The following is a 57,671-nucleotide window of genomic DNA, read 5'->3' as shown; positions in this document are numbered from 1 at the left end:
GCCCCAGCGCCGGCGTGACCATGGCCACGGCGCTGATGTCGTTGGCCAAGCATCAGGCGCCGCGCAAGGGGCTGGCGATGACCGGTGAGCTGACCTTGACCGGTCAGGTGCTGCCGGTGGGCGGCATCCGCGAGAAGGTGATCGCGGCGCGGCGCAGTGATATCTACGAGCTGATTCTGCCGCAGGCCAACCAGCGCGATTACGATGAGCTGCCGGAATACCTGAAGGAAGGCATGATCGTGCACTTCGCGGCGCGCTACGCGGATGTCTCGCGTGTGGTCTTCGACAGTGACAGCGCCCAGCGTCATTGAGTAGTGTGTGATCAGCGGCGAGGCGTGAGTGACAAGCGCTGATTGCCTGGCCCTGAGCGCCAGATGCTGAGCGCCAGATGTTGAGCTCAACCAGCGCCGAAATCAGCCGCAAGACGACAGAGGCCCCGCCAATTGGCGGGGCCTCTGTCGTCTTGCGGCTGATTTCTTCTTGCTGTGCTTTCTTCTTCCTTGGCTTGGGTCTGTCGATTCCGGGAGAGTCTGGGAGAGCGATTGGAAGGGCGATTGGAAGAGTGATCGGGAGAGTGATCGAGAAAGGGACTGGGCTGGCTAGCTCGTGCTCAGGCGGTGTCGAGTTGCTCGAGGACGGCCGCCTCGGCGGCATTGCGACCGACGCTGGCGATGCCGTTGTCGCGCCCGGATTCCGACTTGTACATCTGACTGCGACCGATCTGCTGGCTGTTGGCGGCCAGCAAGGTGAAATAGAAACGTCCGTCCTTGGCGACTTCCCGAGTGAAGCGTTTTTCCTCGACGGCATTCTTGCGCACGGATTCCACGCCGTTCAGGCAGCCGCGCTTGTCGGCATAGCCCTGACTCTGCAGGATCTTCTCGCCGTTGCCTGCCTTCAGCGCAAAGTAGAACTTGCTGTCCTTGCCCCGAGTGATGACGAATTTTCCGGCCATGGGTGACTCCTGTTCCTTGTGGGGTGTCTGGCATTGCCTGATGTGTCGTCCTTCAGTGTAATCAGCGCCTCCCGCCGCAGGCCCACGCTAGAGGCCGCTTCATTCAACGCTTTCGGCGCTTGTCGGCATCTTTCGGGGCTGCTGGTGGCGTGGGCGGCGCTATCTGGTAGGCAAGCGGGGCCGGTACATGACAGAATTGACCCTAGGCAGACAGCGTTGACCCATGAGGCACGCGTCTCCTCTGGACACCAGGCGTGCGTACCCCGAGCGGGACGCCGCCTGACCAAAACAGAAGCCGCTCCCGTGCGGAGTGATTCTGCAGCGGATTGCGCAGAAGGGTGGCGTCAGTTTCCTGATCTTGCCAGGCGCAATTCCATGAATCAGTCCCTCTTCGCACAGGAGAGCGGCCAAGCATTGAATGAGGTTTACCATGCCAGAGTATCGCTCCCGTACGACCACCGCAGGTCGTAACATGGCCGGCGCTCGCGCCCTGTGGCGCGCCACCGGCATGAAAGATGGCGACTTCCAGAAGCCGATCATCGCCGTTGCCAACTCCTTCACCCAGTTCGTGCCGGGCCACGTCCACCTCAAGGACATGGGGCAGCTGGTCGCGCGAGAGATCGAGAAGGCCGGCGGCGTCGCCAAGGAATTCAACACCATCGCGGTCGATGATGGCATCGCCATGGGCCACGACGGCATGCTGTATTCGCTGCCGTCGCGTGACCTGATCGCCGACAGCGTCGAATACATGGTGAATGCCCACTGTGCGGATGCGCTGGTGTGCATCTCCAACTGTGACAAGATCACCCCGGGGATGCTGATGGCCGCCATGCGCCTCAACATCCCGGTCATCTTCGTCTCCGGCGGCCCGATGGAAGCCGGCAAGACCAAGCTGCTGGATCACGGCCTCGATCTGGTCGATGCCATGGTCATCGCCGCCGATGACAGCGTCGACGACGAGACGGTCGCCGAGATCGAGCGCAGCGCCTGCCCGACCTGTGGCAGCTGCTCGGGCATGTTCACGGCCAACTCCATGAACTGCCTGATGGAAGCACTGGGTCTGGCATTGCCGGGCAACGGCACCGTACTGGCCACGCACTCCGATCGACGTCGTCTGTTCGAGAACGCCGGGCATCGCATCGTCGAGCTGGCGCGCCGTTACTACGAAGGCAACGAAGAGCACCTGTTGCCGCGTGCCATCGGCTCCCGCGCCGCCTTCGCCAACGCGATGACGCTGGATATCGCCATGGGTGGCTCGACCAACACCATCCTGCACCTGCTGGCCGCCGCTCAGGAAGCCGGTGTCGACTTCACCATGTCCGACATCGACAAGCTGTCCCACAGCGTGCCGCAGATGTGCAAGGTGGCGCCGAACACCCAGAAATATCACATCGAGGATGTCCATCGTGCCGGCGGCATCATGGGGATCCTGGGCGAGCTGGATCGTGCCGGCGTGCTGGATACCTCCGTGCCGACCGTCTACGGCGACTCGCTGTCTGCGGCGCTGGAAGAGTGGGACATCATGCGTTCGCCCACTGATGAAGTCGTCGAGTTCTATCGTGCCGGGCCGGGCGGTATCCCGACCCAGACCGCCTTCTCGCAGAGCGCGCGCTGGCCGAGCCTGGATGGTGATCGCGCCCAGGGCTGTATCCGCGATTACGACCATTGCTTCTCCACCCAGGGCGGCCTGGCCGTGCTGTACGGCAACATCGCACTGGATGGTTGCGTGGTGAAGACCGCTGGCGTCGATGACTCCATCCTGGTCTTCGAAGGCCGTGCCTACGTCTGTGAGTCCCAGGATCAGGCAGTGGAAGACATCCTGGCCGACAAGGTCAAGGAAGGCGACGTCGTGATCATCCGCTACGAAGGGCCGAAGGGCGGTCCGGGCATGCAGGAAATGCTCTACCCGACGTCCTATCTCAAGTCCAAGGGGCTGGGCAAGGCGTGTGCGCTGCTCACCGACGGTCGTTTCTCCGGCGGTACCTCGGGCCTGTCCATCGGTCACGCGTCTCCGGAAGCGGCGGCGGGCGGTGCCATCGGTCTGGTCGAGCATGGCGACACCATCCTGATCGACATCCCGAATCGCACCATCAACGTCAAGCTGAGCGACAGCGAGCTGCATGAGCGCCGTGAAGCGATGGATGCCCGCGGCAAGGATGCCTGGAAGCCGAGCATCCAGCGCAACCGTCGTGTCTCCGCCGCGCTCAAGGCCTATGCCTTGCTGGCGACTTCCGCTGACAAGGGCGCCGTGCGCGACCTGAGCAAGCTGGACTGAGAATCGGCTTCAGATATCTGACCCGGTCTCTGAGCAGGCCTCTGCGCAAGCCTGTGTGACTCCTGTATGTCTCCTTTGTGAGTACTGAGTGAGTGCTGAGTGAGTCAAACGACAACGGCCACCCTTCGGGGTGGCCGTTGTCGTTGATGGGGATGTGTCTGAAGGGCATCCGTGGCAGGTCGCACACACGAAAGACCGCACTCAGGGCAGATCGGGCGAGGGGAAGCCGCTCGGGGCCTGGGGGCTTGCGAAGGTGTCCGTCGGGATGACCGGCTCAAGCTCCAGGAAGCGCACGCGATTGCGTCCCTGGCGTTTGGCCTTCTTGAGTGCGTGCTGGGCGCGCTCGCAAAGCTCGAGCTGGTTGGCCAGCGTGAGCGTATCGGGCGCCGGGTGATAGCAGGTCAGCCCGATGCTGCAGGTGACCGGCCCATCGAGTCCATGCAGTTCTGCCGTGGCATGACGGACGCGCTCGGCGAGGATGATGGCGCCGCTGGAATCGGTCTGGCCCAGCACCGCAATCAGCGAGCCATCATCACGCTGGCTGAGCAGGTCGCTCTTGCGTGTCGCGTTGCGCAGGATGGTGGAGACCTGCTGCAGAGCGCGGTCTCCTGCGGCGCGGCCGTACTGGCGATTGAAGTCGGTAAAGGCATCCACGTTGAGCAGCAGGATCGACAGTGGCTGCCCGTGGCGTGCACTGCGCGCGATCTCGCCATCCAGCTGTTGATCGAAGATCTCCGTGGGCAACAGCTTGTCCAGCACCGACGGCACGGCCGGGCCCGGGGGCGCCATGCTGGCCAGCTTGTGCCGCATGCGGGCCAGGCTCTCCTCGTGGGAGCGTCGCTCGCTGAGGTCCTGGTGCTGGCTGAGAATGACGCCGGAGTGGCTGTCGATCACATCCAGATGCAGCATGACTTCGATGATCTGCCCCTGTCTGCCCAGATAGCGATGCGGCTGCTCGAAGTGGGTGATCTCGCCGGCCTGCATGGCCAGAAGCGCCTCCTGACAGGCCTGCATGTCAGCCGGGTGGGAGACATCCTCCAGCGCGCCACGCTGCAGTTCACTCCTCTCCGTCCCCAGCAGTTGGGCCAGCGCCGGATTGAGACGTGTCCAATGGCCATGGAAGTCCATGATCGCCATCGGGAGCTGGCAGCGCGAAAACAGCAGCTCCATCTCCTGGTAGGCGAGGCGCAGGTTGCTCAGTTCACTGGTCAGCCGCTTGCGCGCATTCTCGCGATCGATCAAGCCTCCCAGCAGGCTGGCCAGTGTCTCGACCAGTGCACGATCGCTGGCGCTGAAATCTGCCGCGCGCGGTGAATTGTCGCCGAAGCAGACGGTGCCGGTCAGACGGCCTTCGGTCCACACCGGGGCGGCGATATAGCTCTGGAAGGGCATCGACTTGAGGGCCGGATGAGCCTCGAGTGCTGGCGTAGTCGCGATATTGGCGTAGGCGATGCAGCCTGCCTGCTCAACGACTTCATTGCAGAAGGTCTCGTTCAACGGTGCGATCGCGCCCTCGACCTTGCCGGGCGGCGGATTGACCGCCGCCATGATTTCATAGCGATTGGCCTCTGCATGGCCGAGGATGCCGGTGGTCATCCCCAGCAGGCGGCAAGCGGTCACCAGGTACTCTCTGAGCTGTTCGCTGAAGGTTCCCGCAGGGGCGAGTGTCAGGGCAAACAACGCTTGCAGCTGGGCGGGTCCGAGATTCTCATTGAGGAAGACAGTCGCGGCGGCGGCTTGTGGCGAGAGCTCTGAGGTATCAACTGGACTCGAGTGCCCCGAAGAGGGTGGTCGCGCGGGCGGGGTAGGCAGCATGTGACATCCTTATCTTGCATGTTGCGGGGAGAGGGAATGACCAAAACACGAGTATGGTGGCTGGGAGCGATGAACGGGCGTTTTACTGGGGCAGAAAATCAACTGTTCATTTACGTAAGACTAACGGGGCCTTTCGAGGTGCGACTGGATTGGAGACGCGCCAGGCCATGACTCTGGTGGTGGTACAAAAGAAACGGGGAGGCCGGTCGATGGCTGATCGACGGCCTCCCCGACAAGTTCTTTCTCTGCCCACCATGATGCGTCGTCATGCGTGGCAGAGTCTGTGTGCTGCTCGTCCTGTCATCCGTGTCCTGTGCCGTTTCACACCTGGTGTCACCGGTGGGGCAGGCAGGATCCCGCTGTTGTCATGCGTATCGTTGTTGGCTCAGGCGGCTTCGGCCAGCTGAGGTTCCGCTGTCGCTTCCATATCGATGGCTTCCAACGCCAGTTCGATCGAGAACCAGTTGTCGTTCAGCCACAATTCCAATGCTTCATTGCTCATGCACATCGTCAAGTCTCCCCGAGAGTAGTGGCAAGCGCGTGTGTGTCATGGTGTGCTGCCGGTAAGCAGCAAATATCAGTATGGCGTCTCCTTGCCGAGAGCGAATGAAGTTTGCGCGACGATATGATGTCAGCAGCCTCGGATAGCGAAAGCAGGACATCACCCATGGTCATTTGACCATGGGTGATGTCCTGCTTTTCGTGAAGGATGAGTCTCTCAGTCTCGAGAGCTTGCTTGCCGGGATAGCCTTTCCTTGCCAAGGAGCGCTTCAGGCTGTTGACGAGGCGTCAGGCTGTTGGCGTGGTATCAGACTGGAGGGAGCGAGCCTCAGCGGCGAGTGAAGGAGCGCAGCAGGCTGCGAATCAGCGTCCGTCCCAGCTGCGACCCCAGGGCGCGCATCACGGACTTGAGCAGGGTCTCCATGACACCCTGACGCTGCCTGCCACCGGAGCGTGGGGCGCTTTCTGCCACCGGACTTGTTTGCTCGGAGTCGCGGCTGGCAGCGGCTTGAGCGCTTCCATCCCGTTCTGAGGCAGGCGGCGTGGTGTCAGGCGTAGCCGCTGGTGTCTCCTCTGGCCGAACCTGGGCCGTCGCCGAGCTCGTCAGTAGCGCCTCGAGACGCTCGTGAGCCGATTCACGGTCTATCACCTCATCATAGCGACCGGCCAGTGATGAGCTTGCTAGCAGCGCTGTGCGCTCGCTGTCACTCAACGGGCCGATCCGCCCACGTGGCGGCGCGATCAAGGTGCGCTCCACCTGGGTGGGCGTGCCCTTGCTGTCGAGCACCGAGACCAGTGCCTCGCCCACGCCCAGCTCCGTGATCACCTGAGCCGTATCGAGGGCCGGGTTGGGGCGGAAGGTCTCGGCAGCGGTCTTGACGGCCTTCTGGTCGCGCGGAGTGAAGGCGCGCAGGGCATGCTGGATCCGGTTGCCCAGCTGGCCGAGCACGTCATCGGGGATGTCGGCGGGGGATTGGGTCACGAAGTAGACGCCGACCCCCTTGGAGCGAATCAGGCGCACCGTCTGCTCGAGGCGCTCAAGCAATGCCTTGGGAGCGGCGTCGAACAGCAGGTGGGCCTCGTCGAAGAAGAACACCAGCACCGGGCGGTCGGCATCGCCGCGTTCGGGGAGGGTGCGAAAGAGCGTCGACAAGAACCACAGCAGGAAAGTGGTATAGAGGCGTGGACTCTGCATCAACTCACGCCCATCGAGCAGATTGATGAAGCCGCGTGTCTGGTCTCCCTCGCCCGTGGTCGCCAGCATGTCATTGATGTCGAGCGCCGGTTCGGCGAAGAAGCGCTCGCCGCCCTGGGTGGCCAGCACATGCACCCGGCGCAGCATGGCGCCGAGACTCTGGGGGCTGACACTGCCATAGCGCTCCTCGAAGCCTTCGCGTTCACGCTCGATATGCTTGAGCAGGCTGATCAGGTCCTTGAGGTCGATCAGCTCCAGCCCTTCACGCTCGGCATGATCGAAGGCCAGGTGCATCAGGCCACTCTGGGTGTCGTTCAATTCCAGCAGGGTCGACATCAGCTCAGGCCCCATGGAAGCCACGCTGGCGCGCACTGCATGCCCGCTCTTGCCGAACAGATCCCACAGCCTGACGGGCGCGGCCTGAGGCTGCCAGTCATTGATGCCGAGGCTGGCGAGACGTTCATCGACGCGCGGATGCGGGGCACCCGCCGCGGCGATACCGGAGAGGTCACCCTTGACGTCGGCGGTGAACACCGGCACTCCCATGCGCGAAAACTCTTCAGCCAGCACCTGCAGCGTGACGGTCTTGCCGGTACCTGTCGCACCGGCGACCAGGCCGTGACGATTGGCCAGTGCCCCGGCTAGCGTGATGTGGCCCTTGGGTCCCTGTCCTGCGAGTCCCCCGATCAGCACGTCTGGCATGTGAGTCTCCTGTCATTCAGGTGATGGCGGTGCTTGCAGAGGGAGGTGTGGCGACCACTGCCGATGACCGCAGAGATGGGCGATGTCGTGGAGTCATAGGGTTACAAAATGTTTCGTTGAGTAAAATACTGCAAGCCATCTTGCGCCACTTGACGCATGGCGTCAGGCAACCGACGCGCGGCAAGCCGCCTGATGAGCGGCCAGCAGCCCATATGGGCGCTAATTAAACGCGAGCCGATATCTCACTCTTGTATAGGAAATCTGGAAGAAAGATATTTTTCTTTCCCTTCTCTGCTTGAAAGTCTGGCCCTGTAGTTCCATATCTTTAGGCATCAGGGCGCATGTGACGCAACACGCCTCGGCAGATTGGCGCTTTCGTCAAGAATGACACCAGCAGGTTCGGGTACAACTCTGGTGACGTTTTTTGAAGAATGCCTCGACAAGCAGCCGACGCGCTAGAGAGTGTTCGAGACATGCGCCGCAAAGATTTGACGCAGTACCACAAGACGTCGTTGAGATAGGTAGGAGCGTCTTGTGGAGCCTGGAACCCGAGACATCCAGTCTCGGGGTTCTTGAAGGCTTACCGGCAACGGCCGAGCGAATCATCTGCTCGTCTCTTGCAACAGACCGCTACTGGAGGATGGATCATGAAGAAGCTGACTGCTGCACTTTTCGCGACTGCCCTGGCACTGCCGACCACCGCTGCCTTTGCCGAGCACCACGAATCCAGCAACACCGGTTCCGCCAACACTGGCGCCCACTCCACCAAGGTAGAGGGCGGTACTGCTGCGGGTCATGAAGATGGCAAGGTGCATGACGACGCCGAACGCAACACCGAGAGTGGTTCTGCCAACACCAAGAAGGATTCCATGATGGTGGAAGGTGGCACGGCCCAGTCCGAGTCCGCCAAGCACGGCAAGGTCATGGACAAGGGCGAAGACCACATGGGCGTCAGCCCGGAATCCGGTTCGTCCAACACCGCTGATGGCAGCATGAAGACCGAATAAGCGTGTCTTGACGGTCTGGTCTCAGGCCAGATCCGCAATGGATCTTGCGGTGCCTGAACGAGTCGCCAGCACGACCCGCTTGAGCGCATCGCGAGTGAAACGACAAGCCCCCGCCACTGGCGGGGGCTTGTCGTCGTATGGGAGCACGTAAAGCTGGGTGTGAGGGCTAGGAAAGAAGGGGGCTGGGCCCTCGGGCGCTTGTGGCCAGTGCTTGCCAGCAATGCCTGCCATCAATCCCTTACCACCAGCGAGGGCTGTAGGTATCTTCCCCGGCCAGCAGGCGTTCGCGGGCCATGAACAGCGCCGCGATCGCGCGCGCCTCGTGGAAGTCCTCACGCGCCAGCAGCGCCGGCAGCTCATCGAGGCGGTGGCGCTCGACGACCAGCGGTTCCGGCTCATCCCCCGGCAGGCGCTTTTCGAACAGGTCGCGCGCCAGCATCACGTTCATGCGGTGATCCATGTAGTTGGGCGCCAGGCTCAGTTCGGCCAGTGGCTCGATGTTGTGCGCGCCATAACCGCATTCTTCCATCAATTCGCGATTGGCGGCGGTCACCGGGTCCTCGCCCGGGTCGATCAGGCCCTTGGGCAGCGTCAGCACATATTGCTCAGGGCCAGCGGCATATTCGCGGATCAGCAGCACGTGGTCGGGGTCGGGCATGGCGACGATCATCACCGCGCCGTGACCGCCGCTCTTGAGGCGCTCGAAGCTGCGGGTGGCGCCATTGGAGAAGGTCAACTCCAGCGCTTCGACGGCGAACAGGCGCGAGCGTGCGACCTCGCGGCGTGAGTCGATCCGCGGCGGCGTCAGCGTGTGGCTGGCGTCTGAATGACTCATGGTCGGGTGAACGGTATCTGGCGCATCATCCATCGCAAGTCCTCGCGAGGCAGTATGAGAAGAGAGAACACTGTCGCTCATCGTGGCAGGCCGCCGCGAGCGGGGCAATCACAAGCCGCCATCCCCCCTAGTTGCACATGCGCGCCCGTGGGCCATGCTTTACACTATGAGGCCAAATTTCCCTCTGGCTGACAGAATCCGATGCTTGACTGGAACACTATCGACACCGTGCTGTTGGACATGGACGGCACTCTGCTTGACCTTCACTTCGACAGCCACTTCTGGCTCGAACACCTGCCCAGGCGCTACTGCGAGCTGCACCGCCTCGATGAGGCGCTGCAGGCCGATCTCAAGGCGCGCATCATCAGCGAGTCCGGCACGCTCAACTGGTACAGCCTCGATTACTGGAGCCGTGAGCTCGAGCTCGACGTCGTCGCCCTGAAGCGTGAAGTACAGCATCTGATCGGCTATCGCCATGAGGCCGAGGACTTCCTCGCCTGGCTGCGCGATCAGCCGCAACGTGTGGTGCTGGCGACCAACGCCGACCGTCATGGCATCGACCTCAAGTTCGCGCTGACCGGCATGGGTGACTACTTCGACGCCGTGGTGTCGTCCGCGGATCTGGGCCACGCCAAGGAAGAGCAGGCCTTCTGGCACAAGCTCAACGAGATCGAGCCCTTCGATCCGGCGCGTACCCTGTTCATCGATGACAACCCTCAGGTGCTGGAAAGTGCCCACACCTATGGCATTGCCCATCTGCTGGGCGTGCGTCAGCCGGATTCGAAGCGTCCTGCGCGTGATTTCGAGCGTGTGCATGGCCTGGACGGCTTTGCGGTGCTGACGCAGGGCGCGGGCCCTGAGGTGGCCAATGCCGGAGTCTCGAGCGACGGGGAGGGCAAGGAGGCGTCATGAGCGATCAGGTACGTATCGACAAGTGGTTGTGGGCGGCGCGCTTCTTCAAGACGCGTGGCATGGCCAAGAAGGCCATCGAAGGCGGCAAGATCCAGTACAACGGCGGCAAGGTGAAAACCTCCAAGACCGTCGAGGTCGGCGCCCTGATCGAGGTGCCGCAGGGCTGGGATCGCCTCGTGGTCGAGGTGCTGGCCCTCAGCGACCAGCGCCGTGGCGCGCCCGAGGCTCAGAAGCTCTATCAGGAGACGCAGGAGTCCCGCGAGCGCCGTGAGCGTGAGGCCGAGACGCGTCGCCTCGGCAATCAGGGCATGACGCCGCCTCCCGGTCGTCCTGACAAGAAACAGCGTCGCAACATCCATCGCTTCCAGCGCCAGGATGCCGATAGCTGAGCCAGCGCGAGTCACCGCCGGGTGCCTTGGCACCGACCGGCACAATTTCCATACCGATGTGTGTCAGCACATCGTTGTTGGCGGCCTGACATGGGGGCGCTTGTGCGCTCTCCCTTCACGCCTGCCTTGAGGTCCCTCAATGAGCGAACACGACATGCAAGATTCCCATTCCACTGACGATGCGGCCGCGCCGAGCTTCGATCAGATCCAGCGCTTCCTGTTCGATGCCACCAACGTGCGTGGCGAGATCGTCACACTCGACAAGGCCTACGCCGAGGTGCTCGATCGTCACTCCTACCCGCAGGCCATCTCGCGCCAGCTGGGCGAGATGCTGGCGGCCGTGGCGCTGCTGACCGAGACCATCAAGCTCGATGGCACCATGACGCTGGAAGTGCGCGGTACCGGTATCGTGCGCCAGCTGATGGCCGAGTCGAACCCCGGCGGCGAGCTGCGCGCCATCGCACGCCTCAGCGATGAAGCGGTGTTGCCGACGGAAGAGTCCAGCCTGCAGGAGCTGGTCGGCCAGGGTCAGATCGTGATCACCCTCGACCCGCGAGAAGGCAAGCGCTATCAGGGCATCGTGGCCATCGATCAGGACAGCCTCGCCGGTTGCCTGGAGAGCTACTTCAGCCAGTCAGAGCAGCTGCCGACCCGCCTGTGGCTGATGGCCGATGGCAAGCGCACCGGCGGCGTGATGCTGCAGCAGCTGCCCAACGATGACGCCAACAAGGACCCGGATGCCTGGGAGCGTGTCGTGCATCTGGCCGAGACCCTCAAGGCCGAGGAGCTGCTGACGCTGGATCAGCAGGAAGTGCTGCATCGTCTCTATCACGAAGAAACCGTGCGCATCTATGAACCCAAGGCGCTGCGTTTCGGCTGCACCTGTTCGCGCGAGCGTCTGGGCGCTGCCCTGCACAGCATTGCGGCCGACGAGCTGCGTCAGATCGTCGCCGAGCAGGGCGAGCTGGCCACCCAGTGTCACTTCTGCCATACCCGCTATTCCTTCAGTGCCGCGGAAGTGGAAGCGATCATCGAAGATCCTGACGCCGAAAGCCCCGTCGTGCATTGAGCATTTCCCGACGCGCCGGCGGCTGGCCACGGGGATGATGATTGTCTGACATATCGTCGTCCATCAGTCGACGGCGACTGCGCCAAAGTGTTGCAACAATGGGCGTTTCCGCCCGACACCCTTTTTGCCATAATGCCTTGCCAGCACAGGGCCGGATGCCCTGTGCTGGTGGTATCGACGGTGTCATGGCATGCCGTCATGCGCGATCGGGCAGCAGCGATCGATCACAAAATAAGCCTGCGGCATGTACCTCGGGCATCTGGCTTCAGCCATCAAGAGAGAGGGCGGCCCTGAGCCGCGGAGACGCGAATGAGCAAGCATCAAGACAGTGCGGTGACCACTCACACCAATCTCAGCAGCGCAGAGCTGATCGAGCTGGCAGTGGCTCGCGGCGAAGGACGTCTGGCCGACAACGGCGCGCTGGTCGTGGAGACGGGAGCCCGTAGCGGACGCTCCCCGAACGACCGCTTCATCGTCGACGAGCCGTCCACCTCGGACGCCATCGACTGGGGCAGCGTCAATCGCCCGTTCAGCCCGGAGCGTTTCGACGCCCTGTGGGAGCGCGTCGAGGACTACCTCGGCGAGCGCGACAGCTTCGTCTCCGAGCTGCATGTCGGCGCTGACCTCGAGCACTACCTGCCGATCCGCGTGACCACCGAGACGGCCTGGCACAACCTGTTCGCGCGTACCATGTTCGTGCGTCCGGACAGCTTCAATGCCAAGGACAAGAGCGAGTGGACCATCCTCAACGCGCCGCACTTCACCTGCGAGCCACAGCGTGATGGCACCAACTCGGACGGCGTCGTGCTGATCAACTTCGCGCGTCGCCGCGTCCTGCTGGCGGGCATGCGTTACGCCGGTGAGATGAAGAAGGCCATGTTCTCGGTGCAGAACTTCCTGCTGCCGGAAAAGGACGTGCTGCCGATGCACTGCTCTGCCAACGTCGGTGACGACGGCGAGACCACGCTGTTCTTCGGCCTGTCCGGCACTGGCAAGACCACCCTGTCCGCTGACCCGGCGCGTTACCTCATCGGTGATGACGAGCATGGCTGGGGCGAAGGCACCGTCTTCAACATCGAAGGCGGCTGCTACGCCAAGTGCATCGATCTGTCCCAGAAGAACGAGCCGGTGATCTGGAACGCGATCAAGTTCGGTGCCGTGCTGGAAAACGTGGTGCTGGATGACCGTCGTGGCGCGGATTACGGCGATGACCGTCTGAGCCAGAACTCGCGTGCCGCCTACCCGCTGGAGCACATCGAGAAGCGCGTGCCGGAAAACCGTGCCGGCGAGCCGAATGCCATCGTCTTCCTGACCTGCGACATGTCCGGCGTGCTGCCGCCGGTGTCCGTGCTCAGCAAGCAGGCCGCTGCCTATCACTTCCTGTCCGGCTACACCGCCAAGGTCGGCTCCACCGAGATGGGCTCCACCGCCGGTCTCGAAGCCACCTTCTCCACCTGCTTCGGCGCGCCGTTCTTCCCGCGTCCGGCACGTGAATACGCCGACCTGTTGATCAAGCGCATCGATGCTTTCGGCTCACGCGTCTACCTGGTCAACACCGGCTGGACCGGCGGCTCCTACGGCGAGGGCGGCTCACGCTTCTCCATCCCGACCACGCGCGGCATCATCAGCGCGATCCAGAATGGTGCGCTGGCGGACATCGAGACGCGTCACATCGACGTGCTCAACCTGGATGTGCCGGTGCGCGTGCCGGGCGTCGACTCCAGCCTGCTCGACCCGCGTGAGACCTGGGAAGACCGCGCCGCCTACGACAGCAAGGCGCGTGACCTGTCAGCCAAGTTCGTCGAGAACTTCAAGAAGTTCGCCGGCGTGGATGAGGCGATCATCGCGGCAGGCCCGACTCTGGTCTGACGATCAGCGGGATTGATCGCAAGCGATAAGCAGAAAGCCTCGCCCGGTATTCCGGGCGAGGCTTTTTCGTGTCTGCTGCTTTTCTCGTCGACAGCTGCTGTCATCACCTGCTGTCGGGCGTGTCAGGGACTGCCACCGGCGGCCAGCGAGCGGTTGGCAGGGCCGTCGAAAGTATCCTCGGCGGCGAGCGGTTCTTGGCCTGGCTCAGTGGTGCTGGTCTCGGCGCGTCGTGACGCGTCTTCGTTGGCGGTGTCGACAAGGCCTTCGGGCGTGCGTTCGGCGACGAAGGGCGCCGGCGCCTGATACCACCAGCGGGTGGTCCAGGCGCGCATCACCCGCTCCGGGTACCAGGTCTTGCCGAGGCTGCCGTTGTAGCGCGCCAGCGCATCGGTGATGTCGCCTTTCTCGCGCTTGAGGTAGTGGGCAAGGATGGTGGCGCCGTAACGCAGGCTGGTGTCCTGGTCGAGCAGATTGTCGTCGGGCTCGCCGATCTCACGCTTCCAGAACGGCATGACCTGCATCAGGCCGCGGGCACCTGCGTGGGAGACCGCGGTGGGTTTGAAGGCGCTCTCGACCTGGATGACGGACAGGATCAGCTCCGGCGCCAGGCCTGTGCGCGTCGCTTCGCGGCGCACCTTGCGCAGCAGGTCGATGCGCGTGGCGCGGTCGGGCATGTAGCGCTCCAGACGTTGCTGCATGCTCAATACCCAATGCAGGGCATCGATGGGGTCCTCGAAGGCCTCGGGCTCGGCCAAGGCCTCGCGCAGGCTGTCACGCAGCCCAGGCGACAGCCCATGCTCGGGGATCGCGGCGGCGGCCTGCACCGGTGGGCTTGTCAGTCCGGTAGACGCGGCGCTCAACGTCAGCAGGACAGCGGCCAGCCACGGGCGCAGGCGGCGATGTGGGGTGTCGCCTGCAGCGCCTTTTACTGGCGGCGCTGAAGGGGAAGTCGATGAGATGGTCATGCGCAGTCCCTGCGTATCAGTCATGGCGCCATTATGCCGTTACCGCGGCGTTGACGGTAATGGGGAGTTCAAGGAAGGCAGATAACGAGACAGCCCGCCCCTCGAGAAGAGGAGCGGGCTGTCTTGGGGACTGCGATAGCGTCAGCCGTGAGCGAGTGGCTCAGGCTGCTCGAGTTCAGCTCGCGCTGCGCTCGGCCAGGAAGTCCAGCAGGCTGTCGACGGCGATCATGGTCGCTTCGCCATCGGTGCGACCCTTGTACTCGTACTCGCCATTGTCGAGACCGCGGTCACCGATCACCAGGCGATGCGGAATGCCCAGCAGCTCGCCGTCGGCGAACTTGTTGCCCGGGCGCAGATCACGATCATCCAGCAGCACGTCGTAACCGGCGGCGGTCAGCTCCTGATAGACGCGCTCGGCAGTCTCGCTGACGCGCACGGACTTGTGGGCGTTCATCGGCACGATGGCGACCTGGAAGGGCGCGATGGCTTCCGGCAGCACGATGCCGCCCTTGTCGTTGCCCTGCTCGATGGCAGCGGCGACCACGCGGGTCACGCCGATGCCGTAGCAGCCCATGGACAGCGGCTGCGCCTTGCCGTTCTCGTCGAGCACGGTGGCGTTCATGGCTTCGGAGTACTTGGTCCCGAGCTGGAAGATGTGACCCACCTCGATACCGCGTGCGATGTCGATCACGCCCTGGCCGTCCGGTGACGGATCACCGGCGACGACGTTGCGGATATCGGCGATTTCCGGCAGCGGCAGATCGCGCTCCCAGTTGAGGCCGAAGTGGTGCTTGCCTTCGATGTTGGCACCGGCACCGAAATCGCTCATCAGTGCGACGCTGCGATCGATGATGATCGGCATCTCGAGGCCGACCGGACCGAGGGAGCCGAAACCGGCACCGACGGCGGCGCGCACTTCCTCGTCGCTGGCCATGGTCAGCGGCTCGGCGACCTGCGGCAGGTGCTCGGCCTTGATCTCGTTCAGCTCGTGGTCGCCACGCACCATCAGCGCGATCAGACCACCTTCGACGCCTTCGGCCGCCTTGACGATCAGCGTCTTGACGGTCTTCTTGATGTCCAGACCGTGCTGTTCGACCAGCGCGGCGATGGTCTTGGCGTTCGGCGTGTCGACCAGCTGCATCTCCTGGGTCGGTGCCGCGCGCTCAGGCGTCTCGCCCAGCGGTGCCGGCAGCGCTTCACACTTCTCGATGTTGGCGGCGAAGTCGGAGCCGGTGGAGAAGGCGATGGCGTCTTCACCGGAGGCGGCCAGCACGTGGAATTCGTGGGAGCCGGTGCCACCGATGGAGCCGTTGTCGGCGATGACGGGTCGGAAGTCGAGACCCAGGCGCGTGAAGATGCGCACGTAGGTGTCGTACATCACCTGATAGGTCTCTTTCAGGGATTCTTCGCCCAGGTGGAAGGAGTAACCATCCTTCATCACGAACTCGCGTGAGCGCATCACACCGAAGCGCGGACGAATCTCGTCGCGGAACTTGGTCTGGACCTGGTAGAAGTTGGCCGGCAGCTGCTTGTAGCTGTTCAGCTCACGACGCGCGAGGTCGGTGATGACTTCCTCGTGGGTCGGGCCGACACAGTAGTCGCGCTGGTGACGGTCAACGACGCGCAGCAGCTCGGGGCCGTACTGCTCCCAGCGACCGGACTCCTGCCACAGCTCGGCTGGCTGCACGGCTGGCATCAGCAGTTCCTGGGCACCGGAGCGGTCCATCTCTTCACGCACGATGCGCTCGACCTTGCGCAGCGTGCGCAGGCCCAGTGGCATCCAGGTGTAGAGGCCGGAGGTCAGGCGACGGATGAAACCGGCCCGCAGCATCAGCTGGTGGCTGACGACTTCGGCGTCGGACGGGGTTTCCTTGAGAGTGGAAATCAGCAGTTGACTGGCACGCATGGGCTCAGCGATCCCTCGACTTGTCGCTTTGATCGGTACGCTTCGCAGTCGCGAAGCATGAACAGGCAGGTCTTCGGCACGCCTTTTACAGGCGTATCAACGAAGCAGACTGAGCGCATTGTACTGCCGCGAGCCTTGGAGGGGCAAAGTGCATGGCCTGACTGGAAAAATCCGCGCCCGCCTGCCGATACTGGTGACACGGGATTTCCCTTTGGAGAGGGCCGTAAACGGCTTTCTCAGGGAGGTCTGACAAGGAGACAAGGATATGTCGTCACCCGATCAGCGCATGGGATGCGCGCGCGCCAGGCATCGTTGGCCCTTGAAGGTGGGATTGGCGTTGCTCGCATTGGGGGCGTGCCTGAGCCTTTCCCTGTGGCTGGTGAGTCTTTTCCTGCCGATCCCTTTCGTCGATGAGGGAGTGCATTTTGCGCAGATTCGCCAGTTTCTCGCCGGCGACTGGAGCCAGCACCCCAAGCTGACCACCCTGACGCTATATCACGCCACCATGGCGGTGACGCTGATGACACTCCAGACGTTGGGGGAGTGGCTCAATCTTCCTCTGGCGGCTGACGCCATGGCCGGGCGCTGGCCTGAGATGCCCTCGGTGAACTGGGTGCGGGGCCTGTCGCTGCTCGGCTTCAGTGTCATGGCGTGCATGGTCTGGCGGGCGCTGCCGAGCGTCTATCGGCGCCTGGACCCCATGCTCGATGAGAGCGGCGCCCAGCAACAGGCGAATCGTCAGAGCTGGCAGTGGTTATGGCTGCCGATCATCTTTCCCTATCTGGCGCTGGTGTATACCGACCCGTGGATCATCGTGCTGGTCGCGCTGCAGCTCGTCGCGCTGGTGCGTGAGCGGCGTCTGCTGTTGCTGGTGCTGATCCTGGCCGGTCTCGGCTTGCGGCAGGACAGTATCGTGCTGCTCGGGGTGTGGGGCGGTCTGTTGCTGTTCATGACGCATGCGCAGGCAGGGGCTCGGTCGCAGGCTGTCGGCATGGCGCCACCGCTGCGCTCGCCATTGCGCCAGCTTTCCATCTGGTGGGGGCTGATCGTGCGTTGGTGGTGGGTGGCCGTGATTCCGGTGGCCACCTTCATCGGGTTTGTTCTCTGGAACGACGGCATTGCCATGGGCGATACCACGCGTCATCAGGCCGGTTGGCACACCGGCAATCTCGGCTATTACCTGGGCGTGATCGGCGTGGTGTTTCTGCCGTTGTGGTTGGCCGACTTGCCGCGTCAGTGGCATCTGCTGTGGCGTCTGTCCACCCAGGGTACCTGGCCATGGCGGGGCATTCTGCTGCTGGGGGCGCTGGCGGGTGTATGGGTCATGCTGGTGATGAGCTTTGAGGTGACGCATGACTACAATTTCCAGCGCTGGACGATCCGCAATAGCTGGCTGTTATGGCTCAAGGAGCACCCGGTGGGGCTGTGGGCCACCATGCTGCTGACCACCAGCATGGCGCTCTGGTGGCTGAGGGCACCGCTGCGGCTCGGCCATGGTGGTTTGCTGTTGGTGATGCTCGCCTTGATGATCTGCACGCGGGAGCTGATCGAGACGCGCTACATGCTGCCCTTGATCACGGTCTTCCAGCTGCTGCGCTGTACAGAGCGTCCGCAAGTGGAGCGCGCAATGACGCTCTGGGCGATGGCGATGGGGGCGCTGCTGCTGGCGGGATTGGTGCTGACGCGCACCCTGCCATGAGGCGGTGGCAGGGCGCCTTGGAGGCTCATTCGTTGGCGGGTGCTTCAGGCCTGTTGGCGTTTCGCCGCTGGGGTCTGGGCATCACGGCCGGCGGGGGCTTTATTGGCACCAGCACCGATGCCAGAGCCACCACGCGGTGGCTCGGCGACCCAGGCATAGGCAGCCTCGCGCTCGTCGGGCGAGAAGTGGCGCACCTCGATGGAACGCACCAGATGCTTGCTGAACTCGGTGACATGGCGCAGCCAGTCGGCCTTGCTGATGATGGCTTCGCGCTCGAAGTCTCCCAGGTGGCGCAGGGCATAGCCGATGTCATTGAGCAGGGCGGCGGGTGTGATCAGGCCAAAGCGCTCGATTTCCACCAGCAACGAGATTCGCTCATGGCGCGCCAGGCGTTCGTCGCATTCCTTGATGATGGGGGCGAGCGAGGCCTGATCGATATGTCCTGCGAGATGCAGGGCGACAACGTGATCGGCGGGACTCTTGAGCAGTGTCAGCATGTTTGGCTCCTGCACTGATGCATGTTGGCTGGGCGAGCCGTGCTGGAAGCCAGCGCTGGCGTCGCTACCTCTTCAGTGTAGTCGCATGTAAGCAGCTTGCTGGCGTCTGGCCAGGTGATTGTCGGTACTGTTCGTGTCGAGGAGCTGCCAGCAACGGTTACCTCTCTCGACGTCTGGCCGCGCGAGGCATGACGAGCGGAGCAGTGTTCAGGTTTGAAAAGTGACAGGCTTGAAAATTATCAGACATGAAAAAGCGCCGCCCCTCGTGAGAGGAGCGGCGCTCTTGAATTCAGTATGGTGCTTGCTTGATCTGGTACGGCCAGCCGGACTCGAACCGGCACGCCCGAAGGCAGGAGATTTTAAGTCTCCGGTGTCTACCGATTCCACCATGGCCGCGCAGACTGGCGCATAACTTATCATATTTCAGATCAAGGTCAACTTTAATGGCGATGACACTCTACTGAATGCGTGATTTAACTGACTGTTATGCAATGAAATTGCGACGGTCTGTGGTTATCGTGAGCGGTGACATTGAGGAGGGAAAGCAGAGCGCTTTTCACCCGGCATGATCGCGGCATGCGACGCGAAAAGGCGCGCGGTGGAGAGGGGCGGGGAAACAGATAGTCAGTACCAAGCGCGAAGGCGCACAGGGGAAGTCACTGACGGATGCCGGAACACTGTCAGAATCACGGACAGATGAAAACAGAGAAATGATGTGGCAAGGCAATGGCTTGGCAAGGCGTAGATCAGACGATAACCAAGCGAAAAAGCGTCAGGGTTGCAGCAATGTAAATCGAAACAAGCAAGGGAAGTGTGACGACCCGAAGGGGGTGGGTGTCATATCCATTCCAGAGGGAAACAGGGGATGTTTCGGTATCTGAAATGGAGGCTGGAGTCGGAATCGAACCGGCGTACACGGAGTTGCAGTCCGCTGCATGACCACTCTGCCATCCAGCCTCAATGATCGAGATGTCAGTCGAAACTGATGTCTGATCCGAGGAGTATCCACTGATGCCGCTGCAGATACATGAGTCAGTAAATCAGGTGAATGTTGCGCTACCTGTGTTACTGGAGCGGGAAACGAGATTCGAACTCGCGACCCCAACCTTGGCAAGGTTGTGCTCTACCACTGAGCTATTCCCGCTGAACTCGAGGTCGAATTATACGGATAATTCCCATGCTGTCAAACAGTTAATGAAAAATTGTCTCGCGAGTCAGGTCACTGGAAACGAAAACGCCCACCGGCCAGAGGGGCGGTGGGCGTTGAGGCATTCGCAGCATCTCGTGGCTGAACGGGGTGTCAGACTGAGCGCACCAGTTCCGGCCAGGCGGCACGCAGGTAGCTGATCATCGACCACAGCGTCAGCGCTGCCGAGATATACAGCAGGGCCAGGCCGGCATCCCCCCCGACACTGCCCGGAGCGAAGAACAGCAGCATGAACAGTGCCAGCATCTGGGCGGCCGTCTTCAGCTTGCCGACCCAGGACACCGCGACGCTGCCGCGCTTGCCGATCTCGGCCATCCACTCACGCAGCGCCGAGATGACGATCTCGCGACCGATGATGACCAGGCTCGGGATGGTCATCCACAGGCTGTCGTAGCGTTCGATCAGCAGGCCCAGTGCCACCGCGACCATCAACTTGTCGGCGACGGGGTCCAGGAAGGCGCCGAAGGGCGTGGTCTGATTCCACAGGCGGGCCAGATAGCCATCGAACCAGTCGGTGATGGCGGCCAGTGCGAAGAGCAGCGCCGTCAGCGGCAGGCTCCATGCATAAGGCAGATAGAAACATACCACCAGCAGCGGAATGAACAGGATGCGGATCAGAGTCAGGATATTGGGGATGCTCATCGTGACGGCACGAGTCCTTGCATGAAGCGTAGGTGGCTGGGCGTAATCGAGGGCGAGTCGAGACCCTGAATAAAGCTGATCGATTGGCGCCGCACAAGTCGTCTATTCTAGCCTGCCGGCGGCGCATTCAGCCATGCCAAACGGCAGGTTATTCAAGCCAACGCTCTGTCACTCTTCCTTGAGCGTTGAGTCGATGGTGCCAGAGGCAGCCATGTCGTGCACGGGGGCAGCCATGCAGCGTCTGGTGGATCAGCCATGCAGCGCCTGATGGATCAGCTCGGCGAGCGATTCGCTGATGCCGGGCACGCGCGCCAGTTCCGGCTTGGAGGCCTGCTTCACCCCCTGCAGGCCGCCGAAGAACTTGAGCAGCTCGCGGCGGCGCTTGGGGCCGACTCCCGCGATGCCCTCCAGGCTTGAGGTGCGCCGCGCCTTGTCACGCTTGGCGCGGTGACCGGCGATGGCGAAGCGGTGCGATTCATCGCGCACATGCTGGATCAAGTGCAGCGCCGGCGAGTGGCTGTCGAGGTCCAGGGTGTCATGCACCGTCTCGATGAACAGCGTCTCGAGCCCTGCCTTGCGCGTGGTGCCCTTGGCCACCCCGAGCAGGATGATGTCGGTCACGCCGAGTGACTCGAACACCCCGCGCGCCATGTTGAGCTGCCCCTTGCCGCCATCGACCAGCAGGATGTCCGGGCGCTTGCCTTCGCCTTCCTGCAGACGCTTGAAGCGCCGCGTCAGCGCCTGCTGCATGGCGGCGTAGTCATCGCCCGCCGTCACGCCTTCGATATTGAAGCGGCGGTAATCCGACTTGATCGGCCCGTCATGATCGAAGACCACGCAGCTGGCCACGGTCGCCTCGCCATGACTGTGGGAAATGTCGAAGCATTCCAGGCGCTTGGGCACCTCATCGAGGCCCAGTGCATCGCGCAGTGACAGGAAGCGATTGGACAGCTGCTGGCGGCTGGCCAGCTGGGTGGCCAGATGTTGCTCGGCGTTGGTCTGCGCCAGTGTCAGCCACTGGGCGCGATGGCCGCGCACCTGATGCGCGACCCGTACCCGACGTTCGGCCTTCTCGCTCAAGGCGCCTTCCAGCAGGTTGGCGTCATCGAGGGCCAGCGAGGTCAGCACCTCATCGGGCATCTCCCTGTCCTGGCCGAGATAGTACTGGCTGACGAAGCTGGTCAGCAGCTCGCTGCTGGTCAGGTCCAGGCCATTGCCGGGCGAGAAGTGGCGTGCGCCGAGCATGCGACCCTGACGGACCGAGACCACGCTGATGCAGAGCCCGCCGGGGCGCTCGGCCAGCGCCAGGATGTCGGCGTTGCCGGTACCGGTGTCGACGTATTGCTTCTCCTGCATGCGGCGCAGCTGGGCGACCTGATCACGCAGACGAGCCGCCTCCTCGAATTCCAGCCGCATGGCCGCGTCTTCCATCGCCTGGCTGAGCTCGTCGGTGACCTTGTCGCTCTGGCCGTTCAGGCACATCACCGCATGTTCCATGTCGCGGCGATAATCCTGCTTGCTGATGTAGTCGACACACGGCGCGGTGCAGCGGTTGATCTGATATTGCAGGCACGGGCGCTCGCGGTGGGCGAATACCGAATCCTCGCAATTGCGCAGGCGGAAGATCTTCTGCATCAGGGTCAGTGATTCGCGCACCGCGACGCTGCTCGGGTAGGGGCCGAAGTAGCGTCCATCGTTGCGCTTGTGGCGCACGCGCTTGAACTCCAGCGCCGGATAGTCGTGATGCTGGCTGATGAAGACGTAAGGGTAGGATTTGTCGTCGCGCAGCAGGATGTTGTAGGGCGGGCGCAGCTCCTTGATCAGGGTCTGCTCCAGCAGCAGGGCCTCGGTCTCGCTGCGCGTGATGGTGACCTGCACATCGGCGATGCGCCCGACCAGCGCCTGGGTCTTGGCATTCAGGCCGGTATTGCGAAAATAGCTGGAGAGGCGCGCCTTGAGGCGCTTGGCCTTGCCTACGTACAGCACGTCACCGGCGCTATCCAGCATGCGATAGATGCCGGGCGCATCGCTGACATGCTTGAGGAAATGGCGGGCATCGAAGCCGGTCGCCTCGCTGCCCTGCAGCAGATCACTGCTCGCGTCGCTGGTGATCAGGCGACTGGAGACACGCGCGGCGTCGCTGCGTGCGCGGCTGTCAGCCTGCGCACTCGCTGAGGACGCAGGTTGGGCATCAGGCTGGCTGGCGGTGTCTGCCGGCTCCTCATTCTCGGGCGACTGAGAAGTGGTGTCCGTCATCGTGGGATCAGTGTGCTGCTTGGCCATGAGGTTCCTCGTCCAGAGATGCCTCGAGTCTATCAAACAAGGGCGATTGCTCGCAGGCATGGGGGCAACAGGGCCATGCTGCAATGCCTGCTGTCATGACCGGCGCCGGTTAGGACGTGCCATTCAAGAACGCCTCAGACATAAACGCCTCATGCATGAACGCCTCATACAACAGCGCCACCCAGGGAAGGTGGCGTTGTTGTATGAGGCGTTGTCGGCGCTGCTCGGGAGTGTCACGAGCAGCGCGGGCCTGCAGTGTGTGACGGGCTGGCAAGGTGTGCTTGTTCAGGCCTCGTCAGGACGGTCCAGCACGTAGTCATCCAGCAACTGGTGACGCATGGCCAGATGCGTCATCTCCACGTCGCTGGTCACGCCAAGCTTGTCGAAGATGCGGTAACGGTAGGTGTTGACCGTCTTCGGGCTCAGGTGCAGGCGGTCCGAGATCTCGCTGACGCGATGGCAATTGACGATCATCGTCGCCACCTGCAGTTCTCGGCTCGACAGCTGGTCGAAGGGATTGCTGCGCTGGGTGTCCATGCCCGAGAACACCAGGCGCTGGGCGATTTCCGGGGACAGATAGCGTTCGCCAGCGGCCACCTGATGGATGGCGCGAATCATCTCGTCAAAGGGCGTGCCCTTGGAGATGAAGCCGAAGGCTCCCGCTTCCAGCAGGCGTTTGGCGAAGGACTCTTCCAGATAGGCGGTCAGCACGATGACTCTGACGTCGGGCAGGCTGCGCACGATCTTCTGCGTGGCTTCCAGGCCATCGACGCCGGGCATGCGAATGTCCATGAGCACGATATCCGGGCTGTGCTCACGGCAGAGTTTGATCGCGGTTTCGCCATCCGAGGCTTCTGCAATCACCTTGAGCCCATCCTCTAGCTCAATGGTACGGACGATGCTGGTACGCACCAGGTGGTGGTCGTCAGCGACAAGAACCTTGATCAAGGCGGCTCCAGTAAAGATGTCAATAAGCAGTGAAGTGAATGCGGGATCCAATGTACCCATTGGACAAGGGCTTGTCGATGCCCTGTCATCCAGTGCGTCGCGTTCAGGATAACCACTACTGATATAGTGCTAGCGTGATTCCTGCTCCTTGCCGTCGGCCGTGAGTCCGTGAGCGAGCCCCTTAGGGAAACCGTGCCTCGCGATGCGATCCGCAGACTTCGCGCGCTCCACAAAGCGCAGCAAAAATAAGAGGTTGACGACGTATTCGTCGCTCTGTAACATGCGCTCCATCGTGAAGACGGGGCCTTAGCTCAGCTGGGAGAGCGCAACACTGGCAGTGTTGAGGTCAGCGGTTCGATCCCGCTAGGCTCCACCATGATTCACGACAAGCCTGTCCAGATTTCATGTGCCTCTTGCCTGTAAGTGACATGCGAAATGACAGTCTGATTCGGGGCCTTAGCTCAGCTGGGAGAGCGCAACACTGGCAGTGTTGAGGTCAGCGGTTCGATCCCGCTAGGCTCCACCAGAATTCTTGAAAAAGCGGTCATCCTTCGGGGTGGCCGCTTTTTTTGTGCCCGGCTTTCAGCTCGTTCCTTTCTGCAGCTCGCCCCTGTCAGCAGCTCGACCCTGTCTGCTTCACATATATAGCCGCCGGTGCCCGGGGCTGCCAATACTGAGAGGAATGGATGATAAATCTCACCCGGGTTCGTGATCGGCTGAAATTGCCGACAATCGTTGCCTGATCGTCTCAAGTTGTTGATGAGAGGCAGGCATGGCGCTAGATTGGCGACATGAGCAGACAAGAGATCACACGACTCGTGGCGAGCCTCGCCCACGAGGAAGGCATTCGAGAGACCGCAGTGAAGGGCGTGCAGCTCTTTCGCATGACGGAGCCCGTGCGTTGCGCGCCGGCCATCTATGAACCCGTCGTGGTGGTGATCGTCAGCGGTGCCAAGGAGGCGATACTGGACGGCGAGCGGCATGTCTACGACAGCCGCCAGTATCTGTGCTGTCCCATCTCGATGCCGGTCGAGGCGGGCGCCCCCACGGCCTCGCCAAAAAACCCGCTGCTGGGTGTCTACCTCTCGCTGGATACGCGGGTGATGACGGAGCTTGCCATCGAGATGGAAAGCGCCGCGGGCCTCGTGCGCAAGCCGGCCCGCGGCCCGCTGCCGCCGGGGCTTGCCCTGGCACATTGGGACGCCGCCTTCAGCGATGCCTTGTTGCGACTGCTGCAGGTGGCGCAGACCCCCGCCGATGCGGCGATATTGGGAGAAGGGCGGCTGCGGGAGCTTTACTACGCCGTCCTGAAGGGCGAGGCCGGTGAGTCGGCACGACGCGCCTTCGGTGTGGGCAATGAGATCGCGCGGACAATCGATTACCTGTCCAGCCGACTGGATGAGCCGGTCAGTATTGAAGACATGGCCGGGCGGGTCGGCATGAGTCGCGCCGTCTTCCACCGCAAGTTCAAGCAGGCGACCACGATGTCGCCGATCCAGTTCGTGAAGTCCATGCGCCTCAATACCGCTGCCATGCAGATCGCCAATGGCAAGACCGTCAGCGAGGCGGCCATGGCCGTGGGCTATGTGAGCTCCTCGCAATTCAGTCGCGAATTCAAGCGTCTGTACGGGCAGTCGCCCAAGCAGTGGAGTCAGTTCAAATAGCGACACGCCACCAGCGGGGCATGAAAAAACGGCCATCCGAAAGGAGGCCGTTTTTTCATGGCTGGCGACTATCCTGCGCGTGGGGTGCTAGAGCACCGCTTCACTCTCCTCGACACGCTCGAAGAGAATCAGGTGATCGGCCTGGATACGCAGCATGACCTGCTCGCCGGGCTGGTAGTCGTGATGGCTGTTGAAGGCCGCCTCGACTTCCCGCCCGGAAGGCAGCGCCAGCCGGTAGAGGGTGCTGGTACCGGCGAAGGTCGCGCTGAGTACGCGCGCCTTGAGGTCGGTGGCTTCCGAGTCCCCTTCGGCCAGCACCAGGTCATCCGGGCGCAGCAGCACATCCACCGGCGTGCCGGGTGCATATGGATAGGCACGGTTGCCGCGAATCACGCCCAGCTCCGTGCTCACGCATTCGTTGTCCTTCAGCGTGCCGGGGATGAAATAGCCCTGGCCGATGAAGTTGGCGACGAAGCGCGTGGCGGGTTCGTGATACAGATTGAACGGCGTGTCCCACTGCTGCAGATGGCCGCCGTGGATCACGCCGATCTGGTCGGCCATCGCGAAGGCCTCATTCTGATCATGCGTGACCAGCACCGCGCTGATGCCGAGGTGCTTGAGAATCCGCCGCACCTCCTGGCTCAGCTGACGGCGCAGCTCCACGTCCAGATTCGAGAACGGCTCATCGAGCAGCAGAATGCGCGGCTCCGGCGCCAGCGCGCGGGCCAGGGCCACGCGCTGCTGCTGGCCACCGGACAGCTCATGCGGGAAGCGCTCGCCGAGATGGGCGAGGCCGACCAGCGTCAGCAGCTCCGTCACCTTGTCATTGCGCGCTTCACGCGTCATGCGGCGCACGCCGAAGGCCACGTTGTCCGCCACGCTCAGGTGGGGGAACAGCGCGTAATCCTGAAAGACCATGCCGACATGGCGCTGCTCCGGCGCGGTCAGATGAGTCGCGCTGGACAGCACCTCGCCTTCGAGACGAATCTCGCCCATCGCTACCGGTTCGAAGCCGGCAATCGCGCGCAGCAGCGTGGTCTTGCCGCAGCCGGAGGGGCCGAGCAGGCAGGCGATGTCACCCTTGTTGAGGGAGAAATTGATGTCACGGGTCACGACGGTAGTGTCGTAGCGACATTCCAGCGAATCGATCTGAAGGAGCGGTTGCATGATGGCAGGTCAGTCCGGATGGCGATGAAGGCAGCGGAGCAGGGGTGTGTCCGTCTCGCTTGAGCATACGCGAGCGCCGCCTGCGTGGATGCAGGCGGCGGCAGGGCACCCCTTCGGCTTGCTGGGCGGCGGCTCAGCCTTGAGGCTCAGTCCTGAAAGACAGCCCTGAAAGACAGTCCTGAGCTTCCGTGCTGGTGGCTCAGTCCTGGCGACCCAGCATCAGGAACTCGAGCAGTGCCTTCTGGGCGTGCAGGCGATTGCCCGCTTCCTGCCAGACGACGGCGCGCGGGTCATCCAGCAGACCCATGCTGATCTCTTCGCCGCGGTGTGCCGGCAGGCAGTGCAGGAAGATGACATCGTCGGCGGCCTTGTCGAGCATGGCTTCATCGACCTGGAAACCGGCGAAGTCGGCCTCACGCTTGAGCTGCTCTTCTTCCTGGCCCATGGAGGCCCAGACATCGGTGGTCACCAGGTCCGCGCCCTGCACGGCTTGCTGCGGGTCACGATGGATGCTGACGCGCTGGCCAGCCGCCGCGACGATCTCGCTGTCCGGCTCGTAGCCTTCCGGGCAGCAGATGCGCAGATTGAAATCGAACTGACGCGCGGCGTTGATCCAGGAATGGCACATGTTGTTGCCATCGCCGATCCAGACCGCTGTCTTGCCCTTCACGGAGCCACGGCATTCGGTCCAGGTCATCACGTCGGCCAGCAGCTGGCACGGATGATAGTCGTCGGTCAGCGCATTGATGACCGGCACGCTGGAGGCGTCGGCGAAGGCTTCGATGTCGGAGTGGGCGAAGGTGCGGATCATCACGCCATCGACCATCTCGGACAGCACGCGGGCGGTGTCGCCGATCGGCTCGCCACGGCCCAGCTGGGTGTCGCGCGGCGACAGGAACAGCGCATGGCCACCGAATTGCGCCATGGCAGTCTCGAAGGACACGCGGGTACGCGTGGAGGACTTCTCGAAGATCATCGCCAGGGTGCGGTTGGCGAACGGCGTATAGACCGGACCTTCCTTCTTCAGCCCATCCTTGATGGTGATGGCGCGCTGGATGAGGTAGTCGAGTTCTTCCGGAGAAAGGTCAAGCAGGGTCAGAAAGTGCCGGGTGGCCATCGAGCGGGCTCCTGTCAGGGTCTCGGGCAGCACCATCGAAAAGGGCGCCATGCGTCGGAGGGAAGGAAGTCGCCGACGATCACGGCGCCCGGATGGCGCTGCCTGTCAAAAGAGCCATCCTAGCCAGCTCGGCTCGAGCGTGCAACGCTCACGCCGTTATCAGGGCGGCCATGACGCGCGCTGCAGGGCCGATGCGCGCTGCTGCAGACAGCAATCCACAACTCGGGCACTATCGGGGGCTGAATTCATGGCTTACCCCCAGTAGAATGAAGGAATGACACTCACGGGCCTTGCGCCCACCGTCCGAGGATTGCACATGAGCACTACCATCGAATCGATCGAAAAGCAGATTGGCGAGAACCCGATCCTCCTGTACATGAAGGGCACCCCGCAGCTGCCGCAGTGTGGTTTCTCTGCGCAGACCGTGCAGGCCGTCATGTCCTGCGGCGAGCGTTTCGCCTTCGTCAACATTCTCGACAACCCGGACATCCGCGCCGAGCTGCCGAAATACGCCAACTGGCCGACCTTCCCGCAGCTGTGGGTCAACGGCGAGCTGGTCGGCGGTTGCGACATCGTGGTCGAGATGTACCAGAGCGGCGAACTGGAGCCGCTGATCAAGCAGGCCGCTCAGGAAGCGTCTGCCGAGTGATCGGCATCTTCTGATCGGCATTTTCTGATAGGAGTCGCTCTGATCAGGCTCGCTTTGATCAGTCTCGCTCTGAGCCCAGCAGTGCCGAGCAGAAAAAAACGCCCCCGCAGCCAGGCTGCGGGGGCGTTTTCATGTCTGGCTCTCGGAGAGTCTGTCAGCCGGAGAAGCTGTCAGAAGCTCTGCCAGTCAGGGCGCGGGCGCGTCGAGCGAGGCTGGCACCTCGTCATTCATGCCCTGTTCCTTCATCGCCAGGTCCCAGCCGCCCAGGTCCTTGAAGCGGTTGACCATCGCGCAGAACAGCTCCGCGGTGCGTTCGGTGTCATAACGCGCCGAGTGGGCGGAGGCGTTGTCGAACTCGATGCCGGCGGCGCGGCAGGCGCGGGCCAGTACCGTCTGGCCATAGACCAGACCCGCAAGCGAAGCGGTATCGAAGCACGAGAACGGGTGGAACGGATTGCGCTTGATACCGCAACGCTCGACCGCCGCGTTCAGGAAGCCCTGATCGAAGGCCGCATTGTGGCCGACCAGCACCGCACGCGTGCAGCCGTGCGCCTTGATGGCCTTGCGCACCGGGCTGAAGATCTCGCCCAGCGCCTGATTCTCGGCCACCGCGACTTGCTTGCGCACCGGGTTGTCGAGATCGATACCGGTGAAATCCAGTGCCGACTGTTCGATGTTGGCGCCCTCGAAGGGGGCCACGTGGAAGGCATAGGTCGCATCCGGCACCATGTTGCCATCGTCGTCCATGGTCAGCGTGACGGCAGCGATCTCGAGCAGTGCATCACCGGCGGCATTGAAACCACCCGTCTCGAGGTCGACCACCACTGGCAGAAAGCCACGGAAGCGCTGTGCCATCTGCGTGCGCTCGCTCGCCTGGGTCATCAAGATCTCCAATCCCGTCATAGCATCTCGTGCTGCGTCGTGCGTATTGCCGACGCTCAAGGTGGCCAATTGTAGCAGGGCGAAAAGGGCGCGTCGCGGCGCTGGCCGCGTGCCGGGGTGTCTCTGGCCCTCCTGGCAGTATCGGTGAGGTGCCAGCCTCGCTATAATCGGCGTCACATCGTGATTCGGGTAGATGAGCGGCTGCGCTTGCGCGGCCTTCGCTCGTCTGGACCGGGCGATCCAACCCCACCTGCGGCCACGGCGTTCATCAGTGGTACGCGGGGACTACAAGCATCAACTCAGGAGTCAAGCATGTCCGACGTGCAAAAGGTCGTTCTCGCCTACTCCGGCGGCCTGGACACTTCAGTCATCGTCAAGTGGCTGCAGGAAACCTACAACTGTGAAGTCGTGACTTTCACAGCTGACCTCGGTCAGGGCGAGGAAGTCGAGCCGGCGCGTGCCAAGGCAGAAGCCCTCGGCGTGAAGGAGATCTACATCGAAGACCTGCGCGAGACCTTCGTCCGCGATTATGTCTTCCCGATGTTCCGTGCCAACGCCATCTATGAAGGCGAGTACCTGCTGGGCACCTCCATCGCACGTCCGCTGATCGCGCGTCGTCTGGTCGAGATCGCCAACGAGACCGGCGCCGACGCCATCTCTCACGGTGCGACCGGCAAGGGCAACGACCAGGTGCGTTTCGAGCTGGGCGCCTACGCGCTGAAGCCGGGCATCCAGGTCATCGCGCCGTGGCGTGAGTGGGACCTGAACTCCCGCGAGAAGTTGATGGAATACTGCGAGCAGCACGGTATCGAAGTCGACTACGCCAAGAACAAGAAGAAGTCTCCGTACTCCATGGACGCGAACCTTCTGCACATCTCCTATGAAGGTGGCGTGCTGGAAGACCCGTGGACCGAGTGCGAAGAAGAGATGTGGCGCTGGAGCGTCAGCCCGGAGCAGGCGCCGAATGACGCGACCTACATCGATCTGACCTACACCAAGGGCGACATCACTGCCATCGACGGCAAGGAAATGGCCGCTCACGAAGTGCTCGAGTACCTGAACAAGGTCGGCGGCGCCAACGGCATCGGCCGTCTCGACATCGTCGAGAACCGTTACGTCGGCATGAAGTCGCGTGGCTGCTACGAAACACCGGGCGGCACCATCATGATGCGTGCTCACCGTGCCATCGAATCCATCACTCTGGACCGCGAAGCGGCCCACCTGAAGGACGAGATGATGCCCAAGTACGCTGAGCTGGTGTACAACGGCTACTGGTGGAGCCCGGAGCGTCGCATGCTGCAGGCGGCCATCGATGAGTCCCAGAAGGTCGTCAACGGCGTCGTGCGTCTCAAGCTCTACAAGGGCAACGTGATCGTCGTCGGCCGTCAGTCCGAAGACTCGCTGTTCGATGCGTCCATCGCGACCTTCGAAGACGATGCGGGCGCCTACGACCAGAAAGATGCTGCCGGCTTCATCAAGCTGAACTCCCTGCGCCTGCGTATCGCGGCCAGCAAGGGGCGTGGCATCGAGTAATCTCTGATCCGATAGCCTGATCTCGGAACACCATGACGCCGGCCCCTGCTGCAGCCATTCGCTGCCATAGGGGTCGGCGTCGTGCTATCCGGCTGTCGGTGCCACGTTATCCGGCTGTCGTATCGCGCTTTAGGCGGCCAGAGCCAGGCGCGCTTTCGTCTGATGAGGTGCTGCTCATCCAGGGCACGCATGGCGCTCAGGGGCGTTGCTGAGCGCTTTTCTCCCCCGTGGGTGCATGCGATGCTGACAGAAGCCTCTTTTCATTGTCATTTCTGCACGTAGATTGCCGGCGACCGTCATGGCGGCCGGCCAAGGAAGATGTCTCATGCTGGGTATGCTGAAGAAACTGTTTGCCGCAGGCGAGCCTGCGCCGGTCAAGGAACCGGAAGCCACCGAATACAAGGGCTATCTGATCGTGGCGATGCCGCAGAAGCACGATGGTCAATACCGGGTGTCGGGGGTGATCCGCAAGCCGGTGGAAGGTGGCGAGATGCTGGAGCACCGCTTCGAGCGCTCCGACACCGTGCCGGGCGAAGAGGGCGCCGTGGAGCTGACCCTGCTCAAGGCGAAGCGCACCATCGATGACCTGGGTGACAGCATCTTCGAACGCTGATCGCCCCCGGAGCTGACCGCTGCGCACTTGCCCCCACCCTCAGGAGCACGCCCATGATCACGGTTCACCATCTGGAAAACTCGCGCTCGCAGCGCATCCTGTGGTTGCTGGAAGAGTTGAATCTTGAATACCGCCTGCAGACCTATGCCCGCGACAGCAACAGCATGCGTGCGCCCAAGGCGCTGAAGGAGATTCACCCGCTGGGCAAGGCGCCGATCATCACCGACACCACGCTGGCGGGAGAGAATGCCGAGCCGGTGGTGGTCGCCGAGTCCGGTGCGATCATCGAATATCTGATCGATCTGTACGCTGGCCAGGGCAGCGGCAGCACTGCCCATCTGCGCCCGCCCGCCGGCAGCCAGGCCGAGCGTGACTACCGCTTCTGGCTGCACTTCGCCGAGGGTTCGGCGATGCTGCCGCTGATGCTCAGACTGGTGTTCTCGCGCCTCGACAAGCCGCCGGTGCCGTGGCTGGTGCGCCCGATCGCGCGCAAGCTGGCCAAGGGGGTGAATGACAGCTTCATCAGCCCGGAGATCAAGGCGCATCTCGCCTACATGGATACCTGTCTCGAGCATCGCCAGTGGCTTGCCGGGGACTCGCTGACCGGTGCCGATATCCAGATGAGCTTCCCGATCCAGGCGCTCGATGCGCGCCAGGGGCTCAAGAATCACCCGAATATCCAGGAATGGCTGGCCCGCATCCGTCAGCGCGAGGCCTTTCAGCGTGCCGTGGCCAAGGGTGGCGAGCTGGCGCTCTGACGCGCTGATGCTTTTGCGCTCTGAGGTGCTGATGCTTTTGCGCTCTGAGGTGCTGATGCGCTGATGCTCGGGCGCGCTGCGCAAACATCATATGGCTTGCGCATTTTTGCGCTATTGATGTGATTGAGACTTTCGTCGGGATTCTTTCGGCATTCGGGCTGTCACATCTGGATGTTATATCGATAGGTTCTGTTTTAGGTATCTAAGCTACAGTTAGTGCTTATTGACCTCAGTCGGGTGACAACCGTCCAGTCACCGGGCTGGGCGGCGAAGCGCCAAGGACGCCAGGCACGACAGGCGGAAAAACACCGCAAGCCAGAGCGTCAAGGCAGAGCGGCATGGCATAACAACAAGACAGAACACAAGACCGTGAGCGATGCATCGGCAAGCGAGTAGGGAGTCCGCCGTGGTGCCGATGGATAAACAGGATGCAGGACAAGGAGTCGACCGGGGGCCTGGCATGGCACGCAAGAGTCTGCGTGAACAATCACTGGAACAAGCACTCCAGCAGATGGAACGCGACAAGGCTCGCCTTGAACGCCGACTAGCGGGGCTGGAAGAGAAACTGTCGACGACGCTCGATGGTACTGGCCTGCGCCTCTGGCAGCTCGAGGTGCCCAGCGGCAAGCTCACCATCTTCAACTATCGCTGGGGGCGCATGCTGGGCTATCAGCCCGGCGAGCTGAACGCCCATTTCGATGTCTGGCGTGAGCACCTGCACCCGGAAGACCGCGACGAAGTGCTCGCCAATCTCAATGATCACCTTGAGGGGCGCACCGAGGTCTATCAGGTCGTGCATCGCATGCTGGCCCGCGACGGCAGCATCACCTGGGTCGCCGACCGCGGGCGGGTGGTCGAACGCGATGAGCACGGCAATGCCCTGCGTCTGCTGGGCACGCATACCGACATCAGTCATGAGAAGGACTACGAATCGCGCCTCAATGCGCTGGCCAGCACCGATGCCCTGACGGGCCTTGCCAATCGCCAGGCCATCAACAGCTGGCATCAGCGACCGCTGGCCGACGACAGTGCCTTGATCTTCATCGACCTCGACGGCTTCAAGCAGGTCAATGACCAGTTCGGCCATCGTGCCGGCGACGAAGTGCTGGTGCTGGTCGCGCATGGTCTGAACGATGAGCTGCACCGGCTGGGCATCCACCATCATCTCTCGGCGCGTTTCGGCGGCGACGAATTCCTCTTTCAGCTGCCCCGCATGTCGCTGCCGCGTGTCGAACATATTGCCCGTCGCTGGCTGGAGCGCTTCGCGCATCCCCTCGAGATCAGCGGTGGCCTCGGCCGTATCGGTCTGAGCATCGGCATCTGCTTCGGGCGCGATGCCGACAATCGCTTCGGGCTGGCGCTGGAACGGGCCGATCAGGCGATGTACCGGGTCAAGCACCACGGCAAGCACGGCTTCAGGGTGCACGCGCCGGTGGAGTACTCTTCCTGCGAATACCAGGCCGGCGATTTCCAGGCCTCGAATCTGGAAGCCCCCGCCAGTCGCCTGCCTTCCTGGCTGCACTCGGGACCCGCGCCAGCCTCCCAGTCGCCGCCGAGGCAGCAGGCAGCTTCTGCCGACACTGAGTCTGTCGATACCGAGTCTGCCGGTACCAAGCCTGCCTATACTGATCCTGCCGGTACCAAGCCTGCCGATACCGAGCGTGGCGATAGCGTGTCTGCTGATTCCGAGTCTGCCGAGGCCAGGGCCAAGGAGGAAAGGTGACTCGCATGACAAACTAGCCCGCTTCCCGCTGGCTCCCGACATTCCAAGCCCCCCGCACGCGCAGGCGTCGGGGGGCTTTTGTCTTTCAGGCCGCTTGATCGACGGGCGTGGCACAACGCTGCAGCGCGAATGCCATCATTTTCTGATATGACTATTGCATCCGGCAAAGTCGCGAACGACGCTGGGGGGAACGGCAAGGCAGGATGAGTCGAGGCCCCTGAGCGTCAGGGAAGCGTCGTGGCACAAGACAGGCATGAACGGCGGCCTCAAGTGCCGCCTTTATCAGCAGGGCGAGTGTCCTCAAGGAGAGAAGGATGAGTAGCAGCGAGTCTGGCCGACAGTTCATCAATCAGCCACGCCAGGTCGTCGGTGAGGCGCTGGAAGGCTGCGCACGACTGCGCCACCCGGATGGCAGTGGCGTGCGGCTGTCAGACCCCGCCAGTGGCATGCGCCTGGTGGTACGCGATGACTGGGCGCGTGATCAGGTCGCGCTGATATCCGGTGGCGGCTCGGGGCATGAACCCGCGCATGCAGGTTTCGTCGGCGCGGGTATGCTGACGGCTGCCGTGTGTGGTGAGCTGTTCGCCTCGCCGACGGTGGACGCCGTACTGGCGGCGATCCGCGAAGTGACCGGTGAGGCCGGGGCCTTGCTGATCGTCAAGAACTACACCGGCGATCGCCTCAACTTCGGGCTGGCGGCCGAGCGGGCGCGTCAGGAAGGCTTCAAGGTCGAGATGGTCATCGTCGCCGACGACGTGGCGCTGCCCGACAACCCGCAGCCGCGCGGGCTGGCCGGCACACTGCTGGTGCACAAGGTCACCGGTGCGCTGGCGGCCCGCGGGGCGGGCCTCAAGGAAATCACCGCCGTCGCACGGCGCGTCGCCGACAGTTGCTCGACCCTGGGTGTGGCCTTCAATGTCGGCCGCCATCCCGGCAAGCCGCGTGAGCAACGCGCACCGGAACTGGGGCTGGGCATTCACGGCGAGCCGGGCGCCATGGCGCTCGAGCTTGGCAGCGACTCGGACACCCACGGCGTGCATGCGGTCATGGACACCGTGGTCACGGCGCTGGTGCAGGGCCATTCGCGCAAGGATGTCGGCGGCGACCTGCCGGCCAGCGGCCATCTGCTGTTGATCAATGATCTGGGCGGTTGCTCGGCGCTGGAGCGCAGTCTGCTGCTGGAAGAGGCGCTGACACACCCGTCGCTGCAGGCGCTGGGCATCCATGCCGTGGTCGGCCCGCAACCGCTGATGACTTCGCTGGACATGCACGGCTTCTCGCTGACGCTGCTGCCGCTGGATAGCCTGCTGGAAGAGGCGCTGAGCGCCAGCTGCGCGCCGGTGGCCTGGCCGGGCGTGCAGCCGGTGACGCCACTGACGCACTTCACGCCGAGTCAGGACGCCGTCAGAACGGCCAGCGACGAAGCCTCGGATGCCAGACGTGCCCAGGCCAAGGCCGACTGCCAGGAGCGTGCCGCCCGTGGCGTGAAATCGCGTGCCGGCCTGCCGGGCGATCCGCAGGTCGAGCAACGCCTGCGCGCGGCACTGGAAATCCTGCTTGCCAGCGAGGCGGATCTTGACCGCCTCGATGCCATCAGCGGTGACGGCGATACCGGCAGCACCTTCGCCAGCGGTGCGCGCGCGGTGATCGAGGCGCTGGAAGACTGCGAGCTGGCGTGTGGCGATTCCGGAGAGCTGATGACCACCATCGGCAAGCAGCTGGCCCACGGCATGGGCGGCTCCAGTGGTGTGCTGCTCTCGACGCTGTTCACCGCCGCCGCCACCCGCTGGAAGGAGCAGTCGGACGCGCATGGCCAGGCACCGCTGGGCCAGCGCTGGCACGACGCCCTGAGTCACGGTGTCGCCCGCATGCAGCACTACGGCGGCGCCTCACGCGGTGACCGCAGCCTGCTGGATGCGCTGCTGCCGGCACTGGAGGCACTGCAGGCATCGGTGCAGTCAGAAAAGCAGGCATCGGTGCAGTCTGATCAGCACGGTGAGAAGCAGCCTGATCAGCAAACTTCGGCAGCCGAGAGCAGGCAGGAGATACACGCCGGGCGTGTCGACTGGGCCGCGATGGCGCGCGCCGCCCGTCAGGGCGCGGATGCCACCGCCGAGATGGCCAAGGCGCGGGCCGGGCGCTCCGCCTACGTGCCTTCCGCCCATCTGGTCGGCAACAGTGACCCGGGTGCGGAAGCCGTGGCGCGTGTCTTCGAAGCGTTGGCCGATGCCGCCGAGGAAGCGGCGGGTTGATGTGATTGACCGGCTGAGCTGGTTGACCCGAATGACTGGCGCCTGAGCGCTCAGCCCCACAAGGCAAAAGGCTCACAAACCCAAAGCTCTTGAACCAAAAGGCCCACCCATGAACCTCGTGTTCAGGGGTGGGCCTTTTTGCATCATGCGGCAAGCGGTCAGGCGACTTTCTGACGTGTCGGCAGGCGAATCAGACGGGTGGCGATGGCGGTGCCCAGCAGAGTGATGCCCATCCCGGTGAGGATGCGCGCATCGATCACCTCATCGAGCAGCATGTTGCCCCACAGCAGCGCGCTGACCGGTACCAGGAAGGTCACCGAGGTGGTCGCGGTGGCGCCGGCGCTGGCCAACAGGCGGAAGAAGATCAGGAAGGCGAGGCTGGTGCTGAGCACCGCCAGCGCGATGGCGCTGCCCCAGGCTTCCAGGCTGACGCTGGCCGTCGGCCACATCCACAGGCCCGGAATCAGCAACAGCAGGGACGACATCAGCGAGCTGCCCGCGGCCAGTACCGGCGCCGGCAGGTGATTCAGGCGCTGGCGCGAGAAGTTGGAGGCGAAGCCGTAGCAGAAGGTCGCGCCGAGGGCGGCGAGAATGAACCAGCCGTCGCCGCCGAGCTGGAAATCGAGGCGATCGCTCGACAGCACATAGACGCCGCTGAAGGCCACGGCCAGGCCGAGATACTGCTGCTTCTGGATCGGCGTGGCGAACAGCGCCATGCCCAGCAGCGCAGTAAACATCGGCGTGGTGGCATTGATCAGCGAGGTGAAGCCGGCCTCCAGCTGGGTGGTGGCCAGCGCCAGCAGGCAGAAGGGCAGTGCCTGACTGGTCAGCCCCAGCACTGCAAGCGGGCCCTTGTGCTCCCACAGCATCCTCAGGCGTCCCGCGCCCAGCAGCAGCGGGGCGAGTACCAGCGCACCGATGCCCATGCGCAGCAGTATCAGCGTGGTCGGGCCGAATTCCGGCGCGGCCACGCGCATGAAGATGAAAGACATGCCCCACAGGGTGGATAGCAGGACAAGACGCAAGGCATCGCTGGCGGACATGGTGTTCTCGACGTGGCGTGTGAAAGGCAGTCCGCTAGGCTAGCCCCTCATGCGCGTCACGGGAAGCACGACCTTGTGCCTGTCGCTCTTCTTTCCCAGTCCCAGCTCCAGACCTAGCCCGCTGGCCTCAGGCGGAGGGTATCGCACCGCGCTGGATGGCGGCGATATCGCGCGCGGCGCGCTCGAGTGCCGGCAGATGCTTGAGCATGTCCTCGCGCGACTGGCGCATCACCGGCGCCTGGATCGCCACGCCGATGTTGGAAGGCCCATCGGGATTGGGCGCCAGCACCGCGATGCACACCAGACCGGGCAGGAATTCCTCGTCATCCAGCGCGAAGCCCTGTTGGCGGACCTGCTCGATCTCGGCCTCGACGGACTCGATGTCGGTCAGGGTGTTGCGTGTCATCGCGTTCAGCGGCGTGCCGGTCAGCAGGCGGCGGCGCTGGGCGGGCGGCATCTGGGCCAGAAACAGCTTGCCGCTGGCGGAGCAGTGCACCGGCACCCGGGAACCGGGGTGCAGATAGAAGCGCAGCGGGGCCTGGGTCTCGACGCGGTCCAGATACAGCACTTCGCTGCCGGACAGTGCCGTGATGTTGCAGCTCTCGCCGACCTCTTCCATCAGCCGGTTGAGCACGCCGTGGCGAGCTCCCTGCACGGTGTCGTTGAGCAGCAGGTTTTCCGCCAGACGGCGCAGGCGGCTGCCCTTGCTGTAATGGCGGTTGTCCGCCTCGCGCTGCAGCATGCCGCTGCCTTCCAGCTGCTGCAGCATGCGGTGCAGCGTCGGCTTGGGCAGGCCGGTCTCTTCCACCAGTCCCTGCAGGGTGAAGAACTGGTCCTTGGCGGCGATCACTTCCAGCAGCGCCAGCAGACGCTGGGCGGGCGTATCGCCTTCTATCTTGCTGCCTTCCTTGCCGGTATCCCTGTCAGCGTCCTTGCGGTCACGTGGCAGGCTCGCCTGGGGCTGGGTGGCACTGTTCATGGGCTATTCCCTCCTTCAATCCGTGCGCGGGGCAGTGTGGCGCCGAAACGCTCGGCCCGTCAGTGCCTTGCGTTGCTGTGCCTACTTTAACAGTACTCCATTCATCGGAAGAAGTTTCTAAAAAAGGAGTGTTTTTGATCATTTTCCGAAATCGGGCTTGACGGGCCGCGCAGTGAGGGCTAATTTTGGTCACATGTTTCGGTAATCGGAACTAAATGTATCAATAAACATAAAATTTAGAGTTGGAGACGCCATGAGCACTCAAGACAGCGCAGACAATCGCAAGGTCGTGCAGGGCAAGCAGAAGATGACCCCTTCCGAGGCCTTCGTGGAAACCATGGTCGCCAATGGCGTCACCGACATGTTCGGCATCATGGGCTCCGCCTTCATGGATGCGATGGACATCTTCGCCCCGGCCGGCATTCGCCTCATTCCGGTGGTGCATGAGCAGGGCGCTGCCCACATGGCCGACGGCTATGCTCGCGTTTCCGGCCGTCACGGCATGGTCATCGGCCAGAACGGTCCGGGCATCTCCAACTGCGTCACCGGCATCGCGGCGGCTTACTGGGCGCACAGCCCGGTGGTCATCGTCACGCCGGAAGCCGGCACCACCGGCATCGGCCTGGGCGGCTTCCAGGAATGCAAGCAGCTGCCGATGTTCCAGGAATTCACCAAGTACCAGGGCCACGTGACGCACCCGTCGCGCATGGCGGAATACACCGGTCGCTGCTTCGACCGCGCCATGTCCGAGATGGGCCCGACCCAGCTCAACATTCCGCGTGACTATTTCTACGGCGAGATCGAGTGCGAGATTCCGCTGCCGGCACGTGTCGACCGCGGCCCGGGTGGCAGCAAGAGCCTGGATGAGGCAGCCGAGCTGCTGGCCAGCGCCAAGTTCCCGGTCATCGTTTCCGGTGGCGGTGTGGTGATGGCTGATGGCGTCGAGGAGTGCAAGGCACTGGCAGAGCGTCTCGGCGCGCCGGTGGTCAACAGCTACCAGCACAACGATTCCTTCCCGGCCAGCCACCCGCTGTGGTGTGGTCCGCTCGGTTATCAGGGCTCCAAGGCGGGCATGAAGCTGATCTCTCAGGCCGATGTCGTTATCGCGCTGGGCACGCGCCTCGGGCCGTTCGGTACCCTGCCGCAGCACGGCATGGACTACTGGCCGAAGGACGCGAAGATCATCCAGATCGACGCCGATCACAAGATGCTGGGCCTGGTGAAGAAGATCTCCGTCGGCATCTGCGGCGATGCGCGTGAAGCGGCCATCGCCCTGACCGAGCGTCTGTCCGGTCGCAATCTGGAATGCGATGCCTCCAAGGATTCGCGTCTGACCCAGATTCGTGAAGAGAAGGCCGCCTGGGAAGCCGAGCTGGATTCCTGGACCCACGAGAAGGACGCCTTCAGCCTCGACGCCATCGAAGAAGCCAAGGACGAGAAGCCGTTCTCCGGCGGCGAATACCTGCACCCGCGTCAGGTACTGCGCGAGCTGGAAAAGGCCATGCCGGAAGATGTCATGGTGTCCACCGACATCGGCAACATCAATTCCGTGGCCCACAGCTACCTGCGCTTCGATCGTCCGCGCAGCTTCTTCGCCCCGATGAGCTTCGGCAACTGCGGCTACGCGCTGCCGACCATCATGGGTGCCAAGACTGCCGCGCCGGAACGTCCGGCCATCGCCTACGCCGGTGACGGCGCCTGGGGCATGAGTCTGATGGAAATCATGACCGCCGTGCGTCACGACATTCCGGTCACCGCCGTCGTCTTCCACAACCGTCAGTGGGGCGCCGAGAAGAAGAATCAGGTCGAGTTCTACAACCGTCGCTTCGTCGCCGGTGAGCTGGACAACGAAAGCTTCGCCGAGATCGCGCGCTCCATGGGTGCCGAAGGCATCACCGTCGACCGTCTGGAAGACGTGGGCCCGGCCCTCAAGAAGGCCATCGACATGCAGATGAACGAAGGCAAGACCTGCGTCATCGAGGTGATGTGTACTCGCGAACTGGGCGACCCGTTCCGCCGCGACGCCCTCAAGAAGCCGGTGCGTCTGCTCGAGAAGTATCAGGATTACGTGTAACGCCCATCGCTGATCGCGCTGTGCAGGTCATGGATGGCAGCGCGATGAAGCGGGTGTAGCGCGACGCGCAAGCAGGACTGGAACTCTCCCTTGCCCCGGCCATTTCAGATGTCCGGGGCTTTTTGGATGTGTCGGCTGCCTGCAAGGGCAGCGAGGAGACAGACATGAAGGCACTCAACAACATTCTGGCGCGGGCCAAGGCAGACCCGCGCCGTATCGTGCTCTGCGAAGGGCAGGACATGCGGGTGGTGCAGGCGGCGGTGAGCGCGGCGGAGCAGGGCCTGGCGCAGGTGATGGTGGTCGGTGACCCCATCGTCATCGCCGCCACCGCCAGAGAAGCCGGGCTTGAGGATCAGGCGTTGGCAAGGCTCGAGCTGATCGACCCCGTCACTTCCGAGCATACCGCCAGGCTTGCCGAGGCGCTGCACGCGCATCGCGCGGCCAAGGGCATGACGGCGGAGCAGGCCGCCGAGAAGATTCGTGATCCGCTGACGTTCGCCAACATGCTGGTGCGCGAAGGGCTGGCGGATGGCTCGGTGGCCGGCGCCGTGCTCACCACTGCCGATGTGGTGCGCACCGCCATTCAACTGCTGGGGCTGGCGCCGGGCAGCAAGCTGGTCTCCAGCTTCTTTCTGATGATGCTGTGCAAGCCGTTCCACAACCTGAAGGGCGGCATGATCTTCTCGGACTGCGGGCTGGTGATCGACCCCGATGCCGAGGAGCTGTCGCAGATCGCGCTGGCCGCCGCCGACAGCGCCCAGGCTCTGCTCGGGGAAGACCCGCGCGTGGCGATGCTGTCGTTCTCCACCAATGGCAGCGCGCATCACGCCTCGGTGGACAAGGTGGTACAGGCCGCGCATCGGGTACGCGAGCAACGCCCGGAGATCGCCATCGATGAAGACGTGCAGCTCGACGCCGCCATCGTGGCGGAAATCGCCGAGCGCAAGCTGCCCACCTCACGCGTCAAAGGCACCTCCAACGTGCTGGTGTTCCCCAATCTGGAAGCCGGCAATATCGGCTACAAGCTCGCCGAACGCATCGGCGGCGCAGAAGCCATCGGCCCGCTGCTCCAGGGCCTCGCCAAACCCGCCAACGACCTCTCACGTGGCTGCTCCACCGCCGACATCCTCAATGTCATTGCGGTGACTGTTGTTCAGGCACAGCAGCGCACCTCGCAAGACTGAATTTCTCCTTTTTTCCTTCTGTTAGCCGCCCACGGCGGATAGGGCAGGCGAAAGCCTGCCTGATATATTATAATTTTAAATTATGATATATGTTTCGGTGTTTCGGAAATTGGCCGGTTTGGTTTTTGAGGAGAGAAAATGTTAGGGATATTTCGCGATTTTTTCAAAAGGTTAAAAAGTGTTATAAAAATTATTAAATCAATGAAAGCCATACCCAGTGAAAGTTATGATTTTGATCATGCTAATAATGAAGAAAATAAGTTTCCATCTAACGAAAAAGTTGACTTTCCCGTCGTATGGATTTCTGAGTTATATACGCCATCAAGTTCTAAAAGCCTATTGAAGGGTATTAGTGCGATAGGATGGGATGATATAAGTAATACTAGCTTCTCTATTAATGATTGGATGAATGATGTTAGAGCAGGGCATTCTTCGGGTAAGTTGTGTCTTGGAGAGATATTTCCCGATAATAGTCTCATTACTAGTGCTGGAGAAAGAAAATCTTCTGTCCCGGAGGGAGTGGTTTCTATTTCCCTATGTTATCTTCTGTGACGCCTAGTATTACTTCGTTAACAGTTATGTTTAGGTTTAATCAAGACATATCGTCGTCCGTTCATAAAGCCCTTGATAAAGATTATATGACAAAGGTGGAGAAAGGCAGGGCATTCACTTGGAGAAATGTTCTTCTCTATATAGTTTTTAACAGGAAGTGCGATTTTACGCATTATATTAGATCTCCTGACCGTATACGTAAAGACGAAGTAAGTTGTATATTAGATAAAAATAAAGAAGTTTGTTCTAAATGGTTTGAAAAAATTTTTCCTGGAGTTTTTTCTAGCTTTAACGAAAAAACATTGCCATCGGCGAGCATGATAGTTACTGACTTCTATAATATGCGTCCCGAAACGATAAGAGATGTTACGGTATTGCAAGCAATAAGCGGTTCTTCTGATAAGTCTTTATGGGTTATAGACGGTTGGAAAGATTCTCTCTTAGCTTTACCGAGTAAAAATAATGATAGCGATATTGTGTTCTATGCTAAAAGGAGTGATATATCGTCTAAAAATAATTCTTCCGATAAAGAGTTCTTTAACGATATTGTTAATTATGAAATTAATAGTTACATGTCTAAAGTGATTTCTGGGTGGTGTGTCAAGCATCTGTTGAATAAGTATTATAGTCTACTTGCCGTCTCTAGGGATGACATGTCTAGTTATAATAAGTACAGGCCGGTTACAAACTTGAAGAAATTTCGTGACTTCTCTAAATTATGGTTGCATGATATAAAGGTGTGTTCATTAGAGCTCTCTGACGAGAATACTGACAATTCTTATATTATTAGAGAGTTACCTAGGATGATACAACTAGGGCCGTGGGGAGAAGACACTTCCATCGAATTAAGAGATATGCTTGTAAGATCTCGTTATACGCGCGCAAACCAAGTCCTAAAGGAGGCGGATTTGCTGGCTTATACTTCGGGCGTATTGAATGATGTAACACAAACATTATCAAGCATAAGGCTTCAGAGATTTGTTGCAGTTATTACAGTTTTCTCGTTCTTTGTCGCGACTTATAGTTTTTTAAATCAGTAATAGTGCCTTTGTTGCTAATCTCTAATTCTCATGGCGCATTGGTGACTGCAAGTCAGTTCCATATATTGAATGGTTTTACCTCTATCGATGTTGTCGAAGGGTATTCGAGGTTGATGAGCAACCGGTCGAGGTAGCCGGTGCTGAGGTCTGGCCCGCCATCAAGGCTGAGAGTGGTCTGGCTTAATAGGTGATAACCCGCTCAAGCGGGCGACAGGGGTACGATGCTTCATTGCGCTCTCGCAGCAGCTCACATCCCCTGATGCCGGCACGCCAGCGCCATGTGATACACGATTTCATCGGCGAGGGCGTTGTCGAGGGTGCGTTCAAGATCGATGATCAGCTGGTTGGGGTAGTAGGCGCTGAGGTCCAGCCCGACGCCGAGGCCGAGGATGGCCTGGCGGCCGGAGCGGGTCTGTTGTGCGACGACCTGCTTGAGGTGGCTGTCGAGGTACTGTTCATCATTGGCCATGTTGGTGGCGCTGTCACAGGGGCTGCCATCGGAGATGACGACCAGTAGACGGCGCGCGCCTTCGTCGGCAGGAGTGTTGTCCGCGAGTCGTGAGCAGGCCCATTGCACGGCTTCGCCATCCACGCCTTCGCGGTAGAGATCGGCCTTGAGCAGGGCGCCGAAGTTGCGGCGCGCACGTCGCCACGCCAGTGAGGCGGGCTTGAAGATCAGATACTGCACTTCATTCAGGCGGCCCGGACGCGCGGGCTTGCCGGCGCGTCGCCAGTCCTTCAGGGCGCGGCCGCCATTCCAGGCGCCAGTGGTGAAGCCGAGCACCTCGGTGGGCACACCGGCCATGTCGAGCGCGCGGGTGAGTATCTCGATCAGCATCGCCACCGCCTCGCCATGCACCTTCATCGAACCGGAGCAGTCGATCAGGAAGCTGACCTGCGCACTGGCCTCGGGCACCCAGCGCTCGCGCTGGAAGACCCGCCGCTCGGCCGGCGAGGAAATCACCTGACTCAGCCGCCGCCCATCGATGATTCCTTCCTCCTCCCCGAAGTGCCATCCCTCACGCTGCGGCGAGCTGAAATGGCGCGCCAGCTGACGTGCCAGGCGCCGCACGTTGATCTTCTGCTCCGCCAGACGCGTATCCAGCGCCTGACGATACTCGTCGAGCAGGGCCGCGCGCATGCGCCTGGCCGGTTCCAGCTCGCGATCATAGGCCGTGGTGAACACCTGATAGGGCAGCAATTCCTCCGGCGCGCCACGCCGATGGCTCGGCAGCTGCGACGCCGCCTGCTCCTCGAGCAGACTCGCTTCCTCATCCTCGTTTTCCAGAAACAGCGCGAAGCGCTGACTGGCCTCTGACTCGTCATCCTCCTCGCCGTCCTGCTCCTCCAGTGATGCGGCCAACTCCTGCTCCAACCACAGGCTGATGTTCAGCGCATGCTGCTGATAGGCCGCCTGATCGAAACGCGTGCGTCTCAGCCCCGCCATGTCAGCGCCCAGCGCCTGATAGAAGGAGGCGCGCGTCGTCTCGATGTAATCCTCCGTCTCGTGGATCACCGCACAGGCCATCAGGCGCGACCAGCACGACTGGATGACGCTGTAGATGAGGATGCCGCTGCTCGTCTCGGTCAGGCCCGCGTGATAGAAGGCCAGGCACCAGTCGGTGAAGCGCCGCGCCAGATTCTCCCTCACGCCGGGCATGTCAGGGTCGACCAGCGCCTCGACGCGCAGCTGCTCCAGCAGGTCATAGATCAGGCGGGTTTCCGGCAGCGCCGGACGCGCCGCCAGATGCAGCGCCTCGTCGGTGTGGAGCAGGCGCAGCGCGATGGCATCGCTGACCGCACGATAGTTGTCGAGCGTGCAATCATCTTCCTCAAGGCGCAGATGCGGGGTGCGCAATGGCAGTGCCTGAGCATGCCGACTCAGACGCCGCCCCCGATAGGCCCAGCCGGCCTGACCGCTGAGTGCCCCGAGACTCGCCGCCGAGAGCTCCTCGAGATACTGCTGACGACGGCGTACCTGCTGGGCCGCACTCATGCCCGGGCTCCCTTGTCGCTGTCCTGTTCATCCATCAGGTCGCTCTCCATCAGTGCCGCGGATTCCTCCAGTTCCTTGGCGAAACAGCGCTGATAGAACTCGGCGACCAGCGGGCGCTCATGCTCATCGCACTTGTTGAGGTAGGAGAGGCGGAAGGCCAGCGCCGGATTGCGGAAGATCTCGCAGTTTTCCGCCCAGGTAATCACGGTGCGCGGCGACATCAGGCTCGACAGGTCGCCATTGGCGAAGCCCTTGCGGGTGAGGTCGGCCACCGCGACCATCGCGCGAATCAGGGCGCGGCCACGCTCGTTGTCCTTGGCGGGCACACGCGCCAGCACGATCTTCACCTCTTCCTCACGCGGCAGGTAATCCAGCTTGGCGACGATGTTCCAGCGGTCGATCTGCGCATGGTTGAGCAGCTGGGTGCCGTGATAGAGCCCATCCTGATTGCCAAGCCCGACGGTATTGGCGGTGGCGAACAACCGGAACTGCGGATGCGGGCGAATCACGCGGTTCTGATCGAGCAGCGTGAAGTGGCCGTCGCGCTCCAGAATGCGCTGGATGACGAACATCACGTCCGGGCGGCCGGCATCGTACTCATCGAAGATCAGCGCGATGGGGCGGGTCAGCGACCAGGGCACGATGCCTTCCTGGAATTCGGTGACCTGCACGCCGTCGCGAATCACGATGGCGTCCTTACCGACCAGATCCAGCCGGCTGACATGGCCATCGAGATTGACGCGCAGGCACGGCCAGTTGAGACGCGCGGCGATCTGCTCGATATGGGTCGATTTGCCGGTGCCGTGCAGGCCCTGAACCATCACGCGGCGGTTGTTGGTGAAGCCGGCGAGAATGGCGAGGGTGACATCGGGATTGAAGCGATAGGCGTGATCGATCTCCGGCACGTGGGCGTCGCGCTCCACAAATACCGGCACCTTGAGGTCACTGTCGATGCCGAACAGCTCGCGCACGCCGCGCAGCTCAGTGGGCTGCAACTGACCGGCGGGCAGCGGCTGCTCGGCAGAGGCGGCGAGGCCTGCATCGCTGGCAGGATTTGCATCATTGGCAGAGCTTGCATCATTGGCAGAGCTTGCATCACTGCTGGAAGGCGTCAAGGTGGCGTCGCTCACGGGGTGTCTCCCTCGTCATTCTTGTTGGTGGCTGCCCGGTGGACCTGTCGCGGGGAGACAGGAAAGCCGGGCGGCGGCAATGCTGTGAATATAGCTTTGTTTCTAAAAATAATGCAAATCGTATCGAAATATGAGATTTGTGATTGTTCATTCCCCGCAGGAGCAAGGCAGATGAGCGATACCCTGATCATTGGTGGCGGCGTGATGGGCATGATGATGGCGTGGCAGCTGGCCGAGGCCGGCCAGACGGTCACGCTGCTGGAGCGCGGTCAGTGCGGACGCGAGGCATCGTGGGCCGGTGGCGGCATCGTCTCGCCGCTGTATCCGTGGCGCTATTCGAGCGCCATCTCGTCACTGTCACGCTGGTCAGAAGGCGAATACCCCAGGCTTGCCGAGGCGCTCAAGGACGCCACCGGCATCGACCCCGAATACCGCCAGAAGGGCCTGATCTATCTGCGGGTCGAGGATGAGGCGCTGGCGCTGGACTGGGCACGCACCCAGCACAAGCCGCTGGAGGTGATCGAGCGTGAGGCGCTCTACGCGCGCGAGCCGCATCTGGCCAGTGGCCATCAGCAGGCGCTGTGGATGCCGACGCTCGGCAGCATCCGCAATCCGCGCCTCGGTCAGGCGCTGCGTGCGCGTCTGCTGGCGCATCCGCGTATCCGGGTGCGTGAAGAGTGCGAGGTCACGCAGCTGGTACTTGCCACGCCGTCGCGTGTCACGGGCGTCCGGCTTGTTGATGAGACCGTCAGCGCAGACAACGTCGTGGTGTGTGGCGGCGCCTGGAGTGGCAAGTTGCTCGCCGCGGCCGGCGTGCTGCTGCCGGTGCGCCCGGTGAAGGGTCAGATGATGGTGTTCAATCCGGTGGCGGCGGGGCTTTGCCGCGTGGATGCGCCGCTGCTGTCGCGGGTGGTGCTGTGCGATGGCCGCTACGTGATTCCGCGCGCCGATGGGCGGATTCTGATCGGCTCGACCCTGGAGCATCAGGACTTCGACAAGTCCACCACCGCGCAGGCGCGCGAGTCGCTGCATGCCAGCGCCGCGAGCATTCTGCCGGCGCTGGGTGAGCTGGCGCCGGAGCACCACTGGGCCGGTCTGCGTCCGGGCACGCCGGATGGCACGCCCTTCATCGGCGCGGTGCCGGGGCTTGATGGCCTCTACGTGAATGCCGGTCACTACCGCAATGGCCTGGTGCTGGCGCCCGCCGCCACGCGCCTGCTCAGTGACATCCTGCTCGGGCGCGAGAGCTTCATGTCAGCGGAGGCCTTCACGCCACCCGGCTTGGCAGCGCCCACGGCCCTCGCAGGTTGAGTCGTCCCAAGGCGGCGCAATGGGACCAGTTGGCACCAGGGCAGCCCCGCTGGTGCCAACTGGCCCAATCGGTGGCTGCCAACTGGTGCTAAAGGGCGGTGCAAGTGTCGGCGTAGTCTCGGGTCATGGCGCAGCGCTTGCTGCCGCTCATCAGCTCAACAACAAGCCCGACAACAATCCCAACAACAAGACTGCGGAGCCCGACCCATGACTCACCAAGCCACCATCGAACTGCTGACCGCCTTCTGCGACGCCCTCAACCGTCACGACATCGACGACTGCCTGTCGATGATGACCGATGACTGCGAATTCCTCGCCATCGCCGGGCCGGAACTCGAAGGCAAGACCTTCGCCGGTCAGGACGCCGTGCGTGCGGGCCTCTCCGCTGCCTGGCAGAACGCGCCGGATGCCCAGTGGATCGACGCGGAAATCTTCGCCGATGGCGAGCGTGGCTTCGTCATCAGCACCTACACCGGCACCACCGCCGATGGCGCGCGCAGCGAAGCGCGCATGATCGACGCCTTCACGCTGCGTGACGGCAAGATCGCGATCAAGAACGCCTTCCGCAAGAACCGTCCGCCAGTCAACGTCTGAGCGCCAGCGGCGCACCGATCAGGGAAGAGGTTTCTGAAGCTGTCTTTGCCTCGGGGGCAGCACGTCATGGCGTCAGGTCATGGCGTGCGCCCCGTGGGTGAGAGGAGGTGTTCGAGATGGAAACTATCGTGCAGCACGGCGCCCGGCCGTCGGACATGGGCAACGAATCAGAGCAGCGTCCGGCCACTCAGGCCTCGCGGCCGTATGACCCGGCCTACGACCCGCTGGTGAGTGCCACCCCCGGCGAAGGGCGCGACTACGCGCCGACCTACTGGGTAGCCACCGCCGGTGAGCCGCCGGCAGACGACGGCCCGGTGATGGGCGATATCGACGCCGATGTGGTGATCGTCGGCTCCGGCTTCACGGGGCTGACCGCCGCCATCGTGCTGGCCGAGAAGTACGGCATCAAGGCTACCGTGCTGGAGGCCAATCGGGTCAGCTGGGGCTGTTCGACCCGCAATGGCGGTCAGGCGCAGTGCGCCACCGGCCGCCTCAAGCGCTCGCAGTGGATCGAGCGTTACGGACTCGAGGCCGCCCACGGCCTGCACCGCGAGTGCGTCGAGGGCATGGAGAATTTCAAGGAGATGATCAAGGACATCGACTGCGATCCGCAGCCGGGCGGCCATCTGTATATCGCCCATCGCGAGCGCATGATGCCGGGGCTGGAGAAGGAAGCGCGCCTGTTGCGCGAGACCTTCAACTACGATGCCCGCATCATCGATGGCGCCACGGTGCGCAATGAGTGGGTCGGTGATGAAGAGGCCTGCGGTGCGATGCACGAGCCGGAAGGCATCGGCGTGCACCCGGGCAAGTTGGCCTTCGGCTATCTGCGCAAGGCACGCCGCCTGGGCGTCAAGGTGCACCCGGCAAGTCCGGTGGAGAGCTGGGAGACCCGCGATGGCGTGCACTATCTGACGACGCCGGGTGGCGTGGTCAAGGCGCGCTCGGTGGGCATGGCCACCGGCGGCTACACCTCCGGCAAGCTGCACCCGGAGCTCGACAAGCGTCTGATGCCGGTGCTCTCCAACTCGCTGGTGACGCGCCCGCTGACGGCGCAGGAAATCGAGGCGACCCGCTTCCATACCCATCAGGTGCTCACCGACACCCGCGTGCTGCGCCACTACTATCGCCTGCTGCCGGACAACCGCCTGCAGATCGGCAGTCGCAGTGCCGTCTCGGGGCGTGACGCGCCCAAGGCGCAGTACGAGCAGCTGCTGATCGCCGACATGCACCGCAAGTTCCCCGCGCTGAGTGGCATCGAGGTCGATTACTCCTGGTGGGGCTGGGTGGATGTCAGCCACGACATGATGCCGCGCATCCATCAGCCGGACCCCAAGCAGAGCATCTATTACGCCATGGGCTATGGCGGCAACGGCGTGATGTATTCCGCCCAGGCGGGCAAGCGCCTCGCCCAGTGGATCGCCAGGGACGCGGCGGACCTGGTACTGCCGATCTTCCAGTCACGCCTGCCGTATCCCAATGTGCTCAACAAGGTCGAATCCCCGCTGTTCGCGCCGTTCCGTCGCACCGGCCAGCGTTGCCTGTATCGCTGGTACGCGATGAAGGATGAAGCGCAGTAGGGTGTGACTCGCCACTGATGTCACGATGACCCGGATGCTCCCGCATTGATCGATTTCATGATCAGTTAGGGAGCATTTTTGTTATCCATAAGATAATCATTGCGGGTTGTCGTTGATTGGGAGGGTGCAGGGTTTGCCTCGGCCATGGCCGATACGGCGGCTCGCCTCGCCTTTTTTCTCCTTGCCTTTCATCTCCTCGCCTTTCATCTCCTCGCAAGGGGCAGGCTAGCTGGCGCGCTGTCGACGTGATGCGCCGTGGGGCGTGGGCAGGGCGGGCTGAGGGGGTAACGGCTGTGCTTGTGTTTCCGGTGCGTCCGTCTCCGGTGCTTCGGTCTCTGCGCCCGCAACTGACGGCGCCTCGTCCATCGCCAGTGGCACCAGCTCGGCCAGCTTGAGGATGCCGGCCTCGATGCGCGCTTCCGGAATCGCTGAGAAGCCAAGCCGGAAGTAGTGGCGGTGGCTGTCGCGATCACAGAAGAAGTGCAGGTCACCGACCTCGATCAGAATGCTCTGCTCGCGGGCGAGGGCGGCCAGGCGGTGGGCATTCAGATTCTTCGGGCCGTGCATCCAGAAGCAGGAGCCGCCGTAGGTAGCCGGCGTGCTCATCATCGGCAGATGGCGCTGGATGGCGTCACGCATCAGCAGGAAGCGACGTTGCATCACCTGGTGCATCTGATTGATCAGGCTGTCGTGATAGCCGCGCGCGATGAACAGCCCCACCGCACGCTGATTGTTGGTCGGCGGATGGCGCAGCATCAGGCGGCGCAGGGCGCGGGCCTCTCGAATCAGGGTCGGGTGCGCCACCATGTAGCCCAGACGCAGACCGGGGGCGAGGGTCTTGGAGAGGCTGCCGACATAGATGACGCGCTTGTGGCGGTCGAGGCTCTTGAGCGCGGGTGTCGGATTGTCGGCGTAGTTGCTCTCGCTCTCGTAGTCGTCCTCGATGATCAGGAAGTTGCCGGTCTCGGCCATGTCCAGCAGCTGGCGGCGACGCTCCAGCGGCAGGGTGATGGTCGTCGGCGACTGGTGGCTGGGCGTGACATACACCAGGCGGCAGTCCTTGAGCGATTCCAGCGGCTGCATGCCCTTGTCGTCGATGGGCAGCAGCTGGATGTCATCGGTGAAGGTGCTGGCGATGTTGTACATGTCGACGTAGCCGGGGTTCTCCATCGCGAAGCGCTGGCCCTGCTTGAGCAGCAGCATGCAGCTGATCCACAGCGCCTGCTGGGTGCCCACGGTGATGAGGATTTCCTCCGGGCTTGCCCAGACGCCGCGGCGGGGCAGCAGCCGCTGGTGGATCTGCTCGATCAGCAGCGGGTCGTCATTGTTGAGGTGGTCCACCGACCAGCTGCGAATCGACGGCACGCTCATCGAGTCGCGGCTGCATTCGCGCCAGTGCTGGGTGGGGAAGAATTCCGGGTCCAGCTGGCCATAGAGGAAGGGGGAGTCGTACTGGTGCCAGTCGCCGGGCTTCTCGATGGCGCGCTGCACAGAGGGCTTGAAGGCCAGCCGCTCATCCCAGTCGAGGCTGTCGGCCTCGATGTCATTGAGGCGCACCGGCGTGTCGGCGCGGCCCTTGAGAATCTCGGGATTGATGAAGTAGCCGCTGCGCTCGCGGGCGATCAGAAAGCCGTCTTCCAGCAGCTGCTCGTAGGCCAGCATCACGGTATTGCGCGCGACATTCAGCTCGCGGGCCAGCTTGCGACTGGAGGGCAGCGCGACATCACGTGGCAGATGGCCTTCGAGAATCGCCTGGGAAATCTGCTCGCGAATCTGGAATTGCAGGCTTTCCTTGCGCGAGGAATCGAGGTGAAACAGCGGGTGGCTCATGCGTGTTCTCTATTGTTTTCGCGAGCGTGTCGTCACGAGGACTTTCCAGCGGAAGTGTCCGTTTTATATGCATTTTCTGTACCTGATTGCCCTGCGGTGCGCCGTCAGTGAGTGGCGCGTGGGACACTGCCTGCCCTGAGGTGGCAGCCACCGGTACGGCTTCATTGAGGCAGACCCCTGTCGGGAGAGCAATAGCCAGCCGGGACTGGCCCCATCGATGCCGACGGACTGGTTCTATCGAGGAATGGCGCACGGGGAGAAAGTGATCTGGCAGGTACAACGAAAGCACAGTTCAAGCACGACGCGACTTCACACTCCCTTTCCTGGGGCTGTAGATGAGCAGGTGATGGCAATCGTGAATGACATGAGACGCTGCAAGATAGTGGTGCAGACGCGAAGTCATTGACGATATGAGGTGCAGTACCCCGCTCGCTATCACGCGCAGCCGTCAGGAGCCCGCAACAACAATAACGACGGGACAGACAAGATGATCGACTCGACACAGACCCTTTCAGACCTCCGCATGCTGACTCGCACTGGCGTATCTCGCACCAGCGTATCTCGCACCAGCGCCTTCAAGTCCACGCTGGCCATCGCGGTGACTGCCGCGAGCCTGGGCATGGCCGCCGGCGCCAATGCCGCGACCTGGAAGATGGCCCTCGGTGATGCGGCCGGCGGCACCCAGTATGAACTGGGCAAGACCTTCGCAAGCCTGGTGGAAGAGAAATCCGGCGGCGACATCAAGGTGGACCTGTTCCCCAACGGCCAGCTGGGCAGCGAGCAGGATACCGTCAACAATGCCAGCATGGGCCTCGTTGACCTGTCCGTGGTGGCGATCAACAACCTGACGCCATTCTCGCCGACCGTCGGCGTGCTGACCCTGCCGTATGTCATCCACGGCCCGGACGATGCCAAGGCGCTGACGCAAGGCAAGATAGGCGATGAGCTGCGCGAGAACACCCTGCGCGATTCCGGTATCCGCATTCTGGGCTGGGCCTATTCCGGCTGTCGTCGTCTGACCAATTCCAAGCAGGCAGTCGCCTCACCGGCAGACCTGGAAGGCATGGTCATTCGCGTGCCCAAGAACGAGATCATGATCTCCTCCTACCAGTCCTGGGGCGTCAACCCCAACCCGCTGGCGTGGTCCGAGACCTTCACCGCCCTGCAACAGGGTGTCGTCGATGGCCAGGACAATCCCTACATCACCATCGATGCCATGAAGTTCTATGAGGTGCAGAACCACGTCACCGACAGCTGTTACGTGTTCTCGATGGAACCGCTGATCATGGGCGAAGGCACCTTCCAGAGCCTCAGCGAAGAGAATCAGCAACTGGTGCTGGCCGCCGGTGAAGAGGCGACGTCGCACAGCTACGACTATCTGCTGGCCACCGAGGATTCCATCAAGAAATCACTGGTGGAAGAGCACGGCATGACCATCACCCAGCCCGCCAATGACGAGAAGGAATGGATCGCCAAGGCCTCCAGCATCTGGCCGGACTTCTATGACAGCATCGGCGGCCGCGACAAGCTGGTCGAAGTGCTCGAGACCCTCGGACGTGATCCGTCCGCGGCGCCCTGATGACCTCCTGAACGGCTGAGGCTTTCAAGGCCCGCCCGGATTCCCCTGCCTGCCGGCACCTGTCATGAGCATGCCAAGAGCATGTCATCGACATGTGATCGCTGGCAGGGGATACGTGGCGTCAAGTGGTCATCGCTGGCGATGTCGGGGGATGTGTATCCATGCGGGTATTGTTGAAGTTTCTGGATAATATCGAGAACTATCTCTGCCAGTTTCTGCTGGTGGTGTTCGTCATCATTCTCTTCACGCAGATCATGCTGCGTAACCTTTTCAGCTACTCGATTCCCTGGGGAGACGAGTTGGCGACCTATGCCTTCGTGTGGTTTGCCTATCTAGGCGCCGTCTACGCCACACGCATGTCGGCGCATAACCGCGTGACCTTCCAGTTTCGATTCCTGCCGCGTTGGGTGGAAACCCTCTGCGGTGTGCTGACCGATATCATCTGGATCGCCTTCAATGCGGTGTTCATCTATTACAGCTACGACTTCGTGTTCAACAAGATGAATCTGTTCTGGAAGTCACAGACGCTGGGTGTGCCGATGAAGTACTTCTATCTGATTCTGCCGCTGGCCTTTACCGCCATGACGGTGCGCATCATCCAGACCAATTATCTCAAGTTCGTGCGCAAGGAAGACATCGTGGACCCGGATTCCCAGGCAATGGAGGAATTGAAGCAGGGCGGTGACGGCCAGGCCACTGATCCAAAGGCCAGCGACACACAGGCCAGTGATGGACAGCCCAGTGAAAGACAGGAGGGCGGCAAGTCATGATCGATTCCACCATCATCTACATCCTGTTTGGCGTCTTCTTCCTGCTGCTGGTACTGGGCGCACCGATCACCGTCTCGCTGGGTGTCGCGGCGCTGGCGACCTATCTGAGCATCGATGAAAACCCGATGGCGTTCGTGCAGATCGCCTTTACCTCGGTGGGCTCCTTCCCGCTGATGGCCTTGCCGGCCTTCATTCTGGCCGGGGCGCTGATGGAGGCCGCCGGCATCTCGCGACGGCTGGTCGATATCGCCGAGGCCTTCGCCGGGCCGGTGACGGGCGGACTTGCCGCCGCCACGGTATTTGCCTGCATGTTCTTCGGTGCGATCTCGGGCTCAGGGCCGGCCACCACGGCGGCGGTCGGCATGCTGATGATTCCGGCGATGGCCAAGCGCGGCTATGACCGTGGCTATGCCTCGGCGATCACGGCCTCTTCCGGTGGGCTGGGGGTGGTGATTCCGCCGTCGATCCCGATGGTGATCTTCGGGATTTCCGGCATGGGCCTGCAGCCGCCGCCCGAAGCGGTGGCCATGCACGGGGATTTCCAGACACTGTCCATCCCGAAACTGTTCATCGCCGGCGTCATGCCCGGCGTGGTGATCGCCGGCTTCCTGCTGATGATCAACTACGTGATCTCGAAGAAACGCGGCTATCGCGGGCTGACCAACAGCTGGTCGTGGCCACATATTCGCGCCACCTTGAAGAAGGGCGTCTGGTCGATGCTGGCACCCTTCATCATCCTGGGCGGCATCTACAGCGGCCTCTTCACGCCGACCGAATCCGCCATCGTCGCCATCGTCTACACCCTGATCGTCGGCATCTTCCTGCACAAGGAACTCAAGTGGAAGCCGACGCTACGCACTCTGGAAACCACCACCTGGATTACCGGTCGCGTGCTGCTGATCCTGTTCACGGCGACGGTCTTCGGGCGGCTGCTGGTCGAGCAACGCGTGCCGGCGCATATCGCCGAGGGCATGCTGGCGATGACCGACAACCTCTACCTGATCTGGGCGATGATCATCTTCTTCCTGCTGTTCGTCGGCATGTTCATGGAGACGCTGGCCGCGATCATGATTCTCACCCCGGTGCTGCTGCCGATCATGTACATGCTGGGGATGGACCCGGTGCACGTCGGCATCGTGGTGGTCTGTGCGCTGGCCATCGGCTTCCAGACGCCGCCATTGGGGGAGAACCTCTTCGTGGCCTCGGGGATAGGCGGGGCCTCCATCGAGGAGATTTCCCTGAAGGCATTGCCGTTCGCGGCGGGTTCGGTGGCGGCCATCTTCCTGATCGCCTATGTGCCTGAAATCTCTCTGTGGCTACCCAGGGTGATGGGGTACTGAAGCGCCATCTGAACGCTAGCCCTGCAATGAACGAGGAGAAGGACGATGCCGGCAGTCAAACGAATTCTGTGTTGTGTAGGCCTGCGCGGAGACTGTGAGCGGGTACTGGCGCGCTCGGTGTGGTTGGCGGGTGCGACGGGCGCCGAGCTGCATGTGCTGCATACCGTCAAGTCACTGTCGGATGACGTGATGAACACCCTCAAGGTCAACATCCGCCACAAGCCGACGCTGGAGGGCCTGATGCAGCAGCGGCTCGATCAGGCGAAGGAGAGTCTGGAAAAGATGCTGGAGGACTTCTGGAGCACCCATGACAACGGCGACCCGCGCCCGGTGATCGCCGGACTGAATGTGGTGGAGGGCTATCCGGCCTCGGAGATCATCCGCTACGCCACGCGGCATGACTGCGACATGATCATCATGGCCACCAACAAGCGCGGCTTCGTGGCCTCCTATGCCGGCAAGGTCACCAAGGGGGTGATCAAGCGCGCCAGCATTCCGGTGGTGGTGGTACCGACGCCCTGAGCCGGTGGAGAGAGACGCTTGAGGGATAGCGGTACTCAGCAAGTTGGAACATGAATAAAGCTCGCTGAAAAAAGCTCGCCCCCGCAGACAATCACTGTCTGCGGGGGCGAGCTTTTTTGGATCATGGCCCATCGTCAGCGTGGCTCAGGTGTCACTCGGGGCTGGACGGGATCATTTCATGCGTCATGTGCGCACAAGGCGCGCGGCTCAGAGCGTGCCTTCCAGCTCAGTGGCGATCTGGCGCATCAGCGGCGCCCACTCCAAGAGGGAGTCGATGGAGTGGCGCAGGCGCGGCGCGTGGATCGCCAATGTCGCCTGGATCTGGCCGACCTCATCGAAGACCGGCACCGCGATGGCGACCATGCCCTGGATGAACTCCTCATCATCGGTACTCAGCTGGTTGCGCGCCACGGTGTCGAGCGCCTCTTCCAGCGTGGCCCGCGAGGTCAGGGTGCAGGGCGTGTGCGCCTCCAGCGCCAGATGGGCGAGCAGGGCGCGGCGGCGATGCAGTGGCATCAGCGCCAGAAACAGCTTGCCGCTCGCGGTGCAGTGCAGCGGCAGGCGTGAGCCGGGCGCCAGCTGGATGCGCACCGGCCAGTTGGTTTCCACGCGGTCGTAATACATCACCTCGTGGCCATCGAGCAGCGTCAGGTTGCAGGTCTCGCCGACTTCCTTCGCCAGCCGTTCCAGCAGGACGCGGCGTGGCACCTTGAGGCCTTCATTGGCCAGTGCGCCCAGCGACATGCGCCGAAAGCGCGGGCCGGGCAGCAGGTGACGGCCATCCAGATCACGACTGATCAGCTGCTGTTCTTCCAGCTGCTTGAGCAGGCGATGGACGGTCGGCTTGGGGATGTCGAAGCGCTTCTCGAGGTCGGCGGCGCTGACGGCGTGCTGGGTGGTGACGATTTCTTCCAGCAGGCCGAGTGCGCGAAAGAGCGTCGAATTGGTGGGCGTGTCTTTGCTCATCTAGTGTCCTCATCCTGCTGTCGGGCGCATGTCACTCGCGGTGACCGGGGCCGACAGGGGCAGGGTGGCAAGGCGTCAGTGCATCGATTCATCACGGCAGCGGACCCCTTGGCGAAGGCTGCCCTGATGAGACGAAGACAGCCCCTCGCGGGGCTGTCGATGAGGCTAGTGTTACAGGTTTACCAGGAACAGGGAAAGGGAAGGCACCAGGCAGATGGCCAGCCAGCAGGCGATCAGCGCGATGAAGTAGGGGATCACGTACTTGACCAGTCGGACGTAGGAAATGCCGGTGATGCTGCTGGCCACGTACAGGTTGAGCCCGAAGGGTGGCGTGACGAAGCCGATGGCGGCACCGACCAGGAAGATGACCGAGAAGTGGATCGGATCGACCCCGGCCTGCTGGGCGATGGGCGCGAGAATCGGCGCCAGGATGATCGTCACCGGCAGGCTTTCCAGAATCATGCCCGCCAGCAGGATGATCAGCATGCAGGTGCCCAGCGTCAGGTAGTAGTTGTCGATGCCACTGAGCATCTCGCTCAACGCCTGACCGGCGCCCAGCACCGACAGCAGCTGCTGCATGACCACCGAGATGGCGATCAGCGGTGCCAGCATGCCGGCGATCTGGCCTGAGCGCAGCATGATGGTCGGCAGCTTCCTGAGGCTGATTTCCCGCGTGATCAACAGCCCCGCGATCATGGTGAAGCCCACGGTGATGGCGGCGGCTTCGGTCGGCGAGAACTTGCCCGAGTAGATGCCGTAGACCACCACGCCGATGGTCGCGAAGCCCAGATAGGCCTTGCGCGCCAGCCTGGCGCTGACACCGGCCTTGAAGGGCTGCAGCTGGCCCCAGCCATTCTTGCGCGCCACCAGATAGCAGGCGCCCATCATCGCGACCACCATCAGGGCGCCCGGCACCATACCGGCGATGAACAGGTCACTGATCGACAGGTTCATCATGAAGCCGTAGACGATGAAGATGATGCTGGGCGGAATGATGATGCCCACGGTGCCGCCGGAGGCCGCCGTGGCGGCGGCGAAGCGTTCGTCATAGCCGTTCTTGACCATCTCGGGCTGCATGATCGAACCGATGGTGGCGGTGGTGCCGGCATTGGAGCCGGAAATCGCCGCGAACAGGCCACAGGCGCCGAGGGTCGA

The 57,671-nt window shown here is 62.5% G+C and carries 46 protein-coding genes and 5 tRNA genes (2 of these 51 only partly in view); 28 read left to right on the top strand and 23 right to left on the bottom strand.

Annotated features, from left to right (window positions below; all coding sequences use genetic code 11):
• Nucleotides 1-311, top strand: the final stretch of a protein-coding gene (gene lon / locus QD356_RS09800; protein WP_192837542.1) for an endopeptidase La. The gene continues 2,140 nt to the left of window position 1, outside the view; 311 of the gene's 2,451 nt are visible here — the last part of the coding sequence; its start codon lies off the left edge, out of view; its stop codon occupies nt 309-311.
• Nucleotides 312-610: 299 nt separating this feature from the next.
• On the opposite strand, the gene QD356_RS09795 is transcribed toward lon, so the two are convergent.
• Entirely contained in the window at nt 611-952 is a 342-nt protein-coding gene (locus QD356_RS09795) for a YegP family protein (RefSeq protein ID WP_043331370.1), read from the bottom strand.
• Between the two features lie 430 nt (nt 953-1,382).
• Here QD356_RS09795 and ilvD point away from each other — a divergent pair, with 430 nt between their 5' ends.
• Nucleotides 1,383-3,227: a dihydroxy-acid dehydratase gene (gene ilvD, locus QD356_RS09790; RefSeq protein ID WP_107336223.1), complete on the top strand. Its 1,845-nt coding sequence runs from the start codon at nt 1,383-1,385 to the stop codon at nt 3,225-3,227.
• 201 nt (nt 3,228-3,428) lie between these two features.
• Here the strand turns inward: ilvD and QD356_RS09785 are convergent, their stop codons facing one another.
• A complete protein-coding gene (locus QD356_RS09785; protein WP_192837543.1) occupies nt 3,429-5,042 on the bottom strand; it encodes a sensor domain-containing diguanylate cyclase in 1,614 nt (537 codons plus the stop codon).
• Nucleotides 5,043-5,871: 829 nt separating this feature from the next.
• A complete protein-coding gene (locus QD356_RS09780) occupies nt 5,872-7,440 on the bottom strand; it encodes a helicase HerA-like domain-containing protein (protein ID WP_192837544.1) in 1,569 nt (522 codons plus the stop codon).
• A gap of 647 nt (nt 7,441-8,087) precedes the next feature.
• Here QD356_RS09780 and QD356_RS09775 point away from each other — a divergent pair.
• Nucleotides 8,088-8,447: a hypothetical protein gene (locus tag QD356_RS09775; protein ID WP_054555534.1), complete on the top strand. Its 360-nt coding sequence runs from the start codon at nt 8,088-8,090 to the stop codon at nt 8,445-8,447.
• A 238-nt stretch (nt 8,448-8,685) separates the two neighbouring features.
• Here the strand turns inward: QD356_RS09775 and nudE are convergent, their stop codons facing one another.
• A complete protein-coding gene (gene nudE, locus QD356_RS09770) occupies nt 8,686-9,282 on the bottom strand; it encodes an ADP compounds hydrolase NudE (protein ID WP_054555726.1) in 597 nt (198 codons plus the stop codon).
• A 201-nt stretch (nt 9,283-9,483) separates the two neighbouring features.
• On the opposite strand from nudE, the gene yrfG reads away from it, so the two are divergent.
• From yrfG to QD356_RS09750, 4 genes are all read left to right on the top strand, one after another.
• On the top strand, nt 9,484-10,194 hold the full coding sequence (yrfG, locus tag QD356_RS09765) for a GMP/IMP nucleotidase (protein WP_192837545.1): 711 nt from the start codon (nt 9,484-9,486) through the stop codon (nt 10,192-10,194).
• Nucleotides 10,191-10,583, top strand: a complete 393-nt coding sequence (locus QD356_RS09760) for a S4 domain-containing protein (RefSeq protein WP_192837546.1) — start codon at nt 10,191-10,193, stop codon at nt 10,581-10,583. The genes yrfG and QD356_RS09760 overlap by 4 nt, the downstream gene beginning before the upstream one ends.
• Nucleotides 10,584-10,737: 154 nt before the next feature.
• A complete protein-coding gene (hslO, locus tag QD356_RS09755) occupies nt 10,738-11,652 on the top strand; it encodes an Hsp33 family molecular chaperone HslO (protein WP_052384283.1) in 915 nt (304 codons plus the stop codon).
• A 309-nt stretch (nt 11,653-11,961) separates the two neighbouring features.
• A complete protein-coding gene (locus tag QD356_RS09750) occupies nt 11,962-13,521 on the top strand; it encodes a phosphoenolpyruvate carboxykinase (protein WP_043331365.1) in 1,560 nt (519 codons plus the stop codon).
• 122 nt (nt 13,522-13,643) lie between these two features.
• Here QD356_RS09750 and QD356_RS17845 read toward each other — a convergent pair whose 3' ends face one another.
• Both QD356_RS17845 and QD356_RS09740 read right to left on the bottom strand, forming a co-directional pair.
• Nucleotides 13,644-14,486, bottom strand: a complete 843-nt coding sequence (locus tag QD356_RS17845; protein WP_192837547.1) for a lytic transglycosylase domain-containing protein — start codon at nt 14,484-14,486, stop codon at nt 13,644-13,646.
• A gap of 175 nt (nt 14,487-14,661) precedes the next feature.
• Nucleotides 14,662-16,392, bottom strand: coding sequence for a proline--tRNA ligase (locus QD356_RS09740; protein WP_043331364.1), 1,731 nt, complete (start codon nt 16,390-16,392; stop codon nt 14,662-14,664).
• 265 nt (nt 16,393-16,657) lie between these two features.
• Here QD356_RS09740 and QD356_RS09735 point away from each other — a divergent pair, with 265 nt between their 5' ends.
• Nucleotides 16,658-18,091 carry a hypothetical protein gene (locus QD356_RS09735; RefSeq protein WP_192837548.1) on the top strand — a complete coding sequence of 478 codons (1,434 nt, stop codon included), beginning with the start codon at nt 16,658-16,660 and terminating at the stop codon, nt 18,089-18,091.
• A 44-nt stretch (nt 18,092-18,135) separates the two neighbouring features.
• On the opposite strand, the gene QD356_RS09730 is transcribed toward QD356_RS09735, so the two are convergent.
• The 7 genes from QD356_RS09730 to uvrY all read right to left on the bottom strand — a co-directional run bounded on the left by QD356_RS09730 (nt 18,136) and on the right by uvrY (nt 23,668).
• Nucleotides 18,136-18,588, bottom strand: coding sequence for an STAS/SEC14 domain-containing protein (locus tag QD356_RS09730; RefSeq protein WP_153636342.1), 453 nt, complete (start codon nt 18,586-18,588; stop codon nt 18,136-18,138).
• A gap of 311 nt (nt 18,589-18,899) precedes the next feature.
• Nucleotides 18,900-18,984, bottom strand: a tRNA-Leu gene (locus QD356_RS09725).
• A 487-nt stretch (nt 18,985-19,471) separates the two neighbouring features.
• Nucleotides 19,472-19,545: transfer RNA gene (locus QD356_RS09720), tRNA-Cys, on the bottom strand.
• A gap of 112 nt (nt 19,546-19,657) precedes the next feature.
• Nucleotides 19,658-19,732, bottom strand: a tRNA-Gly gene (locus tag QD356_RS09715).
• 156 nt (nt 19,733-19,888) lie between these two features.
• Nucleotides 19,889-20,437, bottom strand: a complete 549-nt coding sequence (gene pgsA, locus QD356_RS09710) for a CDP-diacylglycerol--glycerol-3-phosphate 3-phosphatidyltransferase (RefSeq protein ID WP_043331361.1) — start codon at nt 20,435-20,437, stop codon at nt 19,889-19,891.
• 249 nt (nt 20,438-20,686) lie between these two features.
• Nucleotides 20,687-22,720 carry an excinuclease ABC subunit UvrC gene (gene uvrC, locus QD356_RS09705; protein WP_225996311.1) on the bottom strand — a complete coding sequence of 678 codons (2,034 nt, stop codon included), beginning with the start codon at nt 22,718-22,720 and terminating at the stop codon, nt 20,687-20,689.
• Nucleotides 22,721-23,005: 285 nt separating this feature from the next.
• A complete protein-coding gene (gene uvrY, locus QD356_RS09700) occupies nt 23,006-23,668 on the bottom strand; it encodes a UvrY/SirA/GacA family response regulator transcription factor (protein WP_043331360.1) in 663 nt (220 codons plus the stop codon).
• 300 nt (nt 23,669-23,968) lie between these two features.
• Here uvrY and QD356_RS09695 point away from each other — a divergent pair.
• From QD356_RS09695 to QD356_RS09685, 3 genes are all read left to right on the top strand, one after another.
• Nucleotides 23,969-24,044: transfer RNA gene (locus tag QD356_RS09695), tRNA-Ala, on the top strand.
• A 74-nt stretch (nt 24,045-24,118) separates the two neighbouring features.
• Nucleotides 24,119-24,194 (top strand) — tRNA-Ala (locus QD356_RS09690).
• 265 nt (nt 24,195-24,459) lie between these two features.
• Nucleotides 24,460-25,332, top strand: a complete 873-nt coding sequence (locus QD356_RS09685) for an AraC family transcriptional regulator (RefSeq protein WP_192837549.1) — start codon at nt 24,460-24,462, stop codon at nt 25,330-25,332.
• 87 nt (nt 25,333-25,419) lie between these two features.
• On the opposite strand, the gene QD356_RS09680 is transcribed toward QD356_RS09685, so the two are convergent.
• Both QD356_RS09680 and argF read right to left on the bottom strand, forming a co-directional pair.
• Nucleotides 25,420-26,499, bottom strand: a complete 1,080-nt coding sequence (locus tag QD356_RS09680; RefSeq protein ID WP_054555527.1) for an ABC transporter ATP-binding protein — start codon at nt 26,497-26,499, stop codon at nt 25,420-25,422.
• A gap of 199 nt (nt 26,500-26,698) precedes the next feature.
• Entirely contained in the window at nt 26,699-27,616 is a 918-nt protein-coding gene (gene argF / locus QD356_RS09675) for an ornithine carbamoyltransferase (protein ID WP_043331358.1), read from the bottom strand.
• 316 nt (nt 27,617-27,932) lie between these two features.
• Here argF and grxD point away from each other — a divergent pair, with 316 nt between their 5' ends.
• A complete protein-coding gene (gene grxD / locus QD356_RS09670) occupies nt 27,933-28,265 on the top strand; it encodes a Grx4 family monothiol glutaredoxin (protein ID WP_043331357.1) in 333 nt (110 codons plus the stop codon).
• A 186-nt stretch (nt 28,266-28,451) separates the two neighbouring features.
• Here grxD and rnt read toward each other — a convergent pair whose 3' ends face one another.
• On the bottom strand, nt 28,452-29,147 hold the full coding sequence (rnt, locus tag QD356_RS09665) for a ribonuclease T (RefSeq protein ID WP_054555724.1): 696 nt from the start codon (nt 29,145-29,147) through the stop codon (nt 28,452-28,454).
• Nucleotides 29,148-29,414: 267 nt separating this feature from the next.
• Here rnt and QD356_RS09660 point away from each other — a divergent pair, with 267 nt between their 5' ends.
• The 5 genes from QD356_RS09660 to QD356_RS09640 all read left to right on the top strand — a co-directional run bounded on the left by QD356_RS09660 (nt 29,415) and on the right by QD356_RS09640 (nt 36,026).
• On the top strand, nt 29,415-30,680 hold the full coding sequence (locus QD356_RS09660) for an argininosuccinate synthase (RefSeq protein ID WP_279877680.1): 1,266 nt from the start codon (nt 29,415-29,417) through the stop codon (nt 30,678-30,680).
• Between the two features lie 325 nt (nt 30,681-31,005).
• On the top strand, nt 31,006-31,293 hold the full coding sequence (locus QD356_RS09655; RefSeq protein WP_306424366.1) for an HlyU family transcriptional regulator: 288 nt from the start codon (nt 31,006-31,008) through the stop codon (nt 31,291-31,293).
• A gap of 53 nt (nt 31,294-31,346) precedes the next feature.
• Nucleotides 31,347-32,051, top strand: coding sequence for a glutathione S-transferase (locus QD356_RS09650; protein ID WP_153636321.1), 705 nt, complete (start codon nt 31,347-31,349; stop codon nt 32,049-32,051).
• A gap of 460 nt (nt 32,052-32,511) precedes the next feature.
• Nucleotides 32,512-33,774, top strand: coding sequence for a sensor domain-containing diguanylate cyclase (locus QD356_RS09645; RefSeq protein WP_225996312.1), 1,263 nt, complete (start codon nt 32,512-32,514; stop codon nt 33,772-33,774).
• Between the two features lie 314 nt (nt 33,775-34,088).
• Nucleotides 34,089-36,026 (top strand): dihydroxyacetone kinase subunit DhaK, encoded by a 1,938-nt coding sequence (locus tag QD356_RS09640; protein WP_192837550.1) that lies wholly within the window; start codon nt 34,089-34,091, stop codon nt 36,024-36,026.
• 158 nt (nt 36,027-36,184) lie between these two features.
• Here QD356_RS09640 and QD356_RS09635 read toward each other — a convergent pair whose 3' ends face one another.
• Both QD356_RS09635 and QD356_RS09630 read right to left on the bottom strand, forming a co-directional pair.
• Complete coding sequence (locus tag QD356_RS09635) at nt 36,185-37,069, bottom strand: DMT family transporter (protein WP_192837551.1); 885 nt, start codon at nt 37,067-37,069, stop codon at nt 36,185-36,187.
• A gap of 127 nt (nt 37,070-37,196) precedes the next feature.
• Nucleotides 37,197-38,048 carry an IclR family transcriptional regulator gene (locus QD356_RS09630; protein WP_084589193.1) on the bottom strand — a complete coding sequence of 284 codons (852 nt, stop codon included), beginning with the start codon at nt 38,046-38,048 and terminating at the stop codon, nt 37,197-37,199.
• 253 nt (nt 38,049-38,301) lie between these two features.
• Here QD356_RS09630 and xsc point away from each other — a divergent pair, with 253 nt between their 5' ends.
• From xsc to QD356_RS09610, 4 genes are all read left to right on the top strand, one after another.
• Nucleotides 38,302-40,122, top strand: a complete 1,821-nt coding sequence (gene xsc / locus QD356_RS09625) for a sulfoacetaldehyde acetyltransferase (protein WP_225996313.1) — start codon at nt 38,302-38,304, stop codon at nt 40,120-40,122.
• Nucleotides 40,123-40,286: 164 nt separating this feature from the next.
• Nucleotides 40,287-41,306 (top strand): phosphate acetyltransferase, encoded by a 1,020-nt coding sequence (gene pta, locus QD356_RS09620; RefSeq protein ID WP_192837552.1) that lies wholly within the window; start codon nt 40,287-40,289, stop codon nt 41,304-41,306.
• 138 nt (nt 41,307-41,444) lie between these two features.
• Nucleotides 41,445-41,858 carry a hypothetical protein gene (locus QD356_RS09615; protein WP_192837553.1) on the top strand — a complete coding sequence of 138 codons (414 nt, stop codon included), beginning with the start codon at nt 41,445-41,447 and terminating at the stop codon, nt 41,856-41,858.
• An 86-nt stretch (nt 41,859-41,944) separates the two neighbouring features.
• Complete coding sequence (locus QD356_RS09610; protein ID WP_192837554.1) at nt 41,945-42,898, top strand: hypothetical protein; 954 nt, start codon at nt 41,945-41,947, stop codon at nt 42,896-42,898.
• A 247-nt stretch (nt 42,899-43,145) separates the two neighbouring features.
• On the opposite strand, the gene QD356_RS09605 is transcribed toward QD356_RS09610, so the two are convergent.
• Nucleotides 43,146-44,894, bottom strand: coding sequence for a cobalt chelatase (locus QD356_RS09605; protein WP_192837555.1), 1,749 nt, complete (start codon nt 44,892-44,894; stop codon nt 43,146-43,148).
• A complete protein-coding gene (locus tag QD356_RS09600) occupies nt 44,891-46,024 on the bottom strand; it encodes an AAA family ATPase (RefSeq protein ID WP_279877639.1) in 1,134 nt (377 codons plus the stop codon). Before QD356_RS09600 ends, QD356_RS09605 begins: the two co-directional genes overlap by 4 nt.
• A gap of 171 nt (nt 46,025-46,195) precedes the next feature.
• On the opposite strand from QD356_RS09600, the gene thiO reads away from it, so the two are divergent.
• From thiO to QD356_RS09585, 3 genes are all read left to right on the top strand, one after another.
• Nucleotides 46,196-47,335: a glycine oxidase ThiO gene (thiO, locus tag QD356_RS09595; RefSeq protein WP_192837556.1), complete on the top strand. Its 1,140-nt coding sequence runs from the start codon at nt 46,196-46,198 to the stop codon at nt 47,333-47,335.
• 207 nt (nt 47,336-47,542) lie between these two features.
• Nucleotides 47,543-47,929 (top strand): nuclear transport factor 2 family protein, encoded by a 387-nt coding sequence (locus QD356_RS09590; protein ID WP_054555520.1) that lies wholly within the window; start codon nt 47,543-47,545, stop codon nt 47,927-47,929.
• Nucleotides 47,930-48,045: 116 nt separating this feature from the next.
• The gene (locus QD356_RS09585; protein WP_225996314.1) at nt 48,046-49,509 is read left to right on the top strand and encodes an FAD-binding oxidoreductase; all 1,464 of its coding nucleotides are present in this window, start codon (nt 48,046-48,048) and stop codon (nt 49,507-49,509) included.
• Nucleotides 49,510-49,734: 225 nt separating this feature from the next.
• On the opposite strand, the gene QD356_RS09580 is transcribed toward QD356_RS09585, so the two are convergent.
• Nucleotides 49,735-51,339, bottom strand: coding sequence for a PLP-dependent aminotransferase family protein (locus tag QD356_RS09580; RefSeq protein ID WP_192837557.1), 1,605 nt, complete (start codon nt 51,337-51,339; stop codon nt 49,735-49,737).
• Nucleotides 51,340-51,862: 523 nt separating this feature from the next.
• On the opposite strand from QD356_RS09580, the gene QD356_RS09575 reads away from it, so the two are divergent.
• From QD356_RS09575 to QD356_RS09560, 4 genes are all read left to right on the top strand, one after another.
• Nucleotides 51,863-52,918, top strand: coding sequence for a TRAP transporter substrate-binding protein (locus tag QD356_RS09575; RefSeq protein WP_225996315.1), 1,056 nt, complete (start codon nt 51,863-51,865; stop codon nt 52,916-52,918).
• A gap of 161 nt (nt 52,919-53,079) precedes the next feature.
• The gene (locus QD356_RS09570; protein ID WP_192837558.1) at nt 53,080-53,688 is read left to right on the top strand and encodes a TRAP transporter small permease; all 609 of its coding nucleotides are present in this window, start codon (nt 53,080-53,082) and stop codon (nt 53,686-53,688) included.
• Nucleotides 53,685-55,028 (top strand): TRAP transporter large permease, encoded by a 1,344-nt coding sequence (locus tag QD356_RS09565; protein ID WP_197738683.1) that lies wholly within the window; start codon nt 53,685-53,687, stop codon nt 55,026-55,028. Before QD356_RS09570 ends, QD356_RS09565 begins: the two co-directional genes overlap by 4 nt.
• Nucleotides 55,029-55,073: 45 nt before the next feature.
• Nucleotides 55,074-55,550 carry a universal stress protein gene (locus QD356_RS09560; RefSeq protein ID WP_043331347.1) on the top strand — a complete coding sequence of 159 codons (477 nt, stop codon included), beginning with the start codon at nt 55,074-55,076 and terminating at the stop codon, nt 55,548-55,550.
• Nucleotides 55,551-55,757: 207 nt separating this feature from the next.
• Here the strand turns inward: QD356_RS09560 and QD356_RS09555 are convergent, their stop codons facing one another.
• Together QD356_RS09555 and QD356_RS09550 are read right to left on the bottom strand one after the other, a co-directional pair.
• A complete protein-coding gene (locus tag QD356_RS09555) occupies nt 55,758-56,516 on the bottom strand; it encodes an IclR family transcriptional regulator (protein ID WP_043331346.1) in 759 nt (252 codons plus the stop codon).
• Between the two features lie 171 nt (nt 56,517-56,687).
• Nucleotides 56,688-57,671, bottom strand: the 3' portion of a protein-coding gene (locus QD356_RS09550) for a TRAP transporter large permease (protein ID WP_054555518.1). 294 nt of this gene lie beyond the right edge of the window; the window shows 984 of its 1,278 coding nt (coding positions 295-1,278); its start codon lies off the right edge, out of view; it ends in the stop codon at nt 56,688-56,690.

This window comes from Cobetia sp. 2AS (genome assembly GCF_029846355.1).
Taxonomy (GTDB): domain Bacteria; phylum Pseudomonadota; class Gammaproteobacteria; order Pseudomonadales; family Halomonadaceae; genus Cobetia; species Cobetia amphilecti.
This window is presented reverse-complemented; position numbering and strand designations above follow the sequence as displayed.

Coding starts and splice junctions, on each gene's coding strand:
- QD356_RS09795 (WP_043331370.1), bottom strand. CDS start 952: ATGGCCGGAAAATTCGTCATCACTCGGGGCAAGGACAGCAAGTTCTAC.
- ilvD (WP_107336223.1), top strand. CDS start 1,383: ATGCCAGAGTATCGCTCCCGTACGACCACCGCAGGTCGTAACATGGCC.
- QD356_RS09785 (WP_192837543.1), bottom strand. CDS start 5,042: ATGCTGCCTACCCCGCCCGCGCGACCACCCTCTTCGGGGCACTCGAGT.
- QD356_RS09780 (WP_192837544.1), bottom strand. CDS start 7,440: ATGCCAGACGTGCTGATCGGGGGACTCGCAGGACAGGGACCCAAGGGC.
- QD356_RS09775 (WP_054555534.1), top strand. CDS start 8,088: ATGAAGAAGCTGACTGCTGCACTTTTCGCGACTGCCCTGGCACTGCCG.
- nudE (WP_054555726.1), bottom strand. CDS start 9,282: ATGAGTCATTCAGACGCCAGCCACACGCTGACGCCGCCGCGGATCGAC.
- yrfG (WP_192837545.1), top strand. CDS start 9,484: ATGCTTGACTGGAACACTATCGACACCGTGCTGTTGGACATGGACGGC.
- QD356_RS09760 (WP_192837546.1), top strand. CDS start 10,191: ATGAGCGATCAGGTACGTATCGACAAGTGGTTGTGGGCGGCGCGCTTC.
- hslO (WP_052384283.1), top strand. CDS start 10,738: ATGCAAGATTCCCATTCCACTGACGATGCGGCCGCGCCGAGCTTCGAT.
- QD356_RS09750 (WP_043331365.1), top strand. CDS start 11,962: ATGAGCAAGCATCAAGACAGTGCGGTGACCACTCACACCAATCTCAGC.
- QD356_RS17845 (WP_192837547.1), bottom strand. CDS start 14,486: ATGACCATCTCATCGACTTCCCCTTCAGCGCCGCCAGTAAAAGGCGCT.
- QD356_RS09740 (WP_043331364.1), bottom strand. CDS start 16,392: ATGCGTGCCAGTCAACTGCTGATTTCCACTCTCAAGGAAACCCCGTCC.
- QD356_RS09735 (WP_192837548.1), top strand. CDS start 16,658: ATGTCGTCACCCGATCAGCGCATGGGATGCGCGCGCGCCAGGCATCGT.
- QD356_RS09730 (WP_153636342.1), bottom strand. CDS start 18,588: ATGCTGACACTGCTCAAGAGTCCCGCCGATCACGTTGTCGCCCTGCAT.
- pgsA (WP_043331361.1), bottom strand. CDS start 20,437: ATGAGCATCCCCAATATCCTGACTCTGATCCGCATCCTGTTCATTCCG.
- uvrC (WP_225996311.1), bottom strand. CDS start 22,720: ATGGCCAAGCAGCACACTGATCCCACGATGACGGACACCACTTCTCAG.
- QD356_RS09685 (WP_192837549.1), top strand. CDS start 24,460: ATGAGCAGACAAGAGATCACACGACTCGTGGCGAGCCTCGCCCACGAG.
- QD356_RS09680 (WP_054555527.1), bottom strand. CDS start 26,499: ATGCAACCGCTCCTTCAGATCGATTCGCTGGAATGTCGCTACGACACT.
- argF (WP_043331358.1), bottom strand. CDS start 27,616: ATGGCCACCCGGCACTTTCTGACCCTGCTTGACCTTTCTCCGGAAGAA.
- grxD (WP_043331357.1), top strand. CDS start 27,933: ATGAGCACTACCATCGAATCGATCGAAAAGCAGATTGGCGAGAACCCG.
- rnt (WP_054555724.1), bottom strand. CDS start 29,147: ATGACCCAGGCGAGCGAGCGCACGCAGATGGCACAGCGCTTCCGTGGC.
- QD356_RS09655 (WP_306424366.1), top strand. CDS start 31,006: ATGCTGGGTATGCTGAAGAAACTGTTTGCCGCAGGCGAGCCTGCGCCG.
- QD356_RS09650 (WP_153636321.1), top strand. CDS start 31,347: ATGATCACGGTTCACCATCTGGAAAACTCGCGCTCGCAGCGCATCCTG.
- QD356_RS09645 (WP_225996312.1), top strand. CDS start 32,512: ATGGCACGCAAGAGTCTGCGTGAACAATCACTGGAACAAGCACTCCAG.
- QD356_RS09640 (WP_192837550.1), top strand. CDS start 34,089: ATGAGTAGCAGCGAGTCTGGCCGACAGTTCATCAATCAGCCACGCCAG.
- QD356_RS09635 (WP_192837551.1), bottom strand. CDS start 37,069: ATGTCCGCCAGCGATGCCTTGCGTCTTGTCCTGCTATCCACCCTGTGG.
- QD356_RS09630 (WP_084589193.1), bottom strand. CDS start 38,048: ATGAACAGTGCCACCCAGCCCCAGGCGAGCCTGCCACGTGACCGCAAG.
- xsc (WP_225996313.1), top strand. CDS start 38,302: ATGAGCACTCAAGACAGCGCAGACAATCGCAAGGTCGTGCAGGGCAAG.
- pta (WP_192837552.1), top strand. CDS start 40,287: ATGAAGGCACTCAACAACATTCTGGCGCGGGCCAAGGCAGACCCGCGC.
- QD356_RS09615 (WP_192837553.1), top strand. CDS start 41,445: ATGTTAGGGATATTTCGCGATTTTTTCAAAAGGTTAAAAAGTGTTATA.
- QD356_RS09610 (WP_192837554.1), top strand. CDS start 41,945: ATGACAAAGGTGGAGAAAGGCAGGGCATTCACTTGGAGAAATGTTCTT.
- QD356_RS09605 (WP_192837555.1), bottom strand. CDS start 44,894: ATGAGTGCGGCCCAGCAGGTACGCCGTCGTCAGCAGTATCTCGAGGAG.
- thiO (WP_192837556.1), top strand. CDS start 46,196: ATGAGCGATACCCTGATCATTGGTGGCGGCGTGATGGGCATGATGATG.
- QD356_RS09590 (WP_054555520.1), top strand. CDS start 47,543: ATGACTCACCAAGCCACCATCGAACTGCTGACCGCCTTCTGCGACGCC.
- QD356_RS09585 (WP_225996314.1), top strand. CDS start 48,046: ATGGAAACTATCGTGCAGCACGGCGCCCGGCCGTCGGACATGGGCAAC.
- QD356_RS09580 (WP_192837557.1), bottom strand. CDS start 51,339: ATGAGCCACCCGCTGTTTCACCTCGATTCCTCGCGCAAGGAAAGCCTG.
- QD356_RS09575 (WP_225996315.1), top strand. CDS start 51,863: ATGCTGACTCGCACTGGCGTATCTCGCACCAGCGTATCTCGCACCAGC.
- QD356_RS09570 (WP_192837558.1), top strand. CDS start 53,080: ATGCGGGTATTGTTGAAGTTTCTGGATAATATCGAGAACTATCTCTGC.
- QD356_RS09565 (WP_197738683.1), top strand. CDS start 53,685: ATGATCGATTCCACCATCATCTACATCCTGTTTGGCGTCTTCTTCCTG.
- QD356_RS09560 (WP_043331347.1), top strand. CDS start 55,074: ATGCCGGCAGTCAAACGAATTCTGTGTTGTGTAGGCCTGCGCGGAGAC.
- QD356_RS09555 (WP_043331346.1), bottom strand. CDS start 56,516: ATGAGCAAAGACACGCCCACCAATTCGACGCTCTTTCGCGCACTCGGC.